At 63.9% G+C, this 57,671-nt stretch carries 43 protein-coding genes (2 of these 43 only partly in view); 33 read left to right on the top strand and 10 right to left on the bottom strand.

Annotation, left to right across the window (positions count from 1 at the left end; all coding sequences use genetic code 11):
* From ACVIJ6_RS37125 to ACVIJ6_RS37110, 4 genes are all read left to right on the top strand, one after another.
* On the top strand, positions 1–7,123 hold the end of the coding sequence (locus ACVIJ6_RS37125; protein WP_456776826.1) for an amino acid adenylation domain-containing protein. Its footprint begins 8,885 nt before the window's first position; 7,123 of the gene's 16,008 nt are visible here — the last part of the coding sequence; its start codon lies beyond the left edge, outside the window; the stop codon is at positions 7,121–7,123.
* Positions 7,120–7,338 (top strand): MbtH family protein, encoded by a 219-nt coding sequence (locus ACVIJ6_RS37120; protein WP_456776825.1) that lies wholly within the window; start codon positions 7,120–7,122, stop codon positions 7,336–7,338. The genes ACVIJ6_RS37125 and ACVIJ6_RS37120 overlap by 4 nt, the downstream gene beginning before the upstream one ends.
* Positions 7,335–8,300, top strand: coding sequence for a phytanoyl-CoA dioxygenase family protein (locus ACVIJ6_RS37115; RefSeq protein ID WP_456776824.1), 966 nt, complete (start codon positions 7,335–7,337; stop codon positions 8,298–8,300). The genes ACVIJ6_RS37120 and ACVIJ6_RS37115 overlap by 4 nt, the downstream gene beginning before the upstream one ends.
* 804 nt (positions 8,301–9,104) lie before the next feature.
* A complete protein-coding gene (locus ACVIJ6_RS37110; protein WP_456776823.1) occupies positions 9,105–11,138 on the top strand; it encodes a TonB-dependent siderophore receptor in 2,034 nt (677 codons plus the stop codon).
* A gap of 342 nt (positions 11,139–11,480) precedes the next feature.
* On the opposite strand, the gene ACVIJ6_RS37105 is transcribed toward ACVIJ6_RS37110, so the two are convergent.
* From ACVIJ6_RS37105 to exbB, 3 genes are all read right to left on the bottom strand, one after another.
* Positions 11,481–11,729, bottom strand: a complete 249-nt coding sequence (locus ACVIJ6_RS37105) for an energy transducer TonB (RefSeq protein ID WP_456776822.1) — start codon at positions 11,727–11,729, stop codon at positions 11,481–11,483.
* A 642-nt stretch (positions 11,730–12,371) separates the two neighbouring features.
* Positions 12,372–12,794, bottom strand: coding sequence for a TonB system transport protein ExbD (gene exbD / locus ACVIJ6_RS37100; protein WP_456776821.1), 423 nt, complete (start codon positions 12,792–12,794; stop codon positions 12,372–12,374).
* Between the two features lie 8 nt (positions 12,795–12,802).
* A complete protein-coding gene (gene exbB, locus ACVIJ6_RS37095; protein WP_456776820.1) occupies positions 12,803–13,519 on the bottom strand; it encodes a tonB-system energizer ExbB in 717 nt (238 codons plus the stop codon).
* A 1,065-nt stretch (positions 13,520–14,584) separates the two neighbouring features.
* Here exbB and ACVIJ6_RS37090 point away from each other — a divergent pair.
* Entirely contained in the window at positions 14,585–15,211 is a 627-nt protein-coding gene (locus tag ACVIJ6_RS37090) for a response regulator (protein ID WP_456776819.1), read from the top strand.
* 579 nt (positions 15,212–15,790) lie between these two features.
* On the opposite strand, the gene ACVIJ6_RS37085 is transcribed toward ACVIJ6_RS37090, so the two are convergent.
* From ACVIJ6_RS37085 to ACVIJ6_RS37075, 3 genes are all read right to left on the bottom strand, one after another.
* Positions 15,791–16,375 carry a DUF4399 domain-containing protein gene (locus tag ACVIJ6_RS37085; protein ID WP_456776818.1) on the bottom strand — a complete coding sequence of 195 codons (585 nt, stop codon included), beginning with the start codon at positions 16,373–16,375 and terminating at the stop codon, positions 15,791–15,793.
* Positions 16,376–16,630: 255 nt separating this feature from the next.
* Positions 16,631–18,127 carry an SUMF1/EgtB/PvdO family nonheme iron enzyme gene (locus tag ACVIJ6_RS37080; protein ID WP_456776817.1) on the bottom strand — a complete coding sequence of 499 codons (1,497 nt, stop codon included), beginning with the start codon at positions 18,125–18,127 and terminating at the stop codon, positions 16,631–16,633.
* Positions 18,128–18,161: 34 nt separating this feature from the next.
* Positions 18,162–23,198 carry a helicase gene (locus tag ACVIJ6_RS37075; RefSeq protein ID WP_456776816.1) on the bottom strand — a complete coding sequence of 1,679 codons (5,037 nt, stop codon included), beginning with the start codon at positions 23,196–23,198 and terminating at the stop codon, positions 18,162–18,164.
* A 1,577-nt stretch (positions 23,199–24,775) separates the two neighbouring features.
* Here ACVIJ6_RS37075 and ACVIJ6_RS37070 point away from each other — a divergent pair.
* The 13 genes from ACVIJ6_RS37070 to ACVIJ6_RS37010 all read left to right on the top strand — a co-directional run bounded on the left by ACVIJ6_RS37070 (position 24,776) and on the right by ACVIJ6_RS37010 (position 37,293).
* Positions 24,776–25,963: a hypothetical protein gene (locus tag ACVIJ6_RS37070; RefSeq protein WP_456776815.1), complete on the top strand. Its 1,188-nt coding sequence runs from the start codon at positions 24,776–24,778 to the stop codon at positions 25,961–25,963.
* A 129-nt stretch (positions 25,964–26,092) separates the two neighbouring features.
* Positions 26,093–28,435, top strand: a complete 2,343-nt coding sequence (gspD, locus tag ACVIJ6_RS37065) for a type II secretion system secretin GspD (RefSeq protein ID WP_456776814.1) — start codon at positions 26,093–26,095, stop codon at positions 28,433–28,435.
* The gene (locus tag ACVIJ6_RS37060; RefSeq protein WP_456776813.1) at positions 28,432–28,959 is read left to right on the top strand and encodes a tetratricopeptide repeat protein; all 528 of its coding nucleotides are present in this window, start codon (positions 28,432–28,434) and stop codon (positions 28,957–28,959) included. Before gspD ends, ACVIJ6_RS37060 begins: the two co-directional genes overlap by 4 nt.
* Positions 28,960–29,070: 111 nt before the next feature.
* On the top strand, positions 29,071–30,747 hold the full coding sequence (locus ACVIJ6_RS37055; RefSeq protein WP_456776812.1) for a GspE/PulE family protein: 1,677 nt from the start codon (positions 29,071–29,073) through the stop codon (positions 30,745–30,747).
* A gap of 4 nt (positions 30,748–30,751) precedes the next feature.
* The gene (locus ACVIJ6_RS37050) at positions 30,752–31,966 is read left to right on the top strand and encodes a type II secretion system F family protein (RefSeq protein ID WP_456776811.1); all 1,215 of its coding nucleotides are present in this window, start codon (positions 30,752–30,754) and stop codon (positions 31,964–31,966) included.
* A gap of 17 nt (positions 31,967–31,983) precedes the next feature.
* Entirely contained in the window at positions 31,984–32,463 is a 480-nt protein-coding gene (gene gspG, locus ACVIJ6_RS37045; RefSeq protein WP_456776810.1) for a type II secretion system major pseudopilin GspG, read from the top strand.
* A 1-nt stretch (position 32,464) separates the two neighbouring features.
* A complete protein-coding gene (locus tag ACVIJ6_RS37040) occupies positions 32,465–32,938 on the top strand; it encodes a GspH/FimT family pseudopilin (RefSeq protein WP_456776809.1) in 474 nt (157 codons plus the stop codon).
* A complete protein-coding gene (locus ACVIJ6_RS37035) occupies positions 32,916–33,323 on the top strand; it encodes a type IV pilus modification PilV family protein (protein ID WP_456776808.1) in 408 nt (135 codons plus the stop codon). Before ACVIJ6_RS37040 ends, ACVIJ6_RS37035 begins: the two co-directional genes overlap by 23 nt.
* Entirely contained in the window at positions 33,320–34,024 is a 705-nt protein-coding gene (locus ACVIJ6_RS37030; RefSeq protein WP_456776807.1) for a PulJ/GspJ family protein, read from the top strand. The genes ACVIJ6_RS37035 and ACVIJ6_RS37030 overlap by 4 nt, the downstream gene beginning before the upstream one ends.
* Positions 34,021–34,965: a general secretion pathway protein GspK gene (locus tag ACVIJ6_RS37025; RefSeq protein WP_456776806.1), complete on the top strand. Its 945-nt coding sequence runs from the start codon at positions 34,021–34,023 to the stop codon at positions 34,963–34,965. Before ACVIJ6_RS37030 ends, ACVIJ6_RS37025 begins: the two co-directional genes overlap by 4 nt.
* 2 nt (positions 34,966–34,967) lie before the next feature.
* Complete coding sequence (locus ACVIJ6_RS37020; protein ID WP_456776805.1) at positions 34,968–36,068, top strand: PilN domain-containing protein; 1,101 nt, start codon at positions 34,968–34,970, stop codon at positions 36,066–36,068.
* Positions 36,065–36,622, top strand: a complete 558-nt coding sequence (gspM, locus tag ACVIJ6_RS37015; RefSeq protein ID WP_456776804.1) for a type II secretion system protein GspM — start codon at positions 36,065–36,067, stop codon at positions 36,620–36,622. Before ACVIJ6_RS37020 ends, gspM begins: the two co-directional genes overlap by 4 nt.
* A gap of 143 nt (positions 36,623–36,765) precedes the next feature.
* Complete coding sequence (locus tag ACVIJ6_RS37010; protein WP_456776803.1) at positions 36,766–37,293, top strand: hypothetical protein; 528 nt, start codon at positions 36,766–36,768, stop codon at positions 37,291–37,293.
* Positions 37,294–37,391: 98 nt separating this feature from the next.
* Here ACVIJ6_RS37010 and ACVIJ6_RS37005 read toward each other — a convergent pair whose 3' ends face one another.
* Positions 37,392–37,694: a hypothetical protein gene (locus ACVIJ6_RS37005; RefSeq protein WP_456776802.1), complete on the bottom strand. Its 303-nt coding sequence runs from the start codon at positions 37,692–37,694 to the stop codon at positions 37,392–37,394.
* Between the two features lie 585 nt (positions 37,695–38,279).
* Between ACVIJ6_RS37005 and ACVIJ6_RS37000 the strand changes: the two genes are divergently transcribed.
* On the top strand, positions 38,280–40,274 hold the full coding sequence (locus ACVIJ6_RS37000; RefSeq protein ID WP_456777173.1) for a multicopper oxidase domain-containing protein: 1,995 nt from the start codon (positions 38,280–38,282) through the stop codon (positions 40,272–40,274).
* On the opposite strand, the gene ACVIJ6_RS36995 is transcribed toward ACVIJ6_RS37000, so the two are convergent.
* The gene (locus ACVIJ6_RS36995) at positions 40,229–40,543 is read right to left on the bottom strand and encodes a hypothetical protein (protein ID WP_456776801.1); all 315 of its coding nucleotides are present in this window, start codon (positions 40,541–40,543) and stop codon (positions 40,229–40,231) included. The two genes, ACVIJ6_RS37000 and ACVIJ6_RS36995, sit on opposite strands and share 46 nt — an antisense overlap.
* 337 nt (positions 40,544–40,880) lie before the next feature.
* Between ACVIJ6_RS36995 and ACVIJ6_RS36990 the strand changes: the two genes are divergently transcribed.
* From ACVIJ6_RS36990 to ACVIJ6_RS36980, 3 genes are read left to right on the top strand one after another with little or no spacing between them, the layout of a single operon-like run.
* A complete protein-coding gene (locus tag ACVIJ6_RS36990; RefSeq protein ID WP_456776800.1) occupies positions 40,881–41,339 on the top strand; it encodes an FMN-binding protein in 459 nt (152 codons plus the stop codon).
* Positions 41,320–42,198 carry an FAD:protein FMN transferase gene (locus tag ACVIJ6_RS36985; RefSeq protein ID WP_456776799.1) on the top strand — a complete coding sequence of 293 codons (879 nt, stop codon included), beginning with the start codon at positions 41,320–41,322 and terminating at the stop codon, positions 42,196–42,198. Before ACVIJ6_RS36990 ends, ACVIJ6_RS36985 begins: the two co-directional genes overlap by 20 nt.
* On the top strand, positions 42,188–42,718 hold the full coding sequence (locus ACVIJ6_RS36980) for a hypothetical protein (RefSeq protein WP_456776798.1): 531 nt from the start codon (positions 42,188–42,190) through the stop codon (positions 42,716–42,718). Before ACVIJ6_RS36985 ends, ACVIJ6_RS36980 begins: the two co-directional genes overlap by 11 nt.
* A gap of 314 nt (positions 42,719–43,032) precedes the next feature.
* Here the strand turns inward: ACVIJ6_RS36980 and ACVIJ6_RS36975 are convergent, their stop codons facing one another.
* Positions 43,033–44,157 carry an AraC family transcriptional regulator ligand-binding domain-containing protein gene (locus ACVIJ6_RS36975; protein WP_456776797.1) on the bottom strand — a complete coding sequence of 375 codons (1,125 nt, stop codon included), beginning with the start codon at positions 44,155–44,157 and terminating at the stop codon, positions 43,033–43,035.
* A gap of 336 nt (positions 44,158–44,493) precedes the next feature.
* Here ACVIJ6_RS36975 and ACVIJ6_RS36970 point away from each other — a divergent pair, with 336 nt between their 5' ends.
* The 8 genes from ACVIJ6_RS36970 (at position 44,494) to ACVIJ6_RS36935 (ending at position 54,176) form a co-directional block, all read left to right on the top strand.
* Complete coding sequence (locus tag ACVIJ6_RS36970; RefSeq protein ID WP_456776796.1) at positions 44,494–45,321, top strand: enoyl-CoA hydratase/isomerase family protein; 828 nt, start codon at positions 44,494–44,496, stop codon at positions 45,319–45,321.
* 2 nt (positions 45,322–45,323) lie between these two features.
* The gene (locus tag ACVIJ6_RS36965; RefSeq protein WP_456776795.1) at positions 45,324–46,550 is read left to right on the top strand and encodes a CaiB/BaiF CoA transferase family protein; all 1,227 of its coding nucleotides are present in this window, start codon (positions 45,324–45,326) and stop codon (positions 46,548–46,550) included.
* Between the two features lie 42 nt (positions 46,551–46,592).
* Positions 46,593–47,528, top strand: coding sequence for a fumarylacetoacetate hydrolase family protein (locus ACVIJ6_RS36960; protein ID WP_456776794.1), 936 nt, complete (start codon positions 46,593–46,595; stop codon positions 47,526–47,528).
* A 37-nt stretch (positions 47,529–47,565) separates the two neighbouring features.
* Entirely contained in the window at positions 47,566–48,102 is a 537-nt protein-coding gene (locus ACVIJ6_RS36955; RefSeq protein ID WP_456776793.1) for a (2Fe-2S)-binding protein, read from the top strand.
* A complete protein-coding gene (locus tag ACVIJ6_RS36950) occupies positions 48,092–50,689 on the top strand; it encodes a xanthine dehydrogenase family protein molybdopterin-binding subunit (protein ID WP_456776792.1) in 2,598 nt (865 codons plus the stop codon). Before ACVIJ6_RS36955 ends, ACVIJ6_RS36950 begins: the two co-directional genes overlap by 11 nt.
* A complete protein-coding gene (locus ACVIJ6_RS36945) occupies positions 50,686–51,588 on the top strand; it encodes an FAD binding domain-containing protein (protein WP_456776791.1) in 903 nt (300 codons plus the stop codon). The genes ACVIJ6_RS36950 and ACVIJ6_RS36945 overlap by 4 nt, the downstream gene beginning before the upstream one ends.
* Positions 51,589–51,606: 18 nt before the next feature.
* Positions 51,607–52,407, top strand: coding sequence for a crotonase/enoyl-CoA hydratase family protein (locus ACVIJ6_RS36940; RefSeq protein WP_456776790.1), 801 nt, complete (start codon positions 51,607–51,609; stop codon positions 52,405–52,407).
* Between the two features lie 116 nt (positions 52,408–52,523).
* Positions 52,524–54,176, top strand: coding sequence for a 3-(methylthio)propionyl-CoA ligase (locus ACVIJ6_RS36935; RefSeq protein ID WP_456777172.1), 1,653 nt, complete (start codon positions 52,524–52,526; stop codon positions 54,174–54,176).
* A 113-nt stretch (positions 54,177–54,289) separates the two neighbouring features.
* Here the strand turns inward: ACVIJ6_RS36935 and ACVIJ6_RS36930 are convergent, their stop codons facing one another.
* Complete coding sequence (locus ACVIJ6_RS36930) at positions 54,290–55,207, bottom strand: LysR family transcriptional regulator (protein ID WP_456776789.1); 918 nt, start codon at positions 55,205–55,207, stop codon at positions 54,290–54,292.
* Between the two features lie 150 nt (positions 55,208–55,357).
* Between ACVIJ6_RS36930 and ACVIJ6_RS36925 the strand changes: the two genes are divergently transcribed.
* From ACVIJ6_RS36925 to ACVIJ6_RS36915, 3 genes are all read left to right on the top strand, one after another.
* Positions 55,358–56,797, top strand: a complete 1,440-nt coding sequence (locus tag ACVIJ6_RS36925) for a form I ribulose bisphosphate carboxylase large subunit (protein ID WP_012042812.1) — start codon at positions 55,358–55,360, stop codon at positions 56,795–56,797.
* Positions 56,798–56,864: 67 nt separating this feature from the next.
* Positions 56,865–57,206, top strand: a complete 342-nt coding sequence (locus ACVIJ6_RS36920) for a ribulose bisphosphate carboxylase small subunit (RefSeq protein ID WP_456776788.1) — start codon at positions 56,865–56,867, stop codon at positions 57,204–57,206.
* A gap of 10 nt (positions 57,207–57,216) precedes the next feature.
* Positions 57,217–57,671: the start of a CsoS2 family carboxysome shell protein gene (locus tag ACVIJ6_RS36915; RefSeq protein ID WP_456776787.1), read on the top strand. Its footprint extends 1,243 nt past the window's final position; the window shows 455 of its 1,698 coding nt (coding positions 1–455); the start codon lies at positions 57,217–57,219; its stop codon lies beyond the right edge, outside the window.

Here is a 57,671-nt window from a genome sequence, read left to right as displayed (position 1 = left end):
TCTTCTGATGGGGCTCTGCGCCAGCCCCGACCGGGTCGTCGGCGCGCTGACAGCCAGTTCTCGCGAGGATGTGCAGCCCGGGCTGATCAGCGGCCCCGATCCAGTCACGCAGCCAAGAGATGTGATCACGCTCTTCAACGCGCAGGTCGCTCGCCGGCCGGCGGCCATTGCCGTCGAGAGCGGAGCGGATCGGCTGACTTTCCACGATCTCGAAGCCTGGGCCGATGCGATCGCCGCGCGCCTGGCGAAAAGCGGCGTGGGGCCGGAAGATCGGGTTGCGCTTCTGTTCGAGCGCGGACCGGCACTGGTGGCCGCGCTCATCGGCGTTCTGAAGACCGGCGCTGCGTTCGTGCCGCTCGACCCCAAATATCCCGATGCGCGGCTCGAATCCCTCCTCGCGGAAGCCGACGTCCGCATGACACTCGGCGACTCCGCCGCAAGGCAACGCATGCGATGCGAGATCAGTCTGGTCGATCCACCCGAGAGAGGGAAGCGCTTTCCGTCGAACGCTCCGTCCCCCGACAGTCCAGCCTACCTCATTTTCACGTCCGGCACGACGGGACGCCCCAAGGGGGTCGTCGTCACCCACGGTGGGCTTGCGAACTATGCCGGCTGGGCGATTGACGCCTACGATCTCGGCGAAGGCGGCGGTGCTGCAGTCACGACGTCCGTCGCGTTCGACGCAACCATTACGAGTCTACTGCTGCCACTCCTGGCCGGCGAACGCGTCACTCTGTTTGACGAAGCGCGTCAGTTCGATCTCCTGGCCCATCCGCGTGAGTGCTTCTCTCTGCTCAAGCTGACCCCGACGCAGGTCGGATTGCTGGCGCAGATGGTGACCACGCAACGCCTCGCCGGACTGGCGCGACGGCTCGTCATCGGCGGCGAGGCGCTGGCATCGGGAACCCTGCAGCCCTGGCGAAGAGGGGCGCCCGACACGCGTCTCATCAACGAGTACGGGCCGACCGAAGCCGTCGTCGGCTGTGTTGCCTATGAAGTTCGACCGGACGATCGGGAGGCGGGCGCAGTCGCCATTGGCGCGCCGATTGCCGGCACCCGGCTTCTGATCCTCGATGAGGCTCTGCAGCCGGTCCCGCACGGCATGCCCGGCGAACTCTACATTGCGGGAACAGGACTCGCGCGCGGCTATTTCCGGCGCCCGGATCTCACGGCCGAGCGCTTCGTCGCGGCCCCATGGTGCGGTCCTGGCGCCCGCATGTATCGGACTGGTGACCTCGTCCAACGCCGGGCGGATGGAGCGCTCGTCTTCCTCGGCCGTACGGACCATCAGATCAAGGTGCGAGGTCACCGGATCGAGCCCGCCGAGATCGAGATGGCCCTTCTCGAACTGCCGGGTATCGATCAGGCATTGGTCTTGGCGAGGTGCGACGAGGCGGGGCGGCAAAGGCTGGTGGCCTATGCTGTCGCCCACGCCGCGCCCCCGCACTGGCGCCAGACCCTGGCAGGCCGGCTGCCGGACTTCATGGTGCCGGACGATCTGGTGATACTCGACAAGTTCCCGCTGACGGCCAACGGCAAGATCGATCGCGCCGGGTTGCTGACCCCGACACGCCAGGCCCGGAGTTTCATGGAGCCGGTGACAGAGGCGGAGCGCGCACTTGCGCAGATCGCCGCGGACCTTCTCAAGGTCGATTGCGTGAGCGCAGACGCAGGCTTTTTCGCGCTTGGTGGCGATTCCATCCTGTCGATCCAACTGGTCAGCCGCGCCCGTCGCGCGGGCTATGTGTTGAGGCCGCAACAGGTCTTCGAGCTGCAGACGGTGCGCGCCCTTGCGGCCGCCGCACGGCCGGTGAAGGCGGACGTCGTCGCGCGGCCCGCCGAGGCGACATCGTTCGAGCCGACACCGATCATGCAGTGGTTGTCGCGCCGCGGCGGTCCCATCGGGCGCTACGCGCAGTCTGTCGTCGTTGACCTGGGTTCGGAGACCAGCACCGCTGCGGTGATCGAAGCCGTCGCCAGGCTTTGGCGTCATCACGAGATGCTGCGAGCCAAACAGCTCGTCGGCAATGGGCCGTGGACCATCACGATCCAACCGGTTGAAACGGCCGTACCGCCGGAGCCGCACCAGAAGGCCGCAGTCACTGCGGGCTGGACAGCGCAGCTCGCCGAGGAGCGTCAGAGGCTCGCTTCAGCTCTCTCGCCCGAACGCGGCATCATGCTGCAGGCAACGATCTTTACACATCAGGATCGGCTCTGGCTGCTGCTCTGCCTGCATCATCTCGTTTGCGATGGCGTGTCCTGGCGGATCCTGATCGAGGATTTCGAGAACCTTCTTCGCGGACGCGCGCTCGAGCAGCCCTCGACGTCGTTTGCCACCTACGCCCGCGAGATGGCCGGCAACGCCTCGTCGCGCCTGGATGAGCTCCCGTTCTGGCACCGGCAGCTCGATTCGACCGGCCAGCTTCTGCCGAACGCGGCCTTCGACCGGGCGCGCGATACGTTCGGCTCTCGACAAGTGCTCCGCACGACCTTGCCGGACGAGGTGACCCAGGCGCTGCTTGGGCCGATCCCGCAAGCCTTTGCCGCCAGCATTGACGACATCCTGCTCACGGCACTCGTGGTCGCCGTTCAGCGCTGGCGTCAAGGTCAAGGTGACGCGCGGACGAAGCTGCTCCTCGCCGTCGAAGGCCACGGTCGCGGTGACGGATCTCTCGATGTCTCGCGCACGGTGGGCTGGTTTACCGTGATGTATCCGCTGCTGCTGTCGCTCGACGATCACTCGACGCCGAGCGTGATCGATGATGCGGTGCTAACGATCAAGGAGCAGCGACGAACTATCCCTCGCGATGGGAGCGGCTACGGCATCCTCTGCGCGCTGGCAGAGAAAGGCGACGCAGACGCCCGAGTTTTGACCGGGACGGAGATCGAGCCGCAGATCCTCTTCAACTACCTGGGACGCTCGGCAGGTGCGCTCGACCGATTTGCGGCAAGCGCCGACGATGACTTGCCGCTCGCCCATATCCTGACCGTCAACGCCATCACCCGAGAGGGGTTGGACGGTCGGGCGACATTCGAACTGGATTGGTCATTCGCCCCGCGCCTGATCGGCGCGTCCGATGTCGTGGCGATCGCTGACTATTGGCATGGTGCGATTGAGGACATCGCGAACTCGGTGGCGCATGGCGGGGGCGGGCGGTCGCCGTCAGATTTCCCGCTCGTCGCGCTGTCGCAGGAGCAGGTCAACAGTCTCATCAGGGCCGTCCCGGACGCCGTCGATATCCTGCCTCTGGCCCCGCTTCAGGAAGGACTTCTGTTCCATGCCCGTTATGAGCGAGAGGCGAGCCCCGTCTACGTGTCTCAGGTCGTCCTCGACCTTGAGGGGCCGCTGGATGACGAGCGCCTGCGCGCAGCAGCCGCGCGCCTGATCGAGCGGCATGACAGCCTGAGGGCGACCTTCCTCGACACCAGCGACGCGCGCCCGGTGCAAGCGATCCGCCGCACGGTGCCGCTCGATTGGCGGGTCGTCAGCCTGCCGGAGCAAAGCGACGCCGCCCACGATCAAGCCATGCGGGACATCATGGAGGCGGATCGCAATGCGGGTTTCCGGCTGGATCGTTCCGATCCGCTGGTCCGCTTCCGCCTCGTTCGTCATGACGCGCAGCGTCACAGCCTGCTCTGCACATTCCATCATATCGTCATCGACGGATGGTCGATACCGAACGTCATTCGCGAGTTGATGACCTTGCATGCCGATCCCTCGGCGGAATTGGCTTCACCGGGCCGGCGCAAGGATTACTTGGCCTGGCTCGCCGCGCAGGATCGTGAAGCCGCGATCGGGGCATGGCTGGAGGCTTTGAGTGGACTAAACCAACCGGTGCGACTGGCCGGCGTCGCTGCGCCAGGCGACGGCCCGCGCGTGCAGATCAGGCATCGCCTCGCGCCCGACATGGAGGCCGGCCTTCTCACCCTCGCGCGCACCAATAACCTGACCGTCAACACGGTGATGCAGGTCGCCTGGGCCATCCTGCTCGGACGGCTCACGCGCCGCAATGACGTGGTCTTCGGCATCACGATCGGTGGTCGGCCGGCGGATTTGCCTGGCATCGAGTCGAGCGTAGGTCTGTTCATCAATACGCTTCCCTTGCGGGTCGTTCTGAGCCAGGACGAAGGCGTTCATGCTCTTCTGCAGCGTGTGCAGGCCTCTCAAGTCGCGCTGCTGTCTCATCAGCATGTCAGCCTCACGGCCATCCAGCGTGCGATCGGACTAGGCGATTTGTTCGACACATTGCTGGCCTACGAGAACTACCCGCTCGACCGGGCCGCGCTTGCGCGGCCGGTGGGGGAGCTCGCAGTGACCCGAGTCTGGGGCGTCGATTTCGCGCATTATCCGCTCTCGATCGTCATCGTACCGAGCGATTCGCTGGAAATCAGGTTCAACGCGCGAGCGGATATCGTTCCGGAGAAAATGCTGGCAGGCATCGTCGCGCAATTCGTTGCGCTGCTGGATGATCTGTCACGGGACGCCGACCGACCCGTCGGAGCTCTTGGGACGAGAGGGGCATCCACACCACCGGCGCTGCACAGCGCGCAGACCGAGCCGCTCGATCGTTCCATCTGTGATGTGTTCGCGCGCCAGGTCGAACAGCGGCCCGACGCGACGGCGATTGTCGACGGAGACCGGAAGATCACGTATGGCGAGCTGGATGCATCGTCCAACCGGCTCGCGCAGCATCTCGTCACCTTGGGCCTGCGCAGTGGTCAATCGGTGGCCATGGTTCTGCCGAGAGGTTCGGATCAAGTCATCACGATGCTGGCGATCCTGAAGGCCGGGGGCTGCTACATCCCGCTCGACGAAGCTCTTCCGGCCGCCCGCGTCGCTGATATCCTGGCCGAATCCGGTGCGACCCTCCTCGTCGCCGTGAAGGCGACAAGCCCGTCCTTGGCCGAAGGCATCACGGCGGTCTTGCTTGACGATCGAGCGACCGCGTCCTGCATCGCCTCATCGCCGTCGACACCGCTTGGCATCGCAGCGCATTCGCTGGCAGCCGCTTACGTGATCTACACATCCGGATCCACGGGGCGCCCCAAGGGCGTGGTGGTGACCCACGCCAATGTCTTGCGGCTCTTCACAGCCACCCCGCAATTCGCCTTCAACGCACAGGATTGCTGGACGCTTTTCCACTCGGTCGCGTTCGACTTTTCGGTCTGGGAGATCTGGGGCGCGCTTCTGCATGGCGGCCGCCTCGTCATCGTGCCCTGGGAGACCTCGCGCGACGCGGGGGCCTTCCTGGCCCTGCTGGAGGCACGAGGCGTCACGGTCCTGAACCAGACGCCATCGGCCTTCTATCAGCTCCTAAACGCGATCGAACTGCAGCCCGACATCGCCGCGAGGCTTGCTCTTCGCTGGGTCATCTTCGGCGGCGAGGCTCTCGATATCCAACGGTTGCGGCCGTGGTTCGACCGGTTCGGAATCGAACAGCCGCGGCTCGTCAACATGTATGGAATCACCGAGACGACGGTCCATGTCAGTCATCTCCTCCTGCCGGTCTCGCCAGACGGAGGCGGCAGCCCGATCGGCAGACCGCTCGATGATCTCGAGGTTCACCTTCTCGATACGTCCTTGCGCGAAGTGCCGAACGGAATCATTGGCGAAGTCTTCGTCGGCGGCGGCGGCGTATCTCGCGGCTATCTCGGGCGCCCTGACCTGACCGCCGAACGCTTCGTCGCCGATCCGGCAGGCAACGGCCGACGACTCTACAGGACCGGCGATCTCGCCTTGCGGCGCGAGGATGGAGGTCTGGCGTATGTCGGCCGCTCCGATCATCAGGTGAAGATGCGCGGCTTCCGCATCGAGCTCGGCGAGATCGAAAGTCGGCTCTCGCTGGTCGATGGCGTGCGGCAGGCCGCCGTGATCCTGCGCGAGGATGAGCCGGGACATCGGCGGCTCGTGGGTTATGTCGTGCTTGGTGAGAATGTTGCGCAAGACGAGGCAAGTCTGCGAGCGTCGCTGTCTGCCCACCTTCCGAGCTACATGGTGCCGTCGCGCATCATGATGCTCGACCGCATGCCGCTGACGCGGAACGGCAAGCTCGACCGTGACCGGCTGCCCGCGCCGGAACGCGCCGTGTCCTCCGGCCGGCGAGCCCCGCGTGACAGGCGCGAGGAAGACATGGGCAGACTGTTCGCCGAGGTTCTGGGGCTGCCCGAGGTTGGTGTCGACGAGGAATTCTTTGCTCTGGGGGGCGACTCGCTGCGCGCAATGCGGCTGATCGGGCTGGTGAGAACCCGCTTCCAGGTCAACTGCTCGATCCGTACGCTCTTCGACAATCCGACGGTCGAAGCCCTGGCGAACAGCATCGATCACGTCACCCCAGAGGGCAATCCCCTGGAGGGCCTCATCGCGATCCGAGCTGCTGGGACAAGGCCGCCACTGTTCTGCATCCATCCCGGTGGCGGGCTGAGCTGGGTCTACGCCCGATTGATGCGCTACCTCCCGACGGATCAGCCGATTTTTGCGCTGCAAGCCCGTGGCTTCAAGGACGACGACTCGCTTGCTTCGAGCATCGAGTCGATGGCCGACGACTATCTGGCTGCCATGCGCAGGGTCCGGCCGGAAGGTCCCTATCACCTTCTCGGGTGGTCGTTCGGCGGTTTGGCCGCCTATGCCATTGCATCCCGCCTGCAACGGCAGGGCGCAGCTCCGGGGGTCGTCGCGCTGCTCGATGCCTATCCAGTCCGCGCTTCGGATCAAGCCATGCCGCTCCATGACGACGAGTTGCTCGCCGATCAGGTCGCCATGATGGGGGCGGCGCCTCAGCGGAAGGACACCGGGTCCCTGCGACAAGCGCTTCTGGCCGATCGCGGCGCTCTCTCCACGCTCAGTGCAAGGGACATCGATACCCTGGTCGAGATCACGCGAAACAATGTTCGGATGGCCACCGGCTGGGAGCCGCCCCGTCTGAACGGCGACGCGCATCTCTTCATCGCGGATGCCGGCGCGTTGCCGCCGTTCGATTGGACGGACCGTGTTGGCGGGACGCTCCATCGTCACCTCATTCCATGTCGCCACGGCGACATGCTGCAACCCGGCCCGCTCGCCAGCATCTGTCACATCCTCAACGGCGCACTGACACAAGCCAACCAGCAGGAGACCCTCTCATGACCAATCCCTTCGAAGATCCGGACGGACGCTACCTCGTTCTCATCAACGACGAGGGACAATACTCGCTCTGGCCGGCCTTCGCGGACGTTCCTCCCGGTTGGGAGGTCCGGCTGCGTGACGCCGCGCGCGCGGACGCCCTCGCTTTCGTGAACGAGAACTGGACCGACATGCGTCCGCGCAGCCTGATCAAGGCGATGGAGGGCGGCAGGCAATGACCGAGATTGTCGAAAGAACGAACGAGACACCTCGATCAAGCTGGCACGAGGCCTTCGCCCGGGAAGGCTTCATCGTGCTTCACGACGTCTTGTCGGCCGACGAAATAGATGCCTGCGCGGCGTCACTCGCGGCTCTCCGCGACCTGCGTCCGGACCTCACCGTTCCTTCGACCGCGCCGGCCCGCGACCGGATCGATTCCATGGTGAGGCTGGCGCAGGCGGGAAACGAGATCGATGCGGTGGAGAAAATCGCCCTTCATGCAACGATCCGTGATGCACTTCACCAGGTGTTCGGCCAGGAACCGGTGGCGCGATATACGCGGCTTCTCGCACAATCCCCGGGCGCCTTGCAGGTCAACGCGGAGCGACGAGGAACGCCACATCTCCACAATTTCGGGATGGCGACCCGCCCACCGGGCGGCCGGGCGATCGCTTGGACCCCTGTCGACGACGTTCATCCCGACGCGGGCCCGATGTGGGTGCTGCCGCGGTCTCACATCGAGTTCGCCTCGTTTCCGGATCGCCTGCTCGATGCCATTACGAACGGCCGCGACCGCCTGCACCAGCTGTGGCGGCAAGGCGGCAGTGCGGAAGACTGGTTGAACTGGCACGGCGAGGTCGGCGACCGCTCCATGGCGCTTCTCGCTGATTGGATCGAGGAGACCGGCGCTCAGCCTGTTCCGGTGATGCTGCGCCGGGGTGACGTCCTGATCTTCTCGAACGATCTGCTGCATGGCACGCTTGTCGCCCGCAATCCCAATATCCCCCGTCGGATCATGTTCACGCATTATCATGCCGACGGGCGAGAGCTCTGGGAGCTCGGCGACGCCGTGGGATCGGATGAGAACCCGCAGGGACCGCGATTTTTCGAGAAGCGGGACTGGATCCGTTGCCCGCGTGGCCTGACCGACCCCGACGGCCTGCGCCGGTTTTATGCCTCCATGAAGGGATTCTTCGACTGAGGCGAGCAATGCTGAGTTAAAGGTTTCTCCGCGTGATTCGTGTTGGGCCGAGGCCGCGGCACGGATCACGTTGCGAGGTTCTGGCGAGCACGACCCATCTGCTCGAACGCATTCTTCGACCCGGTTATGAACTTGATGTCGTCGGGCACGCCCGCCTTATTACACCGGAGGCGGTTCTTGGCCCAAGCATGCGGGCGATGCAGCCGATCGATCCGGCGGTTTCTGAAAAAGTAGGACTACAAATTCGCGCATCGCAAACTCAACCATTGCGCTGGCAAGTGGGCGTTGCGTGCTACGCCAGGCGCTGACAAAACTGTCGGATGCATCCTGAAAACACGGCACGCACCGGTCTGTGGCATCAGCTGTCAAACAAGTCTTACGCGAGAGAATTTATCGGGCGTGGCACGTATACATCATGAGCATGCTGCTGTGGTCCTGATGGCCGTCTTCCGGGAGGGTGATACGTCGAACAAGGGAAGGTTCGCCTACGGATTTCAGGAAAAATTGGAAGTCGGTCGCCGGTTTTGTCTCGATCTTGCCTTGGGCAAGTTTGCGCTGTGTTGTTGCCTGAATCGATTTTTAGCTATCAACCAGATCTAACAGAAAATCGTTAGTAGATCTGGGGGTGACATGGTCAGACGTAGTTTACTTGCAATGTTGTTGACGACGGTTGCGCACAATGCTCTGGCTCAATCTGCCGGCGGAACGGCGCCGATCGTCGTCCCGGAAATCGTGGTCTCCGCTCCGACGCAACACGATCCCTACAGCGGCAAGTATAACGGGGCGATCGCCGAGACATCCGACGTGACCGGCACGAACAAGCCGATCCTCGACACGCCGCGTTCGGTCTATGTCGTCACACCCCAGACGCTTCAGCAGCAGATGCCGCAGAGTCTCTCCGAAGCGGTCCAAAGCATTCCCGGAACCTATGCTGGCAACGGGACGGGCGGCAACACGGACTACATCACGCTCAAGGGGTTCGAGGTCAATACGACCGACGCCATCCTGATTGGCAGCGGCAATGGGCTGCTGGTCGATGGTGTTCGTGCACCGATGAACCGGGCCCTGAACGCGAACTCGAACAGCGTGGAAGTGCTCAGCGGCCCGGCCTCCTACCTGTATGGCTATTCGGCCGAAGGAGGTGTGCTGAATGTCAATCGCAAATTGCCGCTGCCAGAGGCCCATTACTCGGCGGAGTTGATCGGCGGTGCGCCCAGCGGCGATTTCAAGAACCTCGCAGGCTCGGTCGATGCGACCGGACCGCTTTACAAATCGGCTGACGGCGTGTTTGCCTACCGGTTCGTCGCCAGTGCGTCAAAGAGCGACCCCTGGCGCACCGGCAACCCCGTCAGCCGCGACGAGCTCATTGCGCCGACGTTGGCCTACTACAGCGACATGGTCAATTCAGTCCTTGCCTACGAGCACGGCCAGAACAGGCAGCCCTATGACCGCGGCGTCACCAGCTTCAACAACGCGCCGCTGAACATCCCGCGGACCGTGTCGTATTCGGAGCCGTTCTCGAATTACAGCGAGAAATACGACTGGGTGCATGGCCATACCGATTACAATTTTGACAAGGACACCGATTTTCATCTCAGATATTCGTATGCATCCACACTTATGAACCAGTCTGTCATCAGGTCGGACAATCAGTCGGATTTCAATGCCGCGACCGGAAACATCAGGCGCTACTACTCCACAAACGCTCCCGATGGACGCCAGACCGATCAAGGTCTCATCGGTTTCAGCGGCGCCCACCGCTTCGACACCGGAATTCTGCACCATGAGCTCCAGGCCGGCGTCGATTACTATGATGCAACGCTGACCGAAAGAGATGTGTTCAACAGCAAGAGTTTCGACGGGTTCAACCTCTATAATCCGGTCTACGGTCGGGCCAATATCGGGCCGCTGACCGCCACCCCCCATCCGGCCGGCGAGCCGCTTTCATTGCAGAAAATCCGCGAACTCGGTGTGTTTGCGCAGGAAGCCGTCACCCTCGGCAGGCTGACGCTCGCCGGCGGTGGCCGCTACGCCCAGATCTACGAGTATCAGCGCTATGCTGGTGCGACCCAGACCGACTATACATCGTACGCGTTCCTGCCCTCTGCGTCGGCTCTGTTCAAGATCAACGAAAGCACGTCCCTGTTCGCCGATTACGCGCAGTCCTATCGTCCGAACATCTACGCGACGGGGCTTGGCGTGAACCTCAAATTCGTCGGACCGATCCTGCCGCAGCAGGGCACCGGCTATGAAGGCGGCATCAAGGCGAAGTTGCTGGACGGAAAATTGCTGGCGCAGGCATCCGTATTTCGGATCGACAAGACCAACGTACAGACCCTGATCGGCAACGCCCTGACCTTTCAGCAGGCCCAGCGCTCGGAGGGCGTCGCGCTCTCGCTGCTTGGCAAGATCACGCCAAACCTGGATGTCAATGTTGCCTATAGCCATCAGCGCGTTTGGGTGACGGACGACTTCGCGGCGAACAACACCATCGGCAAGCAGGTCGTCAACGCGCCCAGTGACATATTCGCGCTTTTCGGCGCCTATCATTTCATGGACGGCGCGCTCGATGGTCTGACGCTTTCCGCCGGGCTGAGCGGCGCCAGCAGGAACGCCGTCGATTCGAGAAACTCGTTCTTCCTGCCTGGATATGTGGTCGCCAACGCCGGCGTGTCCTACAGCTTCAAGACACAACCTGGAGGTCCGCTGACGACCTTGTCCTTCAAGGTCAACAATCTGTTCGACACGACCTACTATCCCTCGTCCGGAAGCAAGACGAACTGGATCACGGTCGGGGACCCGCGCACGTTCCTCTTCAGCATGAGAGTGAGCTTGTAAGGCATTCCGGGAATGCCGACGTTGGCGTGACACGGTGACCTGATCGTCGCCATGCTTCGGAAAGTGAGGTCGCGCGCCGTCGCGACTTCTTCGACGTGTGGGTAAGGCGCGGGCATCGCCCGCACATTTCGTCGTCGGCGCCGCGAGGATCTGGCAGATCGAAGCCAGGCGCGGGGTATGCAAACCTGTCCGCTTTCGACCACCGGCGCAACCTGGTCGGCTGACACGACGTGCCTTGACGTTCCCTTGGCATCGTGGCGCTGACCGGCCGTTCCGAAGCGACAGAGGACGCTGCTGGCACGATGGCGTCGCGTCTGGCCCGTCTGGAGCGAATCCAGTGTCTCACCGCGAGAAGGTGATCGGGACGGTCAGGACCGTCTGGGCTTGGGGCATGCTTGGCGGAAAGGGCGGCAGCGGCTGGGCGCGTTCGATCATGGCCAGAACCTCCTGGTCGAGCGCGGATGAGCCGGAACTGCGTACGATGTGGCGCGACAGAACGCGGCCGTTGCGACTGACCGTGAAGTTGAGCTGGACAGTCCCTGTCTGGTGCTCGGCGGCCGCCGCGGCCGGATAGCGTTTTGCGCGCTGCAATTGGGCCCCTCAGTTCGCCGAGCCATGCCGCCCGTCCGTCGTCGGTGCCGACACTTGCGACGTCTTGATGTCGGGGCGGTGCAACGAGCTTGGCGGTCCGCGCTGATGTGGTCTCGGCGGACCTTGCGGCAGGTTTCTTGCGATCGGTGTGCTCGATCTTGGGATGCCGGGCTGCGGGCGGATGGATGTTCGCCTCGGGCTTCGGCAGCTCGACCGCTGTCTGCGCGGGCGGCGGCGCTGCGATCAGCGGCTCGGAGATCTCAGACGATGCCGCTGGCTGCGACATCTGCTCGACCGGCACCGCCCGCTGCGGAGGCACCGTAGCCGCTGATTGCTGTTCTGGCTCTGACGAAGCGTCCTCGGGGGGCGGCGCCAGCTGCGGTGTTGGTTCGGCGACCGGCTCCGTGACCACCGCGTCCTGTGCTGGTGCCACGTCGACGGTCTGCGACGAGGGTTCGGTCGAAGGCGGTAGGAGCTCGACGGTCACGACGGGCGCTGCAGCCAGATCGGGCGCGGGCCGGTGCAACGCCAGATAGCCGACCAACGCCAGAATGTGAGCGGCCAGCACGACCGTCGCCGCCAAGCCCAATCCGGCCCAGGGGGCTCCGTCTTCTTCGTCATGCAAATCGGCTGGGAGGCTGCTCATGTCCCTTGCCTGGACTCCAGCGCGACCAAGGCAACCTTGGTGTAGCCGGTCGCCCGCAGCAGATTCATGACCTCCATCACTTCGCCATAGCTGACGGAACTGTCCGCGCGGAAGAACAGGCGTCTCTCGCGATCACGTCCGCTCGCGGCATCGAGCGCCCCTCCGATCGCCTCGCGCGTCACCGGCACGTCGCTGATCGCGAGCGAGCGGTCAGCCTTCAGAGTGACGAAGATCGGTTGGTCCGGTCGCGGTTGCAACGGAGCTGTTGATTTGGGCAGATCGACGGGCACGTCGACGGTCGCGAGCGGCGCCGCGACCATGAAGATGATCAGGAGCACCAGGATCACGTCGATGAACGGTGTCACATTGATTTCGTGGTTGATCGTGAGATCGTCGCCGCTTTCGGCTCGAAAGACCATATCGACGCCTATTCTGCGGCTTCGGGGATGGGCTGCTCAGGCGATTCTGCCACAGCCCGTGTCAGCGACGACTGAGACGGACTTCGGTCCGCCAGGCAAAGGACGGCGACTGACGTATCCCGCAACGTCGCGCGATAGCTGCCGATCGCGCGCGTGAAGGCGTTGTAGATCACAACCGCCGGAATTGCGGCGACGAGGCCGGTCGCGGTCGAGAGCAGCGCTTCGGCAATCCCGGGGGCCACGACAGCAAGGTTCGTTGTATGCAAGCGCGAAATACCAATGAAACTGTTCATGATGCCCCAGACGGTGCCGAACAGGCCGACAAAGGGGGCGACGGCGCCGATCGTGGCGAGCAAGCCCATGCCGAATGCGATGCGCCGGCTCGCCGCGGCCTCGACACGCTCGAGCTGCCAGGAAAGCCTGTCTCTCACCCCATGCTCTGAAACACCGGCTGACAGTTCGACTTCTCTCAACGCAGCCGCAACAAACTTGGCCGCGACGTCACGGTGAAGTCGCAGCTCCGACGCTGCGGCCGCGAGCGTCCGCGCCGCCATCAGGACACGCAGCCCGGCTCGTGCATTCTGCTTCGCGAGATGAAGTTCGACCGTTTTGAACAGCCATACTGTCCACGTCAGGACCGAACACAGGACCAGCCCGAGCATCACGCCCTTCACGATGATATCGGCGCCGAGAAACATGCCCAAGGGTGACAGTTCGGCAGGCACGGCGCTGCTGCCACTGGGGGCCTGCTGCGCAAGGACAGGGGAGGCGCCTGGCGCCGGCGGCGTCGCCTCTTGCGCAGGCTCGCCAATCGCCGAAGGTTGCGGCGGCGGACTGGCTACAACAGCATTACTTGAAATGGGCGTATTTGACGCCGCGTCCGCGGTCTGCGTGCGGGCCACCTGTGACGACGAACTGACGGGGGATGGCACTGCCCTGACCGAGGCCGAGTCATCCGCCCGGGGCGGCGCTCCTGTGCCAGGAGCAGGAGATGGCAGGTCTTGCGCCAATGCGGACAGGTTCGGCCAAAACAGTACGGAGACGATAATGACGGCAGCCATCCAGATCCGACATGCAAGATGTCTGGATCGTTGTGAGGCTCGAAATGATATTAATGCATTCATTCTGATGCGCTCATCCTAATTGCTGGCCTGCGTTGTCAATCCGAAACGTGCGGCGATCAGCTATACGACGACTCACGTCTCTTGGGACGAGATCGATTGCGAGTTCGCGTCCGGTCGAACTCGGATGCCATCGTTCGAAACTCATCGTCGTGTTGGATCGGGGCGAAAGTACGAAAGAAAGCTCGGGGCGTCATCGCACAACATGCGATGGCTCCGTGATCTCCGAGGACGCATTCTGAAGTCACACTGTATCGACGGAGCATGTTTTCTGTCTCGGGAATAACTCCCGCTCCGATGACGCAAATTTCCTGGTTTTGAGGCGAGGAGATCCGATGTTGGTTGCGCGACGGACATGCTGCGAAGGAGGCAATCTGAACGGTTGGCTTTGAACTTGTCTGGCGGCGGATGCTGTCCGGCGGGTCGTAGGCAGTCGCCGAGACTCATCGCGCGCAGTGGCCGATCTGTTTGCAACCGCAGATTGGCGTTGCGAGCAAGTCGAATTGGCCTCCGCGGTGGTCCGGATAAGGTTTCCTCAATTAGGTCTTTCTCCTTGCTTAAATCGGAGACAGTCACCTATCTCAAGATCGGGACAGTAATCACTGCGCCGCTTGCTGTCGTCGATCTGATTAGTTAAATCAATATCCGAACCGGATGCCGGGCTGACTTATGCGCATTCTCGTTGTCGACGACCACCCGTTGATTGTGTCGGGTTGCAGAGCTTTGATCGAGAACATTCCAGAGATCGAGCTGATCGAAGCTGCGGATGGCAAGGCGGGCTATAGCAAGTATTTCTCGTCAAGTCCGGACGTCGCGGCGATCGACATCAAGCTTCCAGGCATTTCCGGGTTCGAACTGTGTCGCCGCATCTTGCTGCGCGACCCGAAAGCCCGGATCATCATCCATAGCATGCACAACGATCCCATCTTTGCTGCTCGCGCGATCGAAGCCGGTGCGAAGGGATATCTGTCCAAGAACGACGACCCCTCGCGTTTCATCGAGGCGATGCGTCAGGTCGCGCAAGGCGCTGTCTATCTCTCGGAGGAGATTGCCTGCAAGCTTGCCTTTTTCAAGTTATCCGGCAGATCAAGTCCGCTTCTCGACCTGAACTCGCGGGAGCTTGAGATTCTTCGACTCCTTGGCGCTGGCCTGACCCCTGCGGAGGTCGCCGACACCCTGGATGTCTCATACAAGACGATCGCCAACAATTGCACGGTCTTGAAGAAGAACCTTGGCGCCCGAACCATGATGGATCTTGCGCGAATCGCGATCGAACACGGGTTGACTTTAGGATGACTCGAAATATGTGCTGAAGCTGGCGCCTCTACGATCGCCTCCGTCTTGCACTGCCGTGGTGGCTGATCGGGGAGCGCGTCGCGGTGACGGTCGCCGCGGGCGAGGTCCGGATCCGCCATAGCGCTAGGAGGTCGCAGTCCACAAGCAAGCGAAGGGCCGCCGTGTGCGGATCGTCGATCCGGTTCATCTCGACGGCGCTGCAGCGCGCGGTGGCGTCGCATCGCCGGGCCCTGAAGGCCGAGGCTTTGGTGCCCGGCATGCAGCCCCCAGTGGTCAAATTGGAAGGAGGTCGCTCGGTGACGGGGTCCTCCGGCTAGCCCATCTGAGTGTGTGGAGCAGCAACCATCCGCTGCAGGGCGCCGTTTGCTGTCAAAGCCCAGCCTGGACGCATGCTGATCGGTCCCGGAGAGCCGCATCTCGTTTCGCAATGGCAGAGATCCAAAGGCTCGATCATCGTTGCTGCGGCCCTGCCATCCAACCAAGTCACGCACTGCGCGTATTTTGATTCCGCCATTCGGAGGTTCGATCCCTCCTGCCCCAGCCAGCGCAACCGATTGTTGTCCTGCTCGAAAACCGGCGTCACTTCGGCGCGGCAAACAGGTCTTTGAGGAAATCTACGGCGCCCGTCGACTTCGACGGGTCGGGCGGTGCCGCTTCGGCCGTCGATGTTTCAGTCGGGCGGGCCGTGCGCGCGTGAACGTGCTTCGTCCGCCGGTGGGCCTGTTCGGTGCTCCGGCCGAGGCGCTGCGCAGCGTCGGTGACGGTGATCGTGATCTTCTTCGACAGCAGCGGCGGATCGAAGTTGAAGTGCATGCCATCGCCCATCACGAGTTGCAACGTGTGCCTGCCCGGCGGGAGCTCGATCAGAGCTTCGGTCTCGCCGCCTCCGTAATGCAGGTGCTTCCTGTCCTGCGGAATCGGCTCGCCGGGGCTGATCGGTTCGTCCGAGTCGATCAGGAGATGATGATGGCCGGTGTTGGAAAAGCTGTCGCCGGCATGGGTCACGCCCATGTTGCGCAGGCCGAAGCGGCACCAGAACGGGCTCTTCACCGTATCGCCGTCGCTGGGAGAGATGAAATAAAGATAGGCGTCCTTGGGCGCCGTCTTGCCCTGCGCCGACGTCTGCGTCGGCAACAGCATCAGGATGGCTGTCAAGGCGGACATTGCGACCACCGCGTGACAACATCTCCGCCAGGGCCTCCGATCGGCCGGCGGCGCGGCATACGCAGATCGTTCTCCCGTCATCACTCCGAACTCACAAATTGGATCAACATGGATGGCAGACATCGAACAAAGGCAGACGGTCGATACATCGACCTCAGCAAGGCGAATTTGAGGTTCCGATCAGTCTCGCCTGCCGATTCCAGATATGTCAGCAGCAACACGGCGCGACGGAGCACAGGTCGAAGCGGGATCGCGTCAGGGCGAAAGCGCGATGCGCAAGCCATGGGTCGGATATCTCACGCGGCCATCATAGCGGTCGCGGCTGCCGCTGCGCGCATAGCTGGCATCATTCTTCCACGAGCCCGAGCGAATGACACGGATGAAACTCTGCTCGTCGATCCAGGCCGAGCCATCCGACGGCGCTCCCTGATAGGTCTTGTGCCAGCTGTCGGCGACCCACTGGTCGACGCCACCGCCCATGTCGAACAGGCCAAACGGATTGGCGGGAAAGCTTCCGACCTTCATCAGCTGTGCAGGCGCGCCGGCGTCGTTGCACCGGCTGCAGTTGGCCATGCCGCCGCGCATCTGGTCGCCCCACCAGAATGCCGTGCTCGTCCCGCCGCGCGCCGCATATTCCCATTCGGCCTCGGTCGGCAGCCGAAACGGCTTGCCGACCGTCCGAGAGAGCCACGCCAGGTAGTCCCGGGCATCGTCGTAGCTGACATTGGTGATCGGATTGTCGTCCGGACCGCTCGTCACGTCAGCGCACGCTTTGTCGGCGACGCATTCCTTCCACTCGCCGATCGTGACCGGGTATTTGCCGAGCGCGAACGGCTTGATGGCGACGCGGTGAACCGGAAGCTCGGAGCTCTCGGTGCCGCCCATGGCGAAGGTTCCGCCCGGGATCATCACGATATCGGGCAGGCGGATCTTGGCCGCCTCAGGGCTTGCTGTCGGCGTCGTCGAGGCTGCCTGGGCGGTCAAATCGGCGGCGAGGGGGACGGCTGCGACCTGAGGAGCCGGTTCCGCGATCGCCAGCGACTCTGGGAGCGGATCAGCTGGCGGGCTCGCAGGAGCGGTCGCGGTGGAGACGGCCTCCATTGTGACGCTGCGGACGGCAGGATCGGTGCTTGCGAGACCGGACGATGGGACGGAGGCTTCGCGAGCTTGCAGCTGCGCCGCCGGAGCCGGGATCGGCTCTCGCGCCAGCATGAACCAGCCGCCGGCGGCTGCGAGCAGCAATGCCCCCAGGCCCAGGCCGACCGCGGCGCGGGTCCACATCGGCGGTCCGCGCTCTGCGACGGCAACGGCCTTGCGAAGGCGGCGGGCCAGCCCGTGATGCCCGTGCGCCTGCCAGATCTCCGCGTGGCTGCGCGCCTCGTCCGGAGCGTATTGCGCGATCGACACGCCAGGAATGCTGCAGACAATTCGTCCGAGCCTCCCGCCGCTGGGAGCGGTCGCCTCGACCTCGGCAGCGTCGCATGAGGCTGCGAGAGATTGCTTCAAGGGGCTGCACATCATCAGCAGCAGTCCGCCATCGCCCTTGCTTCGGCGCCGCTCCTGGATTTCGGGGCACGACGCCTGCTCGGCGACATGATGGAAGCTGGGGGCACGCAGTGCATTCAACGCGACGCGCACGACCCGTCCACACCGCGCGCAAGGTACAGGATAAATGGTGGTGGCCAGCGACTTGGCCGGCGCGTCGGGCGCCGGAGCCGGCGATGATTTGGAGACATCGATTCCGGTCAGCATGCGCGAGCCGCCATGCGCCGGCTGTGCCGCCGGTTCATTGTCCCCAGGCGGTAAACGCATCCGTGAATGCGCGCTCACCGTCCGCTCCCTTTTCGATCGCCAGCACGGCGCGGCTGCCGCCATTGTACACGATCGGGATATCGATCCATTCCTTGCCCTTCAGCAGCAGGAAGTTGCGCGTCTTGTCGACCTCATTGGCGGACAGCGCGATCATGAAGAATTCCGGTGTGACCTTGGCGGTCAGGGTGGACAAGGCGGCGCCGCGGCCCGCTTCCTTGGCCTTCATGCTCACGCCCTTCAAGGTTTCGACTCCTGCGTGGCTCAGGTCGCCCGGCCAGTTGAACTTGACCTCCAGAATATGGCTCGCCGGCATTTCGCTTTCCTTGTTCGGCCGCAGCGACAAGGTGGCCTTCATCTGCTTGTCGATCTCGACATCGCCTTTGATCGAAGCCGGCACGCTGCCGGCGGCGGGCTCGACGTGCCAGGTCACCTTGCCGAGATAGCGCTTGCCGCCCGGATCCTGCGGGTCCTCCTGATAGAGAACGGCATGCGACACCATCGGCTGGGTCGCGTTCCCCGTCGTGATGGTGCTGCCAGGAGAGCCCTCGCGGGCCGTCGTGCTCCTGACGTCCGGCGTCATTCGTTCAGCGGTGACCTTGCGCGGCTCGGTGGTGGCCGGCAGCGCGGCAGCAGGCGGGGCCGCGTTCCACGACGCCGAGAGCTCAGTCATGACCGTCTGCCAGGAGGTCGCGATCCTACTTCTTGTCGGTTGCCAGACGAGCGAGGCGGTCACCAGGGTGATGGTCAGGGCTGCGGCTGCGGCCACGATCTGTCGGCGCACCGAGCGGCGCGGCCGCGCTCTGATCTGGTCCAGCGCGGGACGCAGGCGTGCCGACAGCCGCTGATGATCGGTGATGGCACGGCCGCGCCCGCGCGCCATGACCGCGGGCTTTTCAGACGCGTCCACCGGCTTGGCGCGAGAGGTGTCCGAGGGATCGTCCAGGGGCGACGTCGCTTCCGCGCGAGGTTCGCTCTCGGTGCCTGTCACCCGAGCAACGGGCTTTATCCAGGGCGGCAGCCGTGGAGAGGGGGGATCAAGCGACGAGACTTCAGCCTTCTCCTCGCTGGCGACATCGCGCCCCGACCGGCATGATTCCTGCGCCTCATCCGCCGTGCCGCCGGTGGTCGTGCTGCGCAGCCAGTCCGGCGCTGGAGGCTCCCTCGACACGCTCAACTCGTCGCGCTGCTCCCGCCGTGCGAGCAACAGGTTCTCCGCGACTGTCGCGATCTCATCTTCCAGCGAATGGGCCGGCCGTGTGACGGGCAGGGCAGACGGCAAAGGTTCTGCGGCGCCGGCGGGTGCGGCAGACGCAGAAGGTGCTGCAGTCGCCGAGGCCTGTAGCTGGACGAATTGTTGCGGCGGGTCGATCATCGGAAGCGCAACGTGCTCGACACGACGCGCATGCTCACGGAGCCGGATCACCCGGTCGGGAAACAGTGCGTCGAGGAGGTCGCAGATCGTCGTCTTCGGCGGCATCAGCTGGCGAATGGAGATCGGCACGCCGCCGCGTGGGCCGTGCGCAATGTCTCCGATGTCGCGATCGCCCGGAACGAATGTCTTCCCGCCCGGTCGGTCTTCGGCGACGGCGAGAACCTTGCGGCCTCTGAGCAGGACCGTGAGTTCGCGCAGGTCTGATCGCGAGGCATCGTCGATGACGACGAGATCGAATGCTTCCAGTCGCGCCGGCAGCAGTTCGGCAACGCGCCAAGCCGGCATCAGCTGGCAGGGGATGCCTTTGTGGCAATTTTCGAGGACCTCGCGCGCAACCTGGCGCAGCCGGAGCGCGCTCGGACCGGAGCAGGTCGCGGCCATCTTGCGCGACGTCGTCGTGAACATGGTGAACGCCTGCCGCACGGCGCTGCTCGTGTTATGGACCAGCGCGAGGTGCATCCGCGCAACGACAACGTCCTCGAACAGCTCGCGCAGCCGCGTCTCCAATGCGGCGCGCTGCTCGGACAGATCCTGCAGCAGCTGCTGCTGACCGACGCCTTCGGTCTGTCCGATCAGCACGGCCCAGTTCCAGGCCATCATCCAATCGGCGACCAGCACCGGATCGCCGCCGTCCGTGGTGGCCGGCTCGGTGCGGATCCGCCGGGCGAATGCGCTGGCTCCGGCCTCGGTCAAGCTCTGGCAAACCTCATGGATGAGTTCGATATCCTGGCGCCGCTCATGCAGGCTCTGCAACTGCTTGCACATGACGCCCCAGCGCGTCGCGATCTCGCGCTGGTCGACGTCGGCGCGCCCGATCTGCGACAGCACCTCGGCCTGGACCCGTGTCGTGATCGCTTCGCAGCCGTGAAACAGCTCGTTGAGCCGGGCGAGCTCGCTGCGCTGCTTGCCGATGCGCTCGGCAGTGCTTCTGATGACGGATGCGAGTGCGGCCAATCGGCGGCTGTCGCCGAGCAAGCTGGCGACTTTGCCGGCCGGCATCGACAGCTTTGCGATCGTGGCCAGGACATTGCGGCTGGCCAGCGCCGCGGTCACGATCGCGACCTCGACGCTCCTGACGACGCGCTCGTGGCCGTGGAGGGTGTTGGCGGAGTCTGGCTCGGGTGCGGGCGCACCGATCTCGACGGCCAGTGTGCGCCATCGGACGTCGAGCGAATGCAGGTGACGCCGCCACGTCAGATAATCGCGCACATGGGCCCAATCGGCCGCGTTGTTCGGCGCGAAGCCGGCGATTGTGATCGCATCCAATGTCTGCTTCAGCACGCGCCCGGACCGTGAGAACGTCGCAAAGGCCCTTTGTCCGGCCGAGAGCCGCTCGACGCTCCTCAGCAGCTCCTCGTTGGTGAAGGCGTCAGCCGGAATGTCCACCGGCCTCACCAGGAATCCGGCGCGTCGTGCCAACAAGGATGATGCATCGCGGGCAAAATCAACCAGGATGCCGCTGTCGACGGAGGTGTCGCTGGCCTCGGAGCCGACCGGAGACAGCGATGCAAGCCATGGTTCGTCGGTAATGGTCCGATGCGCCGCCGCCAGTGCCTCGAGATCGCTGGCGAACTTGTCGACGCCCTCCGGCTCGAGTTTCGCGACGGCCTGGTGGGCCAGCTGGCCATCATCGCTGTCCTGGTCCGCTAGCGCGGCCATCAACTGAAAATCCGCGTGCAGCCGCATCACCGCAGCGGCGTCGGGCAGCTGCGCGATGTCCGGCACCCGGTCATCGAGGTATTCGATGTCTCCGCCAAGCCGTGATCGCGCCGTCCGCGCCTGGTCGACCGCGGCGACGATCAGATCGGTCTCGCTCAGAAATCGCAGCGGCCGATCAGTGAACCACGCATAGGCATCGCGATCGGCAATCATGGTTGCCAGCCTCTCGAACGGCAAATCGGAGGTGCCGGATCGCAGCAGCGTACGGCCGGCGATGTCGGTGACCTCGTCATCGAGACGCGTTATTGCGTGACTGGTCGCGATGATGTCCTGCTCGAGCCGGTTGACTTGTTCGGCCTGGGCGTGAAGGTCGGTCGTGTCCAGGATCGACAGCAGCCGGCTGACCACGCGCTCAGCGTGCTTCAACGCGTCCTTGTCGGATCCGGTCAGATCGACCGTGATGTCGCGAACGGCGCGGGGCAGCTTTTCGGACAGGGCCAAAAGTGCGGGTTCGTTGCGGGACACGACGAGGACCCGCAAGCCAAGCGCGAGATGGTGACAGACCACGTTGGCAATTGCGGCCGTCCGGTCGGGCGCAACTGCGCCCTTTACGACAAGTCCGTCCGATCGCTGGAGCTGGCGCACGATCTCCATCTGGTCGGAGTTGGTCGGCAGCGGAAAGAACAGATCGCCGCGATCTGCCGCCGATTGCGCGGCTGGCGTGGTGTCGATCGGGTCCCCGATCACGTTGGACAGCCGCCGGCGCGTGCCGTCATGGGGGGCGCGATCCACAGCCCCGAGCAAACAGTGAGCCAGCGCAGTGAGCCAGCCCTCGTTCGCCGGCATGTAGTCCAGCGCTCGCTGCAGGCGCTTGAAGTCGCGCAGCAGGAGCCCGCTCGAGCGCGGCCGTGCAAAGATCACCCAGCGATCCGAGACGACCAACTGGTCAGCTTCTTCCGGCGGCAGCAGCTTCGCATCTGGCTGCCCCGGGCAATAGAGCCCGTCTGGGTCGAGCTGTGAGCCGATCGCGCTGAGGATGGGCTCGAAGCTGGCGGGCTCGAACGGCGAAAGCTCGACGCCGTGCGCGAGCCGCTGCTCGGCCGTGTTTCCCGCCAGCCTTGCAGCAGATGTGAGCGGTTCGAATGCGCGTAGATTGACCGTCGCGCCGACCATGCGGGGACGGATTCTGATCTCGGCGTCCGCCCCTTCGAGGACCTCGATTTCGACCGGACGTTCGAGCAGCGGCAGGTTCAGCTCGCGGCCGCCGCGCCGCCAGCGTGACACGCCGACACCCCATACGATCTCGCAGCTCGCATCATTGTGCCCGGCCGCGGCCACGCGCGCCATGTCGCGCAGCCTATGGTGAAGCGCGATGGTCCGGCGGCGTGGGCGCTCGGCCGCGGCCCAGGCGGCCCAGGAGCCGGCAAGATAGCGATCCAGACGTTCGATGACATCAGGGCGTTGCTCCAGGTGCAAGCGCACGCTCCAGAGCTCGGCGGACGCCGGCTGTGCGCTTGCCGGCGCACAGTGCTCGGCGCGCGCCTGCACTGCAGCGATCAGCCTGTCCCTCTCCGCCGTCTGCACCGTGATCGTCACGCGCTGCCGAACCAGCGGACGCCGGTCCGGCTCCGAGGAGACGTCGATCCACATCGCCAGATCGGCGTCGACCGCCGGCGGATCGGCCGGAAGCAGGCGCTCGACGGCGAGCCAGACCGGGCCATGCGCGTCGAACGTGTTGCAAGTGACGCCAGGCAAATTCTCCAGCTCGTGCTGATGGAATACGAAGCGATGTCCGCCCGCGAGCTGATGGTCGGACAGGCGGTCGACCAATTGCGCATCGTCGAGGATGACCTCCGCCACATGATCCAGGACCTTCTGCAAAGGTCCGACCGCCGGCTCCAGTCGATGGACGGCGTTCATGTTGGCTCTCCGACAATGGCGGCGACGAAGCGAAGCAAGCGATTCACCCTCGCGTTTGGGGCCTGGCATTCATCCGACTTTGCGGCCAACTGCGGCAAACGCAGCCGCGGGCATCAAAGCAGATGGACGCGCTCTTTGCGTCAGCGTCTTGGTGTGGCCAGCTGATGTTGTTCGTCCGCCGCTTTCGCGGAAATACTAACAAGCGTCGGCTGGTCCAAACTAATTGCCGGACAATAGGGGGCACGCAATGCGGCGTAATGATGAGAGATTCGTATGCGACCTCTTGCCGTAGAAAATTGCGTCAACTGATCTGTTATCACTTCAAGAACTGCTGCCGTCGGCTGTCGCGAGTCCGTTTAGAATTTCTTTAAAGAGCCGAGGTCTCCATCAGCACAGCCTGCCTTGATTGGTCGCGGGAGGTATTCGCGTGTGCCGGGACGATTCCGGGGCGCATGCAGCATGCGGTGCCTTGCCGCAATCGGCGCGGCGTCAGCGTCCGCTTCGTCGCTGAAATCCCGCGCGCCGCCCAAGCGGCGCCGTGGCGAGGCCGCAATTTATCTCGGGGTGCGGCGTTGGCCGGCGATGTGTGGCGTCGCGCCATTCAGCGCGTTGCGGAGGAGCGAATACAGCTCAATGCTGTGACAATCACCGTCGCGCGCTCGGAATGCAGATCTGATGACAATTAGTAGAAGATGAAAGTACTTAGCTTGCCTGCTGCAGTTGCCAAGGTGGGCGGGGTTGCTTGTAGTCGCGGTCTGGCGCAGCAGGCGCCGCCCAACTGATGACACGCCAGCATCTTCGACGAGCCCAAGTATCGACATTGCGGGCTTCTAGCGCGAATGGCTCGCACTCGCGCATGACTCCGATGTTCACGGCGACGGGTGAAGGGGATGCACGTCCCGGGCATCATCATGGGGAGGTTGGACTGATGGTCTTGACTAGCTGCAACGGGAGATACGCGGATCGTTCCGCGTCCTCACACAACGGCGCTTTGAGTGTTGGCGCGAGTGGTTGTCCGACTCGCGGCCGCAGCGGATTGCTGCCATCTCTGCTTGCCGCTGTGTCGACACTGGCGTTGAGCGCGGCAGCAGCGCAGGCGGCCGACGATCGATCGGCGCGGTCCGCGGACGGGGCAGCTGTCAAGGCGCTGATGGCGAAGATCGAGTCCATGGAGCAGCGCATCAACACGCTTCAGGTCGAACTCAAGGACGCCAAGTCGAAGAAGACGACCAGCGTCGGACAGTCGGCCTCGCTCGCCTCGAGAAATCCGTCTGGCCCGGTCGCTCTGACCGGTGCGAAGGACGCACATGGGGGCGCCTTGAAGGCATCGGATAACGCGCAGGCCGCGTCCAAGTCGGTCGGCAACGCCATGGCGCTGGCCGACTCGAAGGACGTCAGGAGTGGGGGATCGACAACGGCCGATGCTGCGCCGGCATCATCTCCTGTGTCTCGGCTCGCAGCTGCGTTTGCCGACGCCGATCCGAAGGCGAAGTTCCTGCCCGCTGCCGATCTGAAGGCTCCGCCGCCACCCGCCGGGAAGGGATCTGTTCGGCGCGGCGCCGTCGCCGGTGCTCGGAATGCGGATCGGCATGTATGGCGAGATCAAGCTGGGTTCGATGCAGAATCCGGCCGCCAATGGCCAATGGCAGAACGGTTTCGACATGGCGCGTCTGGTTCTGCTGCCGACCTATCAGGTCAACGACTACATCACCTTCAACGCGGAGCTGGAGTGGGAGCACGGCGGCACCGCTTTCGATAATGATGACAAGCTGCACGGCGCGGTCGAAGTCGAGCAGGCCTTCTTCGACGTCAAGTTCAACGATCACTTCACCTTGCGTTCGCCAGGTATCGACCTGATCCCGATCTCGTTCATCAATCTCTATCACGAGCCAACCCTGTTTTACTCGGTGCAGCGGCCCGAGCTCGCCAACGGCCTGATTCCGACGACCTGGTATGCGCCGTCGGCCGGCTTCTACGGCAAGATCGTCGATGGTTTGAACTACCAGTTCCAGGTCAGCCAGAGCGCGGAGGACTTCGGTGACGACTTCGCTCATCGAGGCGACAACGGCCACATCAATTCGGGTGGCTATGAGGCCGGTATCAGCGGCTCGGAAGCGCTGGCCCTCTCTCGCGCGCCAATCGGCGACTTCCGGCAGCTGAGCAATCAGCTCGCTTACACCTTGCGGCTGAGCTACTCGCCGTCGTTCCTCCCCGGTTTTGCCGGGAGCTCGGCGATCTACTATTCGCCGAACGTCACGCCGCGGGGCGCCTATGCCACGCAACCTGATGGCACCGAGGTTCCGCTCGGCAAGAATGCGATGACGATCTTCAATACCGAAGCACGCTATCGCGTCCCGAACACCGGGCTCGAGCTGCGGGCTGAATATGCCCATGTGAACTTCTCCAACCCGGAGAACCTGCGGGCCAACAACGATCTCGACGACACGAACAATGTCGGCAAGAACATGTGGGGCTATTCGGGCGAAATCGCCTATCACTTCAGGGCGCCGAATGATTACGACATCGTGCCGTTCTATCGCTACACCCGCCAGAACTTCCAGACATCCGGCATGCTCGGCTCCGACCTGACCAACGGACTCAACAATATCACGGGCAGCGGCGATATGACGTTCCACGACGTCGGCGTCGCCGTGTTCCCCAATCCGAGCCTGGTCTACAAGCTGAATTACACCAAGGTGATCGACCGCAGCCCGACCGGAGCCATGTCCGACCGGGTTCTCGCCGGGGTCGGCTGGCTCTGGTAGCGGGCCGCGCGAGGGAAGGCTGCTGCCTCCAGGCGGCGGCCTTCCTCCGGCAGGCAGCTGAGGAGTTCGGACGGAACGAAACCTGTTCCGCCTCGGAGAGTCGTAATTTGGAAGTACTCGGCAGATCGGGTGGGCGGGCGAGTGTTAGAGATCTCTGATGTGGGTCCTGGTTGGCGACGATGCCGTGCGCTCGCCGCGCTGGCCATGGTGTCGATGGCGCTGGCGGGCTGCAATCCAGCGACGCTCGGGAGCGAGAGCCGCGGCGACGACGTGATGGACAAGGTCGGGCGTCTCGACCTCTCGCCGCGCTATCCGCGACAGGTCATGCCGGAGCAGTCGCCGGCGGCGCGCCGTGCGCGGGCGGAAATCTATGGCGGCAATGACGATCTCAGGGACGCACGCGCGGAAGCGCCGGCGGCGCCATCGCTTCCGGTGCAGCAGGCGGCGGCCCATTCGCGGGCGATCGGCAACGGCTTCGAGCTGAATTTCGAGAATTCGCCGATCGCGACCGTGGCCAAGGTCGTGCTCGGCGACGTGCTTGGTGTCGGCTACACCATCGATCCGCGGATCCAGGGCACGGTGAGCCTGTCGTCGGTGCGTCCGGTGCCGAAATCGGACGTGGTCTACGTGCTTGAGAACGCCCTGCGGCTGGCCGGCACGGCACTGGTGCGTGACAATTCCGGCTATCGCCTGATCCCGCTCGGAGAGGCCGTCGGTGCGGGCAATGTGGATGCGCCCGGTGCCGCGGCCGAGCCGGGCTACGGCATCACGGTTCTTCCGCTGCAATATGTCTCTGCGCCGACGCTGCTGAAGCTGCTCGACAGCTTCGCGCTCAAGCCTGGCACGGTGCGCGCGGACCCGGGCCGCAACATGTTGCTGATTCAGGGTACCGGCTCCGAGCGTCGTACCGCGGTCGACGCCGCGCTGAGCTTCGACGCAGACTGGATGAAAGGGCAATCGGTCGGGATCTTCCCGATCGCCAACGGCAATCCGGAGCCGATCGTCGCCGAGCTCGAGAAGATCATGGACAGCGGTGACAGTGGCCTCGGTCAGAACATGGTCAAGTTCCAGACCATTAGCCGGATGAACGCTGTCATGGTCATTAGCCGCAAGCCGGCACTGCTGCGCACCGCCGAGACCTGGATCAAGCGGCTGGATGCCGGCAACACGCTCCGCAACAGCGTTCATGTCTACCGCGTCAAATACGGCGAAGCGCGGCAGATGGCGCGGGTGCTGAACGAGATGTTCACGGGAAATCCGGTCAGCGCCGACGCGTCGTCGATGGATCTCGCCCCGGGATCGGGCGCTTCGTCAAGCTCGAGCAGTGAGAAGCTGTCGGCCGCGGGGACCGCGTCGACAGGCAGTTTCTCGGGTCAGCAGCCCGGCAACAACGGTCTGGTCGCCAACCGCGGTTTCGGCGGCGCGCCGCCGCCGACCCAGACGAGCCCCGATGCGGTTCCGGAGTCGCGCGCGTCCACCGGCGGCAGCAAGCCGCTGATGGACGGCGTGCGCATCACGCCCGATGTGGTCAACAACACGCTGCTGATCTATGCCGACCGGGAGAACTACCGCATCATCGAAGCCACCTTGCGACAGTGCGACCGGCCGCAGCTGCAGGTCGCGATCGATGCCACCATCGCCGAAGTCACGCTCAACGACAATCTGAACTACGGCGTGCAAGCCTATCTGACCAGCAAGAATCTCGGCCTGCGACCGGACCAGGGCTCGCTCCTGAACACCACCTCGACATCGGCGCCGGCGACAGTCGCCTCGGCCGCCGGGACCATTACCAACGCCTTCCTGAACCGTGCCTTCCCGGGCTTCAATTTCCTGATCGGGTCGGAATCGCAGCCCAGCGCCATCCTGAGCGCGTTGCACACGGTCACCGACGTCAAGGTCCTGTCCAATCCCTCGCTGGTGGTGATCGACAATCAGGCGGCGACATTGCAGGTCGGCGACCAGGTGCCGGTTTCGACCGGTAGCGCGACGGTGCTGACGAGCAACAACACGGTCGTGAACACGATCGACTATCGCAACACCGGAATCATCCTGCGGGTGGCGCCGCGCGTCAACGAGAACGGCAATGTGCGGCTGGAGATCGAGCAGGAGATCAGCAATGTCTCGCCGCAGACCGCAAACAGCCTCACGCCGACGGTTGCGCAGCGCAAGGTCAAGAGCGCGGTCGCGGTGGCCAGCGGTCAGACCGTGCTGCTGGCCGGCCTCATCAGCGAAACCCATCAGGGCACGCGCAACGGTGTGCCCGGCGTCGACCAGATCCCGGTCCTGGGCGATTTGTTCAGCAATAACGATCGCAGCCGGGGGCGGACCGAACTGATCATCTTTATCCGGCCCCAGATCATCCGCGACGGCAGCGATGCGCATTACGTCGCCGAGGAACTGCGTTCCAAGCTGCGCGGCACGATCAGGCCAGTGTCGACGAGCGCCCTTCAGCCGCCGCGGGCCGGCCGATGAGGCGGGTGTCGACGATCGCGGTCGCCGCGCTGGCGCTCGTCCTTGGACTTGCGGCGGCCGACGCCCGGCCGCGTGGAGACGGATGGGCTGCCTTCGCCCGCGGCGATTACGTCAGGGCTGCCGCGCTGTTGGCGCCGATGGCGCAGCGTGGTCATCCGCGCGCCATGGCTGCACTCGGCTACATGTATGAGAACGGGGTTGGCGTTCCACAATCGTACGAAGCCGCGGCCGAACTGTACACCGGAGCCGCCGAAGGCGGTGATCCGACGGCACAGCATCTGCTCGGTCTGAGCTACGACAAGGGACATGGCGTGAGCCAGGATCACGTGCTGGCCTACAAATGGTTGAGCCTGGCAGCAGCCGCGGCACCCGTTCGGCTCCGCGAGCCGTACCTGCGAATTCGCAATGCCGTCGCCATCAAGATGTCGTTCGAGCAGGTCCTCGAAGGGCAGCGTCTGGCGCTCGAATGGCGGCGGGGGCAGTGGACCAGGCACGACATGGCCGTATCAGCATCTGGTTTGTAGTTGTTCTAATCAGCGGATCTCATAAGTGTCAATTTTGAATCCGACAACGAGGTCTTCGCCAACCGGCCCTACGCAATGTGGTGATCGACAAGATCTGTCACGGGACGCGCCATGAGATCGACTCCTCCGCTTGGATTTGCCGATGATGTGCAGGGCGGCCATGCTCCGGTCCAGTCCTTCGCCGGACCGGCCACGGGAGCAGCGCTTGAACGGGGCGGGATGAGGTCAACTGAAGTGACCGATCCTGCATCTCCAGGATTTGCCGACGAGATTGCGCGGCAGCTGGGATTGCCGCGCATCGCGCTGGCCGAGCTGGTGGCCGCGAAGCCGCTGGCGGAGCAGTTTTCACGGCGCTTTCTGCGGGAGACGATGGTCTTCCCGTTCCAATCCACCGATCACAGGCCGTGTCTCGCCGTCGCGGATCCTCGCGACACCGCGACAGCGCGCGCCGCTGAACTAGTGTTCGGCGGTCCGATCGAGCTGGTGGTCGCCGCTGCCGAGGACATTGCTACCGCGCTGAACCGGCTGGCCGGCGATGACGATATCCCGGCTCGCATTGAAGCGGCGCAGCCGCAGCTGCGCGAAGATGACATCGAGAGCCTGCGCGACCTCGCCACGGGAGCGCCGGTGGTTCGTGCGGTCAATGACCTGTTCGAACAGGCCGTCGAGCTGCGCGCCAGCGATATCCATGTAGAGGCGATGCGCAGCGGCCTGTCGGTCCGGATGCGCGTCGATGGCTTGCTGAAGCCGGTTCCTGAGCCGTCGGGTGTGCTGCCTCAGGCGGTGATCTCGCGCATCAAGATTGTCGCCGGGCTGAACATCGCCGAACGGCGGCTGCCTCAGGACGGTGCCGCGCGGCTTCGGATCGGCCGTATCGAGCTGGACGTGCGGGTCGCCGTGATGCCGACCCAGTATGGCGAGTCCGCCGTGATCCGGCTGCTGCCGAAGGACCGCGGGCTGCTGTCGGTCGAGAAGCTCGGCTTTGCCGCGCATGATGATCGAGCGCTGCGCCGGCTGCTGGCGCTGCCGCACGGCATGATCGTGATCTGCGGCCCGACAGGGAGTGGCAAGACCACAACGCTTGCGACCGCCTTGTCGATGCTCAACGAGCCGACGCGGAAGATCCTCACCATCGAGGATCCCATTGAATACGAGATCCCAGGCATCAACCAGTCGCAGGTCAAGCCCGCCATCGGGCTGACCTTTGCATCTGCGCTGCGATCGTTCGTACGGCAGGATCCCGACGTCATCATGGTCGGCGAGGTGCGTGACGGCGAGACCGCCCATGTCGCCGTTCATGCCGCCTTGACGGGCCATCTGGTGCTGACGACGCTGCATACCGAGAATGCCGCGGCGGCCGTGCCGCGGCTGCTCGATCTCGGCGTCGAGGATTTTCTGCTGCGTTCGACGCTGCGGGCGGTGATCGCGCAGCGGCTGGTCCGCAGGCTGTGTGTGCGCTGCCGGGCAAGGCGGGTGCTGAGCGGCGACGATCTCTGCGCGGACCCGCGCTATGCCGCGGTCGGCTTCGATGTCGGCGACACGGTGTATGAGCCGGCAGGATGCGACAGCTGCAGCGGCGCCGGCTATCGCGGCCGGCTCGGCATCTTCGAGGTACTCGAGCTCAACCCGGAGATCCGATCGCTGATCCAGGGCACGACCGATGCCGGCGTGATCGACCGTGCCGCCGTTCGCCAGGGCATGACGACGATGCTCGATGACGGGATCGCGAAGTGCCGGGCCGGCGTCACGTCGGTCGCGGAGATCCTGCGCGTCACAACGTTGCGGTGAGCCGATGAGTAAGTTCCGCTATCGCGCACTGACCGAGAACGGCGACGTCGTGCACGGCACGATCTCGGCGGCGACGGCCAAGGATGTGATGGATCGCATCGAGTATCTGCGGCTGCTGCCGATCGAGACGGTCGAGGAAAAGGCCGGGGGCTCGGTCCCCCGCGGCATGCTGGCCTGGCTCGGCGGCCCGGCCCAGGCCGACGTCACGACGTTCACGCGCGACCTGGCCCTTCTGCTGAAGGCCGGTGCAAGGCTCGAGGACTCCCTCGAGCTTCTGGCCGGCGATGCCGACATCGGGCGGCTGCGTCCGATCGTCAGCCGGCTGCGATCCAGCATTCTCGCCGGAGAAAGCCTGGCCGACGCGCTGGCGCATCATCCGTCGCAGTTTCCCGCAATGTACCTGGCGCTGGTGCGGGTCGGCGAAGCTTCGGGAAGTCTCGATCACGTGCTCGAGGTCCTCGGCGCCGAGCGGGCGCGCGCGGACGCGATGCGGCGCAAGCTCAGCGATGCGATGCATTACCCGCTGTTCGTGCTCGTCGCTGCCGCGCTGGTGATGCTGTTCTTCCTCCTGGTCGTGCTGCCGCAGTTCTCGGCCGTGCTGCGCGATTTTGGCGCCAAGACCGACTCGACCATCAGCACGTTCCTCGACATTTCCGATTTCATGTGCGGCCATGGCGTCGCGCTTGCGGCAGCGGCGGCCGCGATCGTCGCGTCGGGTGTTCTGCTGTTCGGCCGGGCCAGTGTCCGTGCCGCCCTGATCGCACAGCTCTGCCGGCTGCCGGGCCTCGCGAAAGTATTCGGCTCGTATCGCACGAGCGTGTTCTGCCGCAATCTGGCGATCCTGCTCGGCAGCGGCCTGACCTTGACCGCGACCTTGCGCATCCTGGCCGACATCATGTCGGCCACCGGCAATGGCGCGGATTGGGGCGCCGCGGCCGATCGCGTGCGTCACGGCGGCAAGCTGTCGGAGGCGTTGGCGGCGACGAGCATCCTGCCGGCCATGGCCACGCGGATGATCCGGATCGGCGAAGAGACCGGACAGGTGCCGGTGCTGGCCGGCCGCATCGCTGAATTCTACGAGGCCAAGCTGCAGCGCAGCCTCGATCGCATCGTGGGCATTGTCGGTCCCGCGGCCATCATTCTCATCAGCACCGTCGTGGGCGGCCTCATCGTTTCGGTGATGTCCGCACTGCTGTCGGTCACCCAGCTCGTGGGCTAACAAAAATGAACCTTCAGATGAAGCACCCCGAGATCGACAGGACGCCCCGGCGGGCCCGCGCCGCGCGTGACGCGGATCAGCGCGGGTTCACATTGGTCGAGATGCTGGTCGTCATCGCCATCATCGGAATGATCATGGGGCTGATCGGTCCGCGTGTGCTGTCCTCGCTGAACGAATCCCGGGTCAAGACGGCGCGGATTCAGATCCAGAGTTTTTCGAGCGCGCTCGACCTGTTCTATCTCGACACCGGGCGTTATCCGACCACGTCGGAAGGTCTGGCCGCTTTGGTGCGGCCGGTCGCGACGATTCCGGGCTGGGCTGGGCCGTATCTCAAAGGCGGCAACGTCCCGAGCGATCCCTGGAGCCACGCCTACGTCTATCGCTCGCCCGGACAGCAGGTGCCATACGAGATCGTGTCCTACGGGGCGGACGGACAGGAGGGGGGAACCGATCTCGCCGCCGACATCTCATCTTCGACTCCCCTGGGGGTGAGATAGCATGGTCGGCCGCGACGGCCGCGAGGCCGGCTTCACCCTGATCGAGGTGGTTTGCGTGCTCGCGATCGTCGCGCTCCTGGCGGCCGTGCTGCTGCCTGCGGTCTCCGGGCGAACCTCGCGGCCGCGTCTGCAGGCCTACGCGATCGAGGTCGCCGCCTTGCTGAAGACGGATCGGAACGCCGCCATCCGGCGCGGCGGCGAGGTCACGACGCGGATCGATGCGCAGGCGCGCGCGATCCGTTCGAGCACGAACGGACAGATGGTCCGCCTGCCTGACGACGTGCGCGTCGAGACGGTGCTGCCGCGCAACTGTGACGACCGGCCCGCGCTTCAGACCATCAGCTTCTTCGGCTCGGGGATGTCGTGCGGCGGCCTCATCACGCTCACGCATGACGATGCTGGCTACGACATCCGCGTGAACTGGCTCACTGGAAGGATCGACGTTGCATCGCATGCTGACCTCGCCAAGCGATAAAGCGAGCGCGGGATTTACCCTGCTCGAGACGCTGGTTGCGCTCGCGATCGTGGCGGTGTCGCTGGTCGCCATCGCTGCGTTGATGGGGTCTTCGGCGCGGGGCAGCCGCAAGCTGGAGCAGCATGTCGCGCTGGTGCAGGCCGGCTACAACGCGTTGTGGCTGGCCTTTCCGTCGCGGTCGCCGCCGCCGTCCCGGACCCAGTCGGGGGAGTCGATGGCGCATGCCTGGCGCGCCCAGATGCAGCCGTTCGCGCTCGATGTCGGCGCGTCCGCCGATGCGTCCGTCTGGCTGCCGCAGAAGATCCTGGTTCAGGTGCGATCGCCATCAGGCGCCACCATGGAGCTGGAGACGATCCGTCTGTTTCGAAAGCAGGTCGAGCGATGACGAGGAGAGCGGACGATCTCCAATCGGGTTTCACGCTGATCGAGGCCCTCGCCGCGATGGCGCTGGTGGGGCTGCTCGTGTCGGCGCTGGCTGCGATCACCTCGCATTGGCTGCCGAACTGGAATCGGGGCCTGAATCGCATCCAGCGCAGCGAGTCCGTGAGCGTCGCGCTCGACCGCATCAGTGCCGATATCGCTGCATCTGAATTCATCCGGCCCGACGGTCAGACCAAGTCCGTCCTGTTCGATGGATCCGAGACGTCGGTCACTTTTGTCCGGATCTCGCTCGGGGCGAGAGGGGGCCGCGGCCTCGACCTGGTTCGCGTCGCCAAAGCAGGGGAGAGCGATGGCGCCGTGGTTACGCGAAAGCGTGTAGCATTCGCGCCGGGCCGTTCATCAGACCACGCGTTCGTCGATCCGGTCGTGCTGCTGCAATCGCCCTACCGGGTGTCGTTCGCCTATGCCGGCGCCGACCGGAGCTGGACGTCGTCGTGGCGCAACGCCGAGACGCTGCCGGTCGCGGTGCGGGTGACGGTGCGCAACGCAGCCGACCCGACTGCGCCGTCGATCTCGCGCATCGCGGTCGTCCATGTTTCGGCACCGGCCGACAGCGTCTGTCGTCCCGCGGACAGCAGTTGCGAGCGGCCGGCGCTGGCGGTCGGCGCCACCGTCGGGCGTGCCGCTGCGCGAGCGGAGCCATGATCATGCGCTGGCTGCCAGAGCTCCGGATCACGGAACGTGATGATCGCGAAGGCGGCTTCGTCCTGGTGGCGGTGCTGTGGATCCTCATCTCACTGGCCGGACTAGCAGGGGCGCTGTCGATGTATCTCGTCAGCACGGCCCAACGGCTGTCGCTCGATGATGCGCGCCTGAGATCCGCCGCGTTGGCCTCGGCAAGCCTGGAGCTTGCCGCCTACAAGCTCTCCCTCACGTCGAAATCGCAACGGCCGCCCGCGGGGGCCTTTTCATTCCGGCTCGATCATGCGCAGGTCTCGGTCGTCTTCCGGTCGGAAGCGACCCGCGTCGATCTCAATCACGCGTCGAAGCGGATGCTCGCCAACCTGTTCGAAGTGCTCGGCGCCCCCTCCGACAAGGCCGGCGAGTATGCCGAGCGGATCATCCGCTGGCGGACTCCGCTGACCGACACGGTTTCGGATGGTGAGCGGGATCTCTACCGGACAGCCGGCGCGGACTACATGCCGCGCAGTGCGCCGTTCGCCAGCTGTGAGGAGCTTCGGCTGGTGCTCAGTCTGCCGTCCGCGCTGGTCGACAAGGCGATGCCCTTCGTAACCGTGTTCAACGGCCGGGGCGAGATCGATGCGTTGGAGGCCGCCCCCGAAGTTGTGGCCGCGCTGCCAGGGATGACGCCGGATCTGTTGAACAGCTTCCTCGCGCAGCGCGCTGGCCTGCGCCGTGACGTTCGATCGCTTGCCGCCGTACTCGGACCGGCCCGCGCTGCGGCGACCTTGGACCTCGGTGATGCGGTCCGGGTGTTGATCACCATCGCCTTCGACGCCGGTCGCCGCTCCGCGGCCGAGGCCGTCATCCTGCTTGGCGAGGGCGATGATCCGTACCAGATCCTGGCCTGGCGCGACGATGCGGGATATCCCGCCATGCTCAGGCCGTCAGGAAAGGCGCTGTGATGATGACGGCAACGCGAGTGCGCCATGAACTGGCGGCCTGGATCGGCTCTGTCGCGACGATCACCGTTGCTGTGATCGGCCGGCTCCATCTCAAGCCACCCGTCCAATTGATCGAAACCGAGCGGAACGTCTTCGTGTTGCGGATGATCGCGCGACCCGGACGATCGACGCTGCCGGACTGTCGCGTTCTTCTCTCGGATGGCGAAGCCAGCGCTCCCGTGCTTTCCACGAGTTGGCAGAATCTGCTGCGCGGCAGCCAGATCGAGATCGTGCTGAGGCCAGACCGCTTCCTGTGGAAGCCGCTGGATCTTCCCAGGCGGGCCGTCGAGTTTCTCGATGCCATGATCCGCTCGCAGCTCGATCGGCTGACGCCCTGGACAGCGCAAGAGGCGGTGTTCGGCAGCGCGGCTCCGGTCGAGATATCGGGCGACCGTATCCGGACCATGGTGATCGCCGCACCAAGAACAAGGTTCGAGCCTCTCATTCGGCTCGCCGAATCCTGGCGTGCCGGATCGGTTGTCTTGTTTGCTGCGCCCGAGGCCGTCCAGATAGCCGACGCTGGCGAGTGCGGCGCGCGCAGCGCAACGAAGCTGACTGAGCAGCATCTGCGCGCGTCGCTTGACGTCGGACGCGTCGGTCGCATGCTGACTGCCGTCCTGATGGTCGCTGCGGTCGCGGCGACGCTGTCTCTCGCGGCGGGGAGCATCGCCGGTGAGAAGCTCGAACAGCAGCAGCGGCAACTGTCGCGTAAGATCTCTGAGCGGCGCGCAGCGCTACGTCTCGATCTGGACGGCAGCGACAGCGCCGCGTTGCGCGGTCTCCAGCATCGTAAGCAGGAGACCGTCGCTGACGTGCTGGTGCTGGATGCCCTGTCGCGGGTGCTTCCGGACAATACCTACGTGACCGAGCTTCGGATGGACAAGGACAAGCTGCAGATTGCGGGGACCAGCCAGGACGCGGCTGCGCTGGTCAGGCTGATCGAGCAGTCAGCCCATTTCAAGCATGCGACATTCTCGGCGCCGACGACACGTTCGGTCGATGGGACCGGGGAGCGTTTTCGCATCGAAGCCGGCATCAAGCCGCATTTTGGACCTGGCACATGAGCAGTGCGAAACTCTTGACGAGCACTCCTGCACCACCTTCGGTCGCCGCCCTGGTCTATGCCGGCCTATTGCTTGTGTTGATCGCTGCGACGGCGCTTCCGATCAAGAGCGTGCTCGATCAGCGGGACGAGGTGGCCGCGCTGACCGGGACACTTCGGTTGCTGGACGCACACAGCATGGTGCCGGCGCATCAGGATGGGGAGGGGGGTATTCGTATGGAAGGATCCCCCTTCCTCGAAGGCCCCACCGTCACCGTGGCCGGCGCTGTCCTGCTGCAACGCCTGAGTGACGTGGTCACTCGTCACGGCGGCAGCATGTCGTCGTCGCAGCTCGACGTTCAAGGTCCTCGCGCCAATGACGGTCATATCAGCGTCACTGCGAATCTCGAAGCTGCTGAGGCCGCCCTGCAATCCGTACTTTACGAGCTTGAGGCTGGAATGCCATATCTGTTTGTCGACGAGCTGGCGGTTGAAGGCAATGCGTCCCTGGCGACAGCCGGCGGCAAACTACACGTCACGATCACGGTTTCCGGACAGTGGCAGGGCCCGCAATGAGGCGTTTTCTCAAACTTTGCGTCGCTGGCTGCTGTAGCGCCGTTGCTGCGGCCTCGGCGTTCGGCATCGTCGGGTCGGCGGGACACGATGTCTCCGGCTCCCTGTCCGCCGCGCCGCCTCCGCCGATGCACGACGCATCCTCCATGAAGATAGAAGGGCAGAGCGGCAATCCACTGTGGGCCATCCCGCTCGCGCAACTGTCGGAAACCCGGGAGCGGCCGATCTTCTCACCGTCGCGGCGTCCTCCGCCGGCCGATGCGCCGCCGCCGGTCGTCGCGGCTGCACCGGTCGCCCAGGAGCCGAGCCCACCGGAGCGGCCGCAGCTCTCGCTGGTCGGGACTGTCGTCAACGGTGATAGCGGTCTCGCCATCTTCCTCGATCCGGGCGGCGGGAGACCGCTGCGGATCAGGACCGGTGCGGACTATCAGGGCTGGACGCTGAGCCGGGTCGAGGCGCGGTCGGTCACGCTGCAGAAGGGCGACGACCTCGCAATTCTCCATTTCGCTTTGCCGTCGGGGCAACCAGTCAATCCGGTCGCTACCACTGTTGCTGATGTGCCGTCGACACAGACCGCTCCTCCGCTTGCGCAGGCGGGGCCGCCTTTTCTGTCGCCGGAGTCGCGGCTGCTCCGCATGCATCAGCGGCAGCGCTCGGGGCGCCGCCAGTTGTGAGCTATCAAGGCGCGGGAATGTCAAAGAGGCCCGAGGCAGAACTCCGCACCGATGTCGAGGTCCATGGACGTCGATTGGAACGGTGATCCCACGCGCCGTCAGCGTTTGCACAATCCGCTGGTGAGGACCCATCCCTTGTCGGTGAGAGCGGCGGACACGATGTCGAAATAGAGCCGCTTGTCGGGATCATCCTCGGATACGAAGGAGACCTGACACAGGAAGCGCCCGCTCTCGTCGCCCTTGTCGCATGTCGCCTCGACGATCTTGAGTCCCTTGTCGTGGCGCACGCCGGATGACGGCGCTTCCTGCTCGTAGGCCTTCTGGATGATCTCGGTGGTCGGAGCTCCACATGCCACGCCGGTTACGTTGCAAGCCCACGCGAGAACAACAGCAAGCAGCATCCTTGGGTCTCCTTGAAGCGGGTCATGACAGGTCGCCTATAGAGCAGGTCGGCTTGCTCATGTGGTCGCCGTACGACCATGGGATACGAACTACGTAGACTGCTTGTCGGTTTTATGTCGACCGTGTCCGTCCTGCGCACACGGCGCACGGAATATCATCTTGTTAAATCGATTCTTAAAGGCGGGATCGCGATTCTCACAAAACGAAAGAAAGCGTCACAAAGGAGACATCCGACATCCATAGCGACAAGGAGGGAGGGTGCGAGCGCACCAGTTGCTGACGGCTCGGGCGAGACGCTCGCAAGCCGTGTCGGTGCAGCCAGCATCGTGTCGCAAAGATCTTAATCTCGAGCCAAATGGGGATCAGGCATGTTAGTTGGGGGGCTGCACAAGCCAATGACAAGGACACTGACATCGGCAGCCGCGCTGCTGGCCGGGATGATCTTCGCCGGCGCAGCAGCATCCGCTCACGATCTGGCCGAGCCGACGGTGTTCAGGAGCAGGCATGGTGTCCTCGATCTGTTGATGATCGCCCGGGCCAAGCCGATCTCGACCATCACCTATGCTCCGCCGAGCGGCTCGCCCATGAACCCGACCGGCTGGGTCTACGAGATCTGCCGGCGGCCCGCATCCGGCAATACCTGCCCGGCCGATGCCGCGGTGGCCGATTACGGCGGCGTGCGATTGGCCCTGCAGAAGGGCGACACGCTCAAGATCAGGCTGGTGAATCAGCTGCCGCAGCTCGACGCGGCCAAGGTCAATCACAATGCCGATCCCGGCCAGGCCAATCTGTTCCGTAACCCGACCAACCTGCACACTCACGGATTGATCGTCGAGCCGCGGGCGCCGACCTTGAGGGACCGGACCTTCGGCGACTACGTTTTCGTGCAGATCTTCAACTCGGCCAACGGCATGCCGGTGCCGCAGACGACCCATCAGCACGGCTCCAACAAGATGGACTACGCGGATTATCGGATCGATATTCCGTGGAATCACCCGTCGGGCCAGTTCTGGTTTCATCCGCACATTCACGGAATTTCGCTCAACCAGGTCTCCGAGGGGCTGGCGGGCATCATCTCGGTCGGCGAAGTCTCGGACTACGCGCATGGCGACGCGCGGGACACGCCGTTTCCCGACGCGAGCGTGCGCCATCTGATCCTGAAGGATCTTCAGGTCGCCCCCGGCGGTCCGGTTCAGTTCGACAGCGGTCCGGCAAACGTTCAGCCGGGGGAGGTGATCAATCAGCAGGATCCCGGTTTCTGCGCCCAGTTTCCGGCTGACAGCTCCGAGGTGCGGGAGGGGTCCTGCCCAGGCGTCGATACCTCGGCCGATGGAGGCTCGAATTTCTCCGGCGGCAAATGGTTCTTCACCGTGAACGGCCGGACTTTCCCGAAGATCAAGGTGACCGATTCCGACGGTGAGGTCTGGCGGCTGACCAACGCGTCCGGAAGCCTGTCGTACAATCTTCAACTGACGGACGACGAAACGCAAAAGCCGATGATCATTCAGCTGATCTCGGTCGACGGGGTCAGCGTGAACCTGCCCCAGGACACGACCATGGACACCATGGTCCGTCTCGGCGGCGCCCGTTTCCGGGTCGTTCCCTGCCCGCCGCTGCCGACCTCGCGCTTCCACTCGAAGCCGGTTTGCGTCACCCAGATGGTCATGATGCCGAGCTCGCGGACCGAGGTGTTCGTCACCTATCGCGATCCGGCGACGGGCGCGATCGCCAGCCCGGGACGCTCTGCATCCGCGACCTTCAAGATGGCCGGACTGACGATGGGCAGCGGCGACCAGTGGCCGGCGGTCGATCTCGCCAAGGTGCACTTCCACCAGCACGGCTGGCGCAACCACATCGCCTATGGCCTGGACATCAGGGGTGACGCATTGGCCACGATGCAGCCGTCGGGTATCCTTGATGCAAAGGTGCCGTATGCGAGCGCCGCGCCGCTGCGCGACGGGTGCCGCCCGCTGCCGCCGGGACATCGTCGCCGGATCTTCTTCGGCCTCGCTGATCTGACCGACGACGGCACGTTCGGTCTTGGCTATGAGGAAGTCGATCAGAACGGCAATCCGGTGCCTGGCACCCAGCTCCCGGTGAGTCAGTTCGATCCGTCGCAGAACATCGTCTGCTTGCCGCTCGCAGCCGGACAGCGCCCGGTGCATGAGACCTGGGAGCTGGTGCAGCTCTCGACCGAGAACCACAACTTCCACATCCATCAGACCCGGTTCAGGACTGTCAACAGCAAGGCGGGTGAGAACACACCGCTGTCGGTGGCCCTGAACAGGAACATCGGCGGAGGCATGCTGCAGGACAATGTCCCGCTCGGTGTCGCGACGCCGAATGTTCCGGAGGTCATGGACGCCCAGAGCGGCGTCTGCAGCATCGAGCAGTGGCGGAGCGGCCAGTGCACGTCGAAGCCGGTGGTCGTCGACATTCCGTTCTCGCAGGTTGGCGAGTTCGTCTACCACTGTCACATCCTCGAGCATGAGGACGGAGGCATGATGGCCAAGATCAAGGTCGTGCCGTCGCCCTATGGCGGCAACGCCTGGGAGGCGATGAACCAGATGCCTTGGTAGTCGCAACGCTCTGCTCGTCGCCAGGTCGATGCCGCACGCGCGGCATCGACGCGACGAATGCGCTGGCGTGACGGTGCGTAATCACCGCCGCCCGAGAAAAGACCGGCTTGGGACAGCGGCACGCTTCCGATGCGTCGTTCGTAGGCTGAACCGCATTTTTGAATCGATCCAAACTGCTGCAAGCTCGTTTGCATGCTTCTGAAAAGACAGGCCCGCGTGTGGCCAGTCGTGAAGCGCGGTCTTCGTGATACGGCGATGTAGAGCAACATCGTTATTCCCCGGCCGCTCCGGCAAATCGCCAATATCGATGCAGCAATTCGCCGCAATCGGACCACCTACTATGCTGGTGATGACAATCACAACGGTTCGCAGCTAGCCGGTGATGAGAGTCGGAAGGACGCGGTCAGATCGACGTCCAAGCGAGTTACGTAGTGAGTGTGCCGGTCCTTGTCCTGACTGATGTTTGCAGGCGGGCGCGGAGCGTTTGAGCAGAAGCAGGAGCCGCTTCGGCGCTTCTCGAGTAGCCAACGGGGGTGGCGGCCCGGGAAGACGCGAGATCAGATCCAAGGGAGGACGTGACATGAATGCAGATTTGAGGTGGGCGCGATGAGCGGTTGGCTGAAATGGACGGCGCCCGCTGCGGCCGTCATGTCGATCGCCGCGCCGGCCTACGCCATGCAGTACATGAGCGTCGAAGAAGCGCAGAAAGCCGCGTTTCCAGGAGCCAGCTTCGCCGAGGTCCAAGCAGGGCGGGTCTGGAAGGCGAGCAATGGTGGCTACTTCTACTACGACCACGTCGTCGGTAAGCACCTGCTGATCGATTACACTGTCGCGATCGGACCCGACGGGCGGGTGCGCCGTGTCGAGATCTTGAACTACCGCGAGTCCTATGGCGGCGAGGTGCATGATCCAAGCTGGCTCGGCCAGTTCGTCGGAAAAAGCAGTCAGAATGAGCTGCGCATTAACTCGGACATCCGGAACATCTCCGGCGCTACGCTGTCGTCGACCCACCTGACGGAAGGCGTGAAGAAGGTGCTGACCTATCATGCCAGCCATTTCCGCTAGTCTTCGGCGCGCTCGGGCTCTGCTTGGTACGTTCGTCGAGGTCGATATTGCCGACGCACAGGGGTACGACGCGGAGGGCTCCGCGGAAGCGGCGTTCTCCGCTGTGGCCGACGTGCATCGGCTGATGAGCTTCCACGATCCCGACAGCGACGTGTCCCGTCTTAACCGCGAGGCATCGCGTTGCGCCGTGACGGTTCATCCCTGGACCTACGAGGTGCTGCAGACGGCGCTCGACATGACCCGCCGTTCGGATGGCGCCTTCGATATCAGCGTTGCCGGCGTCAGGCCGCCGTCTGCCGGCTCGTCTTCGCCAGCGGCTGGCGCGATCGAGTTGCTCGCCGACCACCAGGTGCGCTTCCACCACGCGGGCCTCAGAATCGACCTCGGCGGGATCGCCAAGGGATTCGCCGTGGACTGCGCCCTCGCGGCGTTGCGCGGGTGCGGTGTGCGCGCGGCGATGGTGAATGCAGGCGGAGACCTCGCGGTGTTCGGTTCCGGCGTCCGTCTCGTCCACATTCGCGATCCTCGCGCGCCGGGCCGGCTCCTCTGCCATGTGGAGGTGAGCAAGGGAGCGCTGGCGTCATCGGCGCGGCGGTTCGATCCGTTCCGATCGGCTGACACGACGGACACCGCGGTTGTCGACCCGGCGACAGGGCGGCCCGCGCACCGCATCCTGGGCGCCACCGTCCGGGCTCCGACCTGCATGATCGCAGACGCGCTGACCAAGATCGTGATGATCGCCGGCGAAGGGACGGCGGCGCTCCTCACCCAATTCCACGCGAGCGCGATGCTCGTTGCGGCAAGCGGCGACATTCTCACGACATCGGACTGGCAAGGAGATCTTCAACATGCGGCTTAAAGGCGCGTTTCGGTTTGCTCTCTATGCGGTCTTCGGTCTGCTGTTCGTCAGCGGAGCGTTGTGGATCCTGGCGGATCAGATGAAGACCCGTTCGGAGCTGGACAGCGATGCCTGGCAGCAGGCCGCCGCCCTTCTGTTGAGCACGCATGGCGGAGCTGCCATGGTGACACTGATGTTGCTCGGCGCGCTCGGTCCGATGCATGTCCAGCGCGCCTGGCGCGCCCGCAAGAACTTGGTGACAGGCATCGTGAGCCTCGCGATGTATGGGCTGCTGATCGCGACGGCGTTCGGACTCTATTACGTCGGGTCCGAAGCGCTTCGGCCCTGGATCAGCGTCGTTCACATCGTCTTCGGGCTCGGCGTGCCCGCGGTCATCACCGCTCACATCATCGTTGGCCGTGCCAGCGTCGCTGTCGTGCCGCAGTCAGTGCGCGCGCAGCGTGCTACCGCGGCCACGCTGGTGCCCTCCGATGCGCCAGCCGACGGCGATCTGGTGGGCGTGATGAGCAAAGTCGGCTGACGACGCACGAGCCGGAGCTTGCGCCTCCGAGCGCGATCCGCGGTCTTGCGATGAGGAAGGCAGGGCGCAGGCAGCATTCGGAGGATGTGCTCAGAGGCCGTTTGTCGTACGGCGGCCGGCGACGTTCGTCGGTGACGATGCGGCGTGCGCTTGGCTTGTTCAGCTTACGAGGTTGCGAGATCGCGTGCAGCCACCTTGGCTAGGTCACAGACGTTTGTCGCCCTGGCATCAGGTCACCCCGAGAACGATCGGCATGACGTTGAGGAAATCGAGCAGACCTTGGCCCCGCGCCGCGGAGGTTCGCTGAAGTTCTCTCAACAGAGTTCCAGGTCTTTCGGAGGAGAAACTGCCGGTTCTGCGCGGACGTCCTTGGGCTGCGTTCCGGACCTTTGGAGGGTCTCGGCACGGAACGAGCTTGGCGATCGGCCCGTCCACTTCTTAAAGGCCTTTCGAAAGTTCGACGTGTCCGAAAATCCGACCCTTTCGCAGATCTGCTCGACGGACAGCGTCGTCCTTTCGAGGTACTCGATCGCGAGTGTCTTTCTCATATCATCGATGATCGATTGATAGGTGATACCCTCCGCGGCCAGGCGTCGGCTCAGCGTCCGCAGCGACATGCCGATTTCAGAGGCGATTTCATCGATGGTCGCAAACCGACCGGGTTGCCTGACCAAGATCGTGCGGATCGACTCGGCCAGCTCCGATGCTGGCCGCTGCTCGGACAGGACTTGTTCGCAGAAGCGCTCACAGACCTTGGCAACCATCGGATTCGCGTTGGGCAGAGGCACGGACAAGGTGGACTCGGCCAAGTGCCACTCCATGGTATCGGCTCCGAACTCAACAGGGCAGTTGAACATCCTGCCGTATTGGCGCCAATGCGGCGGTGCCGGATAGGGGAGCAGCATGCGCAGCGAAGGAACCGGAGCCTCCAGGACGCGACTGAGAAAGGTGAGGTTCGAGCTGCGCCAGAACTCTGCGACAAACGGCAACATGTCGCCCAGAGAGGCTGGATCGTGACTCCGCAGCTTGACCACGCCGTCCTCGACGCGTGAAGTGATTTGTAGCATCGGACCAGCCTGGCGGAGGTGTCGGAAGCTCAGGTGCAGCGCATCGCCGAAGGTCTTGCTGCTGGCCAAGGCATATCCATAGATGCCGAAATCGCTGATGCGCTGTCTCGCGCCAGCCAAGAGTGCAACATCCGATCGTTTCGCGAGACGTCGCGCATTTCGGTAAATCGACAGTCGCTGCTCGCGCGTGATCAGCGCCGTATAGTCCTCGAAATGCTTCGGAAGAACACCGGTGCCGCTGAGGACGGCGCGGGCCGGCACACCCTGGCTTTGCAACTCCTCGATCAGGGCCTTCAGGCCGAACAGACTGAGGCCGACGGTGTTTCGCTCGCCCAGTCGATTGAGGAAGTTCAGTTTCGGTATGATCGGCACGGGGCGCCCCCTCCAGAGTGGCACTCAATGACCCGCACATTGGCGTTAATCCACCTTGTCGCGGCAGGTCCTCGATGGTGATGATAGCCAAAAGAAAAGCAGGTGCCTAGCGCCCAGGAGCCGCTTCGGTGTCGCGGCGACGGGCGTCGGTCTGCAGTCGAGGAACGCCCGGGAGACGAGCAGGAACATGCACCATCGACTCACCCAATCTGCCGGTAACCGGTGCGCCAAGCCCGAGGCCTCGGCGCGTCACCGGTTCGGTCGCCTCCCGCTTTCCATCCTGGATTGACGGTGACGACCATTCTGCGTTCTGACCTCAGCGATTGAAAGCATACCATGGAACGAACAACATCCGATGGCGCTTCGCCCATCGAGCCGAACCCGCATGTCGAATCCACCACTCCGATTGTCGGCACGCAGATGGAGGGGGCGGTGGCGGTCCTCACGATGCAGTACCCGCCTCACAATCTGTTCGATCTCGCGTTGACTCGTGCGGTCATTGACGCGCTTGCTTGGGCGCGCGGGCAGGGAGCGCGTGCTGTCGTTCTCAACAGCGCCATGCGTCACTTTTCCGCGGGCGCCGATCTGAAAGCCATCGAGAACGGCCTGGGAGACGAGGGGGGACAGTTGCTCCTTGAGTTGCTGGGTGCATTCCGCGAGCACCCGGCGCCGATCATCGCCAGTGTTCATGGCGTGTGTGTCGGAGGCGGCCTGGAAATCGCGCTTGCGTGCGACTTCGTCATCGCCGCCGAATCCTCCAAGCTCGGTTGTGTGGAGCCGATCGTCGGGCTGCACCCGTTGATGGGGGCAATCCAGCGAATATCGCAGCGTGCAGGCGAACTGCGCGCCAAGGAAATGGCGATGTTTGGCCGGCGTTTCGACGCTCAGACCCTCGAACGCTGGAACATCATCAACCGCGTCGTGCCGGATGCGCGTCTGGCGTCCGCCACGATGGTTCTCGCCCGTGAACTGGCGGCGGGTCCAACCGTTGCACATGCCGCGACGAAAAAGCTGGCGGCCGTGGCAGCAAGTCAGGGCGTGGAGGCGGCGGACAAGGCGATGCTGGAAATACAGAAGGCCGTCTTCGCCTCCAGAGACTTCGCGAATGCCGTGGCCTCCTATCGAGAGCGCGGCCCCGGTTTTGCGATGTTCGAGGGACGCTGACCATGCGAGGAACTCTTTCCGGCGTCAAAGTCGTGGACTTCTCCCGCGTCCTCGCGGGTCCTCACTGCGCAAAAACTCTGCTGGATCTCGGCGCGGACGTCATCAAGATCGAGCCGCCGGCAACTGACTTCTCGCGGATGGCTTATCCCCGCAATGGGGAGACGTCGGGCTACTACGCGCAGCAGAACGCAGGCAAGCGCAACGTGTCGATCAATCTCAACATTCCCGCTGCGCGTGAGATTGCTCTGCGTCTGTGCGATCAGGCGGACGTGATCGTCGAGAATTTCAGGCCAGGCACGATGGCCGCCTTCGGCCTGGACTATGAGAACATCCGCAAGCGCAATCCTCGCGTCGTCTATGCGTCCATTACCGGCTACGGGCAGCAAGGCGTTTGGAGCTCTCGCATGGCCTACGCTCCGACGGTGCATGCGGAGGCAGGCATCACCGCGAATACAGCCAACCAGTTCGGCAAGCCGAACGGATCGCTGCGGACGGACTCCCTTTCGCACGCCGACGTCTATTCGGGCCTTCACGGCGCCATTGCCATCCTTGCCGCGCTCAGGCACCGCGACCTCACGGGTGAGGGCCAGTACATCGACATCGCCATGGCCGCAGTGATGCTCTCGATCAACGAGCGCCTGCATTACGACCTGTCGGATGTCGAACTCGGCGACGAGACCCCCGTGCTCGGAGCCACCGATTGCCCGTTCTTCGTTGGTCCCGGCGGAGAAACCTTCGTGAGCTCGATGAGCCTGGTCAGCAGTCTCTCCTTCCCGCTCTACCTGATCGCGATGCGCCGCCTCGATCTTATGACGGATCCGCGTTTTACAACGCCGGAGCTTCGAAAGAAGAACCTCGAAGAGCTTCACGCGCTGGTTCAGGAATGGATCTGGACCTTCTCCGACATGGCCACGCTCGACGCCCAGCTCGATCTTGCGAAGATCGCAACCGGTCAGGTGCGCCACGTGAAGGAAATTGCGTCCAGTCCCTGGGCCGCCGAGTGGTCCGCCATAGAGGTCGTGTCTGACCGGGTCGGTGGTGAATGGAAGCTGCCCGGACGTCCCTGGCACTTCAGCCAGACGAACGGCGACTCGTCGAAGCCGAGGCTTCCGGCGTTGCAGGGCGAGCACAACGACGAGGTGCTGCTCGAGCTCGGCTTCAGCGCGGAAGAGATCGCGAAGCTTCGCGCCAGCAATGCTCTCGTTCAGCCGAGCCGCCAGGCGAACTGACGAACCGTCTCATACCGTCTCATGTGATCGGATGATCTGAAAATGCGTTGGTCGACATATGTATCCCCATCCGACAACAAGGACCGGGTAGGGCTTGTGGTCGGAGAGACGATCCATGGGCTCGCGCCCGGGATCACCCTCATCGAGCTCTTGAGCAAGGGGGGCGGGGCGCTTCAGGACTATGCTGGCGCAGCGATCGTCAGGCCCAGCGAGCGGATCGAGCTCAGTCGCGCGAACCTGCGTGCCCCGGTGCCGACCCCGCCATCGATCCGGGACTTCATGGCGTTCGAGGCTCATGTGAAGACGTCCATGCGGGCCTTGAACCGACAGGTGCATCCTGACTGGTATCAATTGCCTGTCTTCTATTTCACCAATCCGGCTTCTGTGCGTGGCGCACGTGAAGCTGTGAAGATTTCGCCGGGCTCTCAGGCGTTCGACTACGAGCTGGAAGTGGCCGCGATCATAGGCTCGCCCGGATCCGACATCGCCGTAGAGGATGCGAGTTCACATATCGCCGGCTTCTGTCTGATGGCGGATTGGAGTGCGCGGGACCTGCAGGCGCGGGAGATGCAAATTGGGCTCGGTCCGTCGAAGGGCAAGGACGGAGCGATGAGCTTCGGTCCGTTCATGGTGACGCCGGACGAACTTGAAACGCGAATCAAGGGGCATAGCCACGATATGGCGCTATCTGCCTCTGTAAACGATAAGCCCTATAGCAGCGGAAATCTCGCAGACATTTATTGGTCGTTTGCGGAGATGATCAGCTACGCGTCGCGCGGCACTCGCCTTGTCGCGGGCGACGTGATCGGCTCCGGAACGGTGGGTACGGGAAGCATCGTGGAGCTAAGGACGACGTCCGGACCCGAGGCGTATCCTTGGCTCTCTGAAGGCGATCGGGTTCGGCTCTCGGCGGATATTCTAGGCTCCATAGATGTGCGCATCGAACGCGGAACGGAGCCGCTACCCTTGCGGGGGTGAACACGCTGCGCCAAGCGAGAGCAAAGGGGGAGGCACCATGTCGGAACACGCCATTACGGTCGTGGTCAATGGCGTCCGTCATCAGGGACGCGTGCCATCGCGCAAGCTGCTCGTCCATTATTTGCGGGACGATCTACGTCTCACCAGCGTTCATGTCGGATGTGACAGCACTCAGTGCGGCGCCTGCACAATCCATGTTGATGGACACGCGGTCAAGTCCTGCACAGTGCTGGCCGTTCAGGCCGACGGCGCGACCCTGAGGACCGTCGAGGGCGTGGCAACCGCCGGAGTCCTGCATCCTCTCCAGCAGGCGTTCCAGGACTGCCATGCGCTGCAATGCGGCTTCTGCACGCCAGGCATGATCATGAGTTTGCTGGATTTGCTTGAACGCTACCCCGATCCGAGCGACGCCCAGGTTCGGGCGTGGCTCAAGGGAAATTTCTGTCGCTGCACCGGATATCAGCACATCATAGAGGCCGTCTGTTCGCTCGGACATGGCTCACGCTCGGCCCCGAACGAGCCTGCGGACACCTGCGAAGGTCCTCTACAGGCCCGAGGATGCCATGCCTGCTGACGAAGTTCTCGCCGGGAAGATCTCACTTCGCGCGCGGCCCGACGCCGCGATGCCTGCCGGGCCGGATGATGCTGGCCAATTCGGGCGGCCGGCGCGACGTCGCGAGGATCTGCATCATCTGTTGGGCCGGGGTCGGTTCACCGATGACATCGTGGCGAGCGGTGAGGACACCCTTCATCTGACCATTCTCCGCAGTCCTCATGCGCATGCGAGGATCCGGCGGATCGATGTCGCCCGGGCGAAGGCCATGCCGGGTGTCATGGAGGTGCTCATCGGTGCGGATCTGACGCAAGACGTGGGGCCGCTCAGGGCCAATTGGGTCTGGCCGGGAATGCCGCTGCCCGAGCACCGCGCCCTGACCGAGAGGGTTGCGCGATATGTCGGTGAGGGCGTCGCTCTCGTGGTGGCCACCGACCGATACATTGCCGCCGACGCGCTTGAGGCGATCGATATCGACTACGAAGTTCTTGCTGCAGTCACCGATCCCTACCGCGCCGCCCAGGCGGGTGCCTCTGTCGTTCACCCTGAACTCGATGGAGCATCGATTCGCGGTAACGTCCTGCAACATGTACCTGTTCGCGCAGGAAACTATGCCGCGGCAAGGAAGAAGGCCGACGTCATCGTAACTCAGCGGCTGCGCAACCAGAATCTCGTTCCCGGGGCGATGGAGCCGCGCTCCGTCCATGCGTCATACGACGCGACGACGGAGGTTGTGACGGTCCATCTGTCGAGCCAGGTGCCGCACATCATGAAGCGGATGTTGGCGCAGGTTCTGAATGTCGATGAGCATCGTCTGCGGGTCATCGCTCCGGACGTCGGTGGAGGGTTCGGCGCGAAGTTGCACCTCTATCCCGAAGACGTTCTGGTCACCGCGATGGCGTTCCGACTGAAGCGGGCGGTGAAGTGGACGTCGACACGGACGGAGGATTTCGTCAGCACCAATCGCGGCCGTGACCACGTGCAGGAGGTCGAGATTTGCGCCACGAGAGACGGAACGATCACCGGCCTCAAGGCGACGATCTGGGGCAACCTCGGTGCATATGTCTCGGGCATGGGGCCCGGCATCCCGGCAGTCAACTGCGGAATGATCCTGACCGGCGTCTATCGGATTCCCAATCTGCACGTCGACACGCATTTGATGCTCACCAACACATCTCGCGTCGACACCTATCGTGGGGCCGGACGTCCAGAAGCGACCTACCTGATCGAGACGATGGTCGACCGGGTGGCTCGACGGCTCGGGCTGGATCCGGTCGAGGTCCGCCGGCGCAACTTCATCCCACCGTCGGCGTTTCCATACACGATCTCCTCCCACGCCTTCTGCTACGACAGTGGAGACTATCCCAAGAACCTGGAGAAGGCGCTGGAGATCGTGGGATATGCGGGCCAACGCGCAGAGCAGGAGCGGCTTCGGAAGCTCGGCCGATACCTGGGAATCGGACTTGCGACCTACACGGAGTTTACCGGCATCGGTAACGGCAATCTGTTGGCGATGTTCGGCTTCAACTACGGCGGTTGGGAGTACGGTCGTGTTCTGGTTCATCCAACCGGAACGGTCGAAATTCACACCGGCTCTGCGGACCAGGGACAGGGCCATGCCACATCCTATGTGCAGATCGTCTGTGATGTGCTCCAGATTCCGGCGCGGCAGTGCAGCGTTGTCGAGGGCGATACGGGCCGGGTCGAATTCGGCCTCGGAACGTTCAATTCGAGGTCCATGGCGGTGGGAGGTGCGGCGCTGCACGAGGCTGCACGACGTCTGCTCGCGAAAGCCAAGAGAATGGCTGCGCATGCCCTGGGTGTGACAGCGGGCGACATCGTCTATGCCAAAGGCATTTTCAGTGTGCGCCCTGAAATGTCGCCGTTCGCGCAGGGCAGTCGCGTGCTGAGACGACGCACCCGTGGCCTGGTCGGAAAAGTGTACCGCCATTTGCTGGGTGTCCAGCCGGTTCAGGTTGGAGCGGGGCGCAATGAACTCTCCTGGGAGGAGGTGGCTCGGCTCGCGCACTTCCTCACGACATATCCAAACGGGCTGGAGCCTGGCCTGGACGAGCGTGTCTTCCACAGGCCGAAGGACTTCGTGTTTCCGTTCGGCACCTACGCTGCGGTGGTGGAAGTCGATGTGGAAACGGGGGATGTCGATGTTCGCCGTCTCGTAGCCGTCGACGACTGCGGCAGGATCATCAACCCGTTGCTGGCACGCGGACAAGTCCATGGTGGCGCGGCTCAGGGACTGGGTCAGGCGCTTCTCGAACAAGGTCTCTACACGGACGACGGCAGGCCGCGAGCCACGAACTGGATGGGCTATGCGTTTCCTCGCGCCCTGCACATGCCCTATATCGAAACCGAGCACACCGTCACTCCGACGGATCGAAATGAGTTGGGCGTCAAGGGAATCGGCGAATCGGGCAGCATCTGCACGCCTCCAGCCATCGTGAATGCTGTTCTGGATGCGCTCTCTCCGCTCGGGGTCACGCATCTCGACATGCCTCTCCTGCCTGAGCAGGTGCTGAGTGCAATCAGCGCGGCCAAGCGCGAACAGTCACGGCGTGTCAACTTCATCGGAAGCGGCGCGGTCGCAACATGATCAGCTGTGAATTCGAGTATTGTAAGCCGGACAGTCTACCTGCCTTGATGCAGATCTTGACCGTGCATCCGGAGGCAACGCTGCTCGCCGGAGGGCACGCGCTGCTGCCTGCGATGAAGTCGCGCGAGATCCGGCCGGAGAGGCTGGTGGATCTTTCAGCGATTCCGGAATTGCGCGGCATCCGCCGCGGTTCCGGCGCGATCGAGATCGGGGCCATGGTCACGACGGCCGAGGTCGAACATTCATCGCTGCTCAAGGAAGCGTTTCCGCTGCTTCCGGAGGCAGCAAAGGTCATCAGCGACCCCCTGATCAGGAACCGGGCGACGATCGGGGGATCTCTCGCGCAGGCCGAACCGTCCGGCGACTGGCCGGCGATTGTACTGGCTGTTGGTGGCATCGTCCATCTGACCGGTGTGGCCGGAGAGCGTGCCGTTCCTATCGACGATTTCTTCCAGCTCGAGACGACGCCTGCGGGCAATGGTCTCGCCGTCGGGCGACGCACCGCTGTCGCGAGGTCGGAGGTGATCACCCATGTCTCGATTCCTCTCGTGCAAGGCGACGTTCGACGCAGCTACCTGAAGCGCATGCATCCAGCGTCCGGCTTCGCTCTGATCGGCGTGGCCGCCGCCCTGCGGCTCGACCGGGATGGACGGTGTGATTGGTGCAGGATTGCGATCACAGGCGCCGCGTCGGCAGCCTTCCGAGCCCTGCAAGCTGAACGATGCCTCGTCGGAAAATCCATCTCCGGGGAGATCATTCGGGACGCGTCGAGGCTGGCGGGGGCAGAGAGCGTGGAATTCATCGGTGACACGTTCGGATCGTCGGCGTACCGCCGGCAGATGCTGCCCGTCTACGTGGGCCGGGCGCTGAGCGAGGCCATCGATCCCGTCCGAGTCTAACCGTCAAAGGACATTGAAGTGACCAGGCAGAGAGTGAATGTGAGCGTAGACGCAGACGGCGTGGCTGAGGTCGTGCTCGCGCGCGACGAAAAGTTGAATGCCCTGGACGACGCCATGTTCGAAGCGCTCGCGGCGGCAATCGACCGCTTGCAGTCGGATCGCATCGTGCGTGCCGTTGTGCTCCATGGCGAGGGCCGCGGCTTTTGTGCCGGCTTGGACAAGAGCGTGTTCGAGAGAATTCTGGCGCAGGGCACGGGAGCCATGGGCAACCTTCGCGAACGTACGCATGGCGATGCGAATTTGTGGCAGCAGGTTGCCTGGGGGTGGCGGAAACTGCCGGTGCCCGTCATTGCCGCGGTCCATGGAACGGCGTTCGGAGGCGGGCTGCAGATCGCGCTTGGTGCGGACATCCGCTACGTCCATTCCGAAGCTCGGCTTTCGGTCGCGGAGGTCAAATGGGGTCTCGTTCCCGACATGTCGGGCTGCATTGCCTTGACGGAGCTCTGCCGCGCGGATGTCGCGCGTGAACTGGTTTTTAGCGGCCGCGTGTTCAGTGGGGTGGAGGCCGGGGAACTCGGGCTTGCCACGCATGTGAGCGATGACCCGCTGAAACATGCGCGAGCGTTTGCGCGGCATGTCAGCACGCTGAGCCCAGATGCGGTTCGCGCAGGCAAGCGTCTCTTGAATGCTGCGGCGCCTGTCGACTCGCGACGGGTTCTGATGCTGGAATCTCTGGAGCAGCAGCAGGTTCTTGGGAGCCCAAATCAGATCGAGGCGATCCGAGCCGGAACGGAGAAGCGCAGCCCCCGGTTCTGTTGAACGGATCGACGCGCTCTTCGCCGCATCTCAATTTGTCGAGAAGCGGCGGACAAGATCGCGACGCGGAAGATTGGCACAAACGAACCCTGATTGATTGGAAAGTCGAAGTGGAAGCAATGTCCCACGATCGAAAGAGTCCGCTCATCGGCCAGATGATGAGCGATCCGCTGCTGATCTCTGGTATCATCCAACACGCGGACCGTCACTTCGGTGGCAACGAGATCGTCTCGCGAGAGGCGGATGGCTCGCTTCATCGCTACAACTATAGAGACTGTCACCGGCGCGCTCGGCAGATGGCGCATGTGATCAAGGATTTACAGTTGGAAATGGGCGATCGCGTGGCCACTCTGGCCTGGAATGATTTCCGCCATCTCGAGCTCTACTATGCCGTTTCGGGCTCGGGTGCAGTGATCCACACGATCAATCCGCGGCTTCACGTCGACCAGATCGCCTACATCGTCAATCATGCCGAGGATAAATGCCTGTTCTTCGATCCGGCATTTCTGCCGCTGGTGGAGGCGGTCGTCCATCAATGTCCGACGGTCAAAGCGTTCATAGCCTTGTCCAGCAGAGAAAGGATGCCGGTGTCGACCGTGATCCCGGACCTGTTGTGCTATGAGGAGCTGATCGCAGCCGCTTCCGACGCGTATCGCTGGCCAGTGTTCGACGAGAATGCCGCATCCGGGCTCTGCTACACTTCCGGAACGACGGGCAATCCCAAGGGCGTGCTGTACTCGCATCGTTCCACCGTCTTGCACTCTTACGCGTCCGCGATGCGAGATGGATTGGACGTATCGGCGCGCGAAGTTGTCATGCCCGTGGTTCCGATGTTTCATGTCAACGCGTGGGGCTTGCCCTATTCGGCGCTGATGACCGGGGCCAAGCTGGTGTTGCCGGGGGCCGGCCTGGACGGAAAGTCGCTGTACGAGCTGTTCGAGAGCGAAGGCGTGACGTTCTCGGCGGGCGTACCGACCATTTGGCTCGGGCTGCTCGGCTATGTCGAGCAGAACAAGCTGCGCTTCTCCACTTTCAAGCGCACCGTCATTGGTGGAGCGGCCTGCCCACCCTCGATGATGAAGGCGTTTCGCCACGAGCATGGTGTCGAGGTCGTCCATGGGTGGGGCATGACGGAAATGTCTCCCGTGGGAACGACAGGCACCCTGCAGAATCACCATCTGAAACTTTCCAGCGAGGCGCAAGATGCGATCCTGCAGAAGCAGGGCAATGCCATTTTCGGAGTCGACCTCAAGATCGTCGACGACCATGGGCAGGAACTGCCTTGGGACGGCAAGACCTATGGAAATCTTCTGGTTAAGGGTTCGTGGATCGTCGAGAGCTATTTCAAGAACGAGGGCGGATCGATCCTGGAGAACGGCTGGTTTCCGACCGGCGATGTCGCCACCATCACGCACGATGGCTACATGCAGATCACGGATCGCAGCAAGGATGTCATCAAGTCCGGCGGCGAATGGATCGGGACGGTCGAGCTGGAGAACATCGCGATGGATCATCCTGCCGTGCAGCACGCGGCGTGTATCGGTGTTGCGCATCCCAAATGGGACGAACGTCCTCTGCTCCTCGTGGTCAAGAGGCCGGGAGCTGCCGTTTCGAAGGACGAGCTGATCGGGTTCTACACAGGGAAAGTCGCCAAATGGTGGGTGCCGGATGACGTGTGTTTCGTCGAATCGCTCCCGATCGGGGCGACCGGGAAGGTCCTGAAGAACAGACTTCGCGAACAGTTCAAAGACTTTCGGTCGTCTGTGTCCTGAGACGAAACGACCGTGGCTGGGACAGCGCCGACTTGAAAATCCGCTGGACGACCTGTCTGTGGCGAGTAGCAGGTGTCGACCTGCACGGCCTGTGCGGCTCTCGTGTTCGAGCGCTACGGTGGCTGGCGCTGCTCGCCGGCACTCTGTGAGACTCTCTCCACCAGGAGATTGCGGAAGGCCTCGGCTGCGCCGGACAGCCGCTTGTCCTTGCGGTGAAGCACAAACCAGCGCCGGTAGAGTGGAAATCCCTCCACTGGAAGGATCACCAGGCGCTTGGTCTCCAGTTCGAGCTCGATCGTCTGGGCCGGGACGACGCCGAGTCCCAGCCCGGCCTGAACCGCCTGCTTGATCGCTTCGTTGGTGCTCAGCTCGCAGCCGGGCCGGTAGGTGACGTTGTGCTCGGCGAGGTAGCGCTCCACGGTCGCGCGCGTGCCGGATCCGGTCTCGCGCAGCACCAGCGTCTCGTCGGCCAGAGCCGCAAAGCCGATGGGACCTCGGCCGGCAAGCCGATGCCGCGGGGGGGCCACCACCACCAGCGGATTGTCCATGAAATAATGACTGACCATGTCGGCGCTGTCCGGCGGCTGGCCGGTGATGGCGAGGTCGGTCTGGTTGTCGGCGAGTGCGGCCAGCACGGCGTCGCGGTTCACCACGCGCAGGCTGACGCGGACTCCCGGATGGCGCTCGGTGAAGGCGACGATCACCGGCGGCAGGAAGTAGTTGGCGCTGGATACGACGGCCAGGCGCAGCACGCCGCGCTCGAGACCACGGAACTGATCCATCGTCGCCTTCAGCTCCGACATCTGGGCCGCGATGCGCTGCGCGTGCACCAGCAGCTCGCGTCCGGCTTCTGTGAGCTGCAGCTTCTTGCCGATCTGCTCGATCAGCGGCAGACCGATCTGGTCCTCCAGCTGTTTGCACTGCATCGACACTGCCGGCTGTGTCAGATGCAGCTCGGCCGCAGCGCGCGTGATCGCGCCGTGGCGGCCGACGGCTTCGAAGATGCGCAGATGTTGCAGAGTGATGTGCATGGCGCGTCTTTGCGGTGCAACGAATAGCCGGACGATAGCACGCGTCGCGCAATCATCAAGAATGCAGATGCCAGCATAAGAACCAATGAATGTTATTTCGCGGCCATCGATGTTTTTCTGTCGTCAACGAACAGCGAGAGGGAGGATGGCATGGCAGAGAAGAGCTATCAGGCCGGCGTCAAAGAATATCGCAAGACCTATTGGACGCCGGATTATGTTCCGCTCGATACTGATCTTCTGGCGGTTTTCAAGATTGTCGCGCAGGCCGGCGTGCCGCGCGAGGAAGCTGCTGCCGCTGTCGCAGCCGAGTCGTCGACGGGCACCTGGACCACGGTTTGGACAGACCTGCTGACCGATCTCGACTATTACAAGGGGCGCGCCTATCGCATCGAGCCGGTTCCCGGCGACGACAATGCGTTCTACGCCTTCATCGCCTATCCGATCGATCTGTTCGAGGAAGGCTCTGTCGTGAATGTGCTGACCTCGCTGGTCGGCAACGTCTTCGGCTTCAAGGCGGTGCGCAGCCTGCGCTTGGAGGACATCCGCTTCCCGCTCGCTTATGTGAAGACCTGCGGCGGGCCGCCGAACGGCATCCAGCTCGAGCGTGACCGGCTGAACAAATATGGACGTCCGCTGCTCGGCTGCACCATCAAGCCCAAGCTCGGCCTGTCGGCGAAGAATTACGGCCGCGCCGTCTATGAATGTCTGCGCGGTGGACTCGATTTCACCAAGGACGACGAGAACATCAACAGCCAGCCGTTCATGCGCTGGCAGCATCGCTTCGAGTTTGTGATGGAGGCCGTGCATAAAGCGACGTCGGAGACCGGCGAGCGCAAGGGGCACTATCTCAACGTCACCGCGCCGACGCCGGAGGAGATGTACAAGCGCGCCGAATTCGCCAAATCGCTCGGCGCGCCGATCATCATGCACGACTTCCTCACCGCCGGCTTCACCGCCAATACGGGCCTGGCGAACTGGTGCCGCGAGAACGGCATGCTGCTGCACATCCACCGCGCGATGCACGCCGTGCTCGATCGCAATCCGATGCATGGCATCCACTTCCGTGTCCTGACCAAGTGCCTGCGCCTGTCGGGCGGCGATCACCTGCATTCGGGCACGGTGGTCGGCAAGCTCGAGGGGGACCGCGAGGCGACGATCGGCTGGGTCGACCTGATGCGCGAGCCCTTCGTGCCGGAGAACCGTGCCCGCGGCATCTTTTTCGATCAGGATTGGGGCGCGATGCCGGGCGTGATGCCGGTGGCATCGGGCGGCATCCATGTCTGGCACATGCCGGCGTTGACCGCGATCTTCGGCGACGACGCCTGCTTCCAGTTCGGCGGCGGCACGCTCGGTCATCCCTGGGGCAATGCCGCCGGCGCGCACGCCAATCGCGTGGCGCTGGAAGCCTGTGTCGAGGCGCGCAACCAGGGCCGTCCGGTCGAGCGCGAGGGCCGCGAGATCCTCACCGAGGCCGCGCAGCACTCGCCCGAGCTGAAGATCGCGATGGAGACCTGGAAGGAAATCAAGTTCGAGTTCGACGTCGTCGACAAGCTCGATACCGGTCCGATGCTGCGCGTGGTCAACGCCTGAACCGGCAAGCCCACCTCCGTCCATCGCTGTCTCGATCACGCGTCATTGAAAACGCCAGGGAACCTCCATGTCCGAAGCCGTCGCCTACAAGTCCGCGGAGCGCCGCGGCGAGACCTTCTCTTATCTGCCGCCGATGACCCAGGACCGGCTGCGCAAGAACATCGCCTATCTGATCTCGCAGAACTGGAATCCGGCGATCGAGCACACCGAGCCGGAGAAATCGATGTCGAGCTTCTGGTATCTCTGGAAGCTGCCGATGTTCGGCGAGCGCTCGATCGAGCGCATCCTCGGCGAGCTCGAAGCCTGTCATCGCGCCAATCCCGGCCAGCATGTGCGCTTGATCGGCTACGACAACTACGCGCAGTCGCAGGGCACCGCGTTCATCGTCTACCGCGCCGGCGGACGCTAGAGGTCGCGCCATGTCCGCTCCATCCTCATCATCCGGCCGCGCCGCGTCGATGGCGCGCCGCGCGGCCCTCGCCGCCGGCAAGACCGCGCTGCCGCCCGCAAGCCAGCGGGTGCGTGACGGCTTCCGCAGTGCCTCGTTGCCCGAGCCGGGCAGTGGTGAAGCCGCGCTGCCTGCATCTGTCGCGTCATCTGTCGCGTCGGCGACGGCGGTTGTGCCGGCGGCGATCTCCAGCACGAGCCTGTCGGGACGATCCCTGGCGATGCAGCGCCGTCGTCTGTTGGCCGGCGGCAAGCAGGCGCTGAAAGCCGGTACCGCGATGGTGACGCCGGCCAGCCAGATCGAGGTCGAACCGCCGTCACCACCGCGGACGGTGCGCGAGCGCCCGCGCAGCTACGTGCCGAAGGTGACCGAATCCGACACCCAGGGCGGCCAGCGTGTCACCGGCCGCAGCGTCGGCTACGGCGG

Source organism: Bradyrhizobium sp. USDA 4369 (assembly GCF_054056435.1).
Note: the sequence above shows the minus strand (reverse complement) of the source record. Positions and strands in the feature narration are given on the sequence as shown.

What these genes read in the sequence shown, in the direction of transcription:
- ACVIJ6_RS36955 (WP_456776793.1), top strand. Translation starts at nt 47,566, where the DNA reads ATGTCGGAACACGCCATTACGGTCGTGGTCAATGGCGTCCGTCATCAG.
- gspG (WP_456776810.1), top strand. Translation starts at nt 31,984, where the DNA reads ATGAAGCACCCCGAGATCGACAGGACGCCCCGGCGGGCCCGCGCCGCG.
- ACVIJ6_RS36945 (WP_456776791.1), top strand. Translation starts at nt 50,686, where the DNA reads ATGATCAGCTGTGAATTCGAGTATTGTAAGCCGGACAGTCTACCTGCC.
- ACVIJ6_RS37030 (WP_456776807.1), top strand. Translation starts at nt 33,320, where the DNA reads ATGACGAGGAGAGCGGACGATCTCCAATCGGGTTTCACGCTGATCGAG.
- ACVIJ6_RS36950 (WP_456776792.1), top strand. Translation starts at nt 48,092, where the DNA reads ATGCCTGCTGACGAAGTTCTCGCCGGGAAGATCTCACTTCGCGCGCGG.
- ACVIJ6_RS37000 (WP_456777173.1), top strand. Translation starts at nt 38,280, where the DNA reads ATGAACCCGACCGGCTGGGTCTACGAGATCTGCCGGCGGCCCGCATCC.
- ACVIJ6_RS36935 (WP_456777172.1), top strand. Translation starts at nt 52,524, where the DNA reads ATGTCCCACGATCGAAAGAGTCCGCTCATCGGCCAGATGATGAGCGAT.
- ACVIJ6_RS37050 (WP_456776811.1), top strand. Translation starts at nt 30,752, where the DNA reads ATGAGTAAGTTCCGCTATCGCGCACTGACCGAGAACGGCGACGTCGTG.
- ACVIJ6_RS36965 (WP_456776795.1), top strand. Translation starts at nt 45,324, where the DNA reads ATGCGAGGAACTCTTTCCGGCGTCAAAGTCGTGGACTTCTCCCGCGTC.
- ACVIJ6_RS36970 (WP_456776796.1), top strand. Translation starts at nt 44,494, where the DNA reads ATGGAACGAACAACATCCGATGGCGCTTCGCCCATCGAGCCGAACCCG.
- ACVIJ6_RS37080 (WP_456776817.1), bottom strand. Translation starts at nt 18,127, where the DNA reads ATGCTGACCGGAATCGATGTCTCCAAATCATCGCCGGCTCCGGCGCCC.
- ACVIJ6_RS37025 (WP_456776806.1), top strand. Translation starts at nt 34,021, where the DNA reads ATGATCATGCGCTGGCTGCCAGAGCTCCGGATCACGGAACGTGATGAT.
- ACVIJ6_RS37070 (WP_456776815.1), top strand. Translation starts at nt 24,776, where the DNA reads ATGCGGATCGGCATGTATGGCGAGATCAAGCTGGGTTCGATGCAGAAT.
- ACVIJ6_RS36930 (WP_456776789.1), bottom strand. Translation starts at nt 55,207, where the DNA reads ATGCACATCACTCTGCAACATCTGCGCATCTTCGAAGCCGTCGGCCGC.
- ACVIJ6_RS36925 (WP_012042812.1), top strand. Translation starts at nt 55,358, where the DNA reads ATGGCAGAGAAGAGCTATCAGGCCGGCGTCAAAGAATATCGCAAGACC.
- ACVIJ6_RS36920 (WP_456776788.1), top strand. Translation starts at nt 56,865, where the DNA reads ATGTCCGAAGCCGTCGCCTACAAGTCCGCGGAGCGCCGCGGCGAGACC.
- ACVIJ6_RS37010 (WP_456776803.1), top strand. Translation starts at nt 36,766, where the DNA reads ATGAAGATAGAAGGGCAGAGCGGCAATCCACTGTGGGCCATCCCGCTC.
- ACVIJ6_RS37060 (WP_456776813.1), top strand. Translation starts at nt 28,432, where the DNA reads ATGAGGCGGGTGTCGACGATCGCGGTCGCCGCGCTGGCGCTCGTCCTT.
- ACVIJ6_RS37085 (WP_456776818.1), bottom strand. Translation starts at nt 16,375, where the DNA reads ATGTCCGCCTTGACAGCCATCCTGATGCTGTTGCCGACGCAGACGTCG.
- ACVIJ6_RS36995 (WP_456776801.1), bottom strand. Translation starts at nt 40,543, where the DNA reads ATGTTGCTCTACATCGCCGTATCACGAAGACCGCGCTTCACGACTGGC.
- ACVIJ6_RS36985 (WP_456776799.1), top strand. Translation starts at nt 41,320, where the DNA reads ATGCCAGCCATTTCCGCTAGTCTTCGGCGCGCTCGGGCTCTGCTTGGT.
- ACVIJ6_RS36980 (WP_456776798.1), top strand. Translation starts at nt 42,188, where the DNA reads ATGCGGCTTAAAGGCGCGTTTCGGTTTGCTCTCTATGCGGTCTTCGGT.
- ACVIJ6_RS37115 (WP_456776824.1), top strand. Translation starts at nt 7,335, where the DNA reads ATGACCGAGATTGTCGAAAGAACGAACGAGACACCTCGATCAAGCTGG.
- ACVIJ6_RS37090 (WP_456776819.1), top strand. Translation starts at nt 14,585, where the DNA reads ATGCGCATTCTCGTTGTCGACGACCACCCGTTGATTGTGTCGGGTTGC.
- ACVIJ6_RS37120 (WP_456776825.1), top strand. Translation starts at nt 7,120, where the DNA reads ATGACCAATCCCTTCGAAGATCCGGACGGACGCTACCTCGTTCTCATC.
- ACVIJ6_RS36960 (WP_456776794.1), top strand. Translation starts at nt 46,593, where the DNA reads ATGCGTTGGTCGACATATGTATCCCCATCCGACAACAAGGACCGGGTA.
- ACVIJ6_RS37035 (WP_456776808.1), top strand. Translation starts at nt 32,916, where the DNA reads ATGCTGACCTCGCCAAGCGATAAAGCGAGCGCGGGATTTACCCTGCTC.
- ACVIJ6_RS36990 (WP_456776800.1), top strand. Translation starts at nt 40,881, where the DNA reads ATGAGCGGTTGGCTGAAATGGACGGCGCCCGCTGCGGCCGTCATGTCG.
- gspM (WP_456776804.1), top strand. Translation starts at nt 36,065, where the DNA reads ATGAGCAGTGCGAAACTCTTGACGAGCACTCCTGCACCACCTTCGGTC.
- ACVIJ6_RS37005 (WP_456776802.1), bottom strand. Translation starts at nt 37,694, where the DNA reads ATGCTGCTTGCTGTTGTTCTCGCGTGGGCTTGCAACGTAACCGGCGTG.
- ACVIJ6_RS37020 (WP_456776805.1), top strand. Translation starts at nt 34,968, where the DNA reads ATGACGGCAACGCGAGTGCGCCATGAACTGGCGGCCTGGATCGGCTCT.
- ACVIJ6_RS37055 (WP_456776812.1), top strand. Translation starts at nt 29,071, where the DNA reads ATGAGATCGACTCCTCCGCTTGGATTTGCCGATGATGTGCAGGGCGGC.
- exbD (WP_456776821.1), bottom strand. Translation starts at nt 12,794, where the DNA reads ATGGTCTTTCGAGCCGAAAGCGGCGACGATCTCACGATCAACCACGAA.
- ACVIJ6_RS37040 (WP_456776809.1), top strand. Translation starts at nt 32,465, where the DNA reads ATGGTCGGCCGCGACGGCCGCGAGGCCGGCTTCACCCTGATCGAGGTG.
- ACVIJ6_RS37075 (WP_456776816.1), bottom strand. Translation starts at nt 23,198, where the DNA reads ATGAACGCCGTCCATCGACTGGAGCCGGCGGTCGGACCTTTGCAGAAG.